General features: G+C 65.7%; 46 protein-coding genes (2 of these 46 cut by a window edge). 7 read left to right on the top strand and 39 right to left on the bottom strand.

Annotation, left to right across the window (positions count from 1 at the left end):
- From VEW47_13185 to VEW47_13155, 7 genes are all read right to left on the bottom strand, one after another.
- Positions 1 to 615: the 5' portion of a flavoprotein gene (locus tag VEW47_13185; protein ID HYS06140.1), read on the bottom strand. 66 nt of this gene lie to the left of the window's left edge; 615 of the gene's 681 nt are visible here — the first part of the coding sequence; the start codon lies at positions 613 to 615; its stop codon lies beyond the left edge, outside the window.
- Positions 599 to 871, bottom strand: coding sequence for a DNA-directed RNA polymerase subunit omega (gene rpoZ, locus VEW47_13180; GenBank protein HYS06139.1), 273 nt, complete (start codon positions 869 to 871; stop codon positions 599 to 601). The genes VEW47_13185 and rpoZ overlap by 17 nt, the downstream gene beginning before the upstream one ends.
- A 181-nt stretch (positions 872 to 1,052) precedes the next feature.
- Positions 1,053 to 2,360 carry a hypothetical protein gene (locus VEW47_13175; GenBank protein HYS06138.1) on the bottom strand — a complete coding sequence of 436 codons (1,308 nt, stop codon included), beginning with the start codon at positions 2,358 to 2,360 and terminating at the stop codon, positions 1,053 to 1,055.
- A 130-nt stretch (positions 2,361 to 2,490) separates the two neighbouring features.
- Entirely contained in the window at positions 2,491 to 3,177 is a 687-nt protein-coding gene (gene gmk / locus VEW47_13170) for a guanylate kinase (protein HYS06137.1), read from the bottom strand.
- A 10-nt stretch (positions 3,178 to 3,187) separates the two neighbouring features.
- Positions 3,188 to 4,099: a YicC/YloC family endoribonuclease gene (locus VEW47_13165; protein HYS06136.1), complete on the bottom strand. Its 912-nt coding sequence runs from the start codon at positions 4,097 to 4,099 to the stop codon at positions 3,188 to 3,190.
- 34 nt (positions 4,100 to 4,133) lie between these two features.
- Positions 4,134 to 5,393: a lipid-A-disaccharide synthase gene (gene lpxB, locus VEW47_13160; GenBank protein ID HYS06135.1), complete on the bottom strand. Its 1,260-nt coding sequence runs from the start codon at positions 5,391 to 5,393 to the stop codon at positions 4,134 to 4,136.
- Between the two features lie 109 nt (positions 5,394 to 5,502).
- Entirely contained in the window at positions 5,503 to 6,036 is a 534-nt protein-coding gene (locus tag VEW47_13155; protein HYS06134.1) for a DUF374 domain-containing protein, read from the bottom strand.
- Between the two features lie 332 nt (positions 6,037 to 6,368).
- Between VEW47_13155 and VEW47_13150 the strand changes: the two genes are divergently transcribed.
- Entirely contained in the window at positions 6,369 to 7,364 is a 996-nt protein-coding gene (locus VEW47_13150; GenBank protein ID HYS06133.1) for a UDP-glucuronic acid decarboxylase family protein, read from the top strand.
- Positions 7,365 to 7,395: 31 nt separating this feature from the next.
- Here VEW47_13150 and VEW47_13145 read toward each other — a convergent pair whose 3' ends face one another.
- From VEW47_13145 to VEW47_13025, 25 genes are all read right to left on the bottom strand, one after another.
- The gene (locus tag VEW47_13145; GenBank protein ID HYS06132.1) at positions 7,396 to 8,124 is read right to left on the bottom strand and encodes a class I SAM-dependent methyltransferase; all 729 of its coding nucleotides are present in this window, start codon (positions 8,122 to 8,124) and stop codon (positions 7,396 to 7,398) included.
- A 19-nt stretch (positions 8,125 to 8,143) separates the two neighbouring features.
- Complete coding sequence (locus VEW47_13140; GenBank protein ID HYS06131.1) at positions 8,144 to 10,297, bottom strand: polysaccharide biosynthesis tyrosine autokinase; 2,154 nt, start codon at positions 10,295 to 10,297, stop codon at positions 8,144 to 8,146.
- A gap of 56 nt (positions 10,298 to 10,353) precedes the next feature.
- Complete coding sequence (locus VEW47_13135; GenBank protein HYS06130.1) at positions 10,354 to 11,532, bottom strand: polysaccharide biosynthesis/export family protein; 1,179 nt, start codon at positions 11,530 to 11,532, stop codon at positions 10,354 to 10,356.
- The gene (locus VEW47_13130) at positions 11,529 to 12,899 is read right to left on the bottom strand and encodes a hypothetical protein (protein HYS06129.1); all 1,371 of its coding nucleotides are present in this window, start codon (positions 12,897 to 12,899) and stop codon (positions 11,529 to 11,531) included. The genes VEW47_13135 and VEW47_13130 overlap by 4 nt, the downstream gene beginning before the upstream one ends.
- Positions 12,900 to 12,934: 35 nt before the next feature.
- On the bottom strand, positions 12,935 to 14,812 hold the full coding sequence (locus VEW47_13125) for a nucleoside-diphosphate sugar epimerase/dehydratase (GenBank protein ID HYS06128.1): 1,878 nt from the start codon (positions 14,810 to 14,812) through the stop codon (positions 12,935 to 12,937).
- A 214-nt stretch (positions 14,813 to 15,026) separates the two neighbouring features.
- Positions 15,027 to 15,662, bottom strand: a complete 636-nt coding sequence (locus tag VEW47_13120) for a sugar transferase (GenBank protein HYS06127.1) — start codon at positions 15,660 to 15,662, stop codon at positions 15,027 to 15,029.
- Positions 15,659 to 16,825, bottom strand: a complete 1,167-nt coding sequence (locus tag VEW47_13115) for a DegT/DnrJ/EryC1/StrS family aminotransferase (protein HYS06126.1) — start codon at positions 16,823 to 16,825, stop codon at positions 15,659 to 15,661. The genes VEW47_13120 and VEW47_13115 overlap by 4 nt, the downstream gene beginning before the upstream one ends.
- Entirely contained in the window at positions 16,822 to 18,273 is a 1,452-nt protein-coding gene (locus tag VEW47_13110) for a hypothetical protein (GenBank protein HYS06125.1), read from the bottom strand. The genes VEW47_13115 and VEW47_13110 overlap by 4 nt, the downstream gene beginning before the upstream one ends.
- Positions 18,270 to 19,325 (bottom strand): glycosyltransferase family 2 protein, encoded by a 1,056-nt coding sequence (locus VEW47_13105; protein HYS06124.1) that lies wholly within the window; start codon positions 19,323 to 19,325, stop codon positions 18,270 to 18,272. Before VEW47_13105 ends, VEW47_13110 begins: the two co-directional genes overlap by 4 nt.
- Positions 19,310 to 20,467, bottom strand: a complete 1,158-nt coding sequence (locus VEW47_13100) for a CapA family protein (protein ID HYS06123.1) — start codon at positions 20,465 to 20,467, stop codon at positions 19,310 to 19,312. The genes VEW47_13105 and VEW47_13100 overlap by 16 nt, the downstream gene beginning before the upstream one ends.
- 6 nt (positions 20,468 to 20,473) lie before the next feature.
- Positions 20,474 to 21,670, bottom strand: a complete 1,197-nt coding sequence (locus VEW47_13095) for a glycosyltransferase (protein HYS06122.1) — start codon at positions 21,668 to 21,670, stop codon at positions 20,474 to 20,476.
- Positions 21,643 to 23,067, bottom strand: a complete 1,425-nt coding sequence (locus tag VEW47_13090) for an O-antigen ligase family protein (GenBank protein HYS06121.1) — start codon at positions 23,065 to 23,067, stop codon at positions 21,643 to 21,645. The genes VEW47_13095 and VEW47_13090 overlap by 28 nt, the downstream gene beginning before the upstream one ends.
- Positions 23,064 to 24,338, bottom strand: coding sequence for a tetratricopeptide repeat protein (locus tag VEW47_13085; GenBank protein ID HYS06120.1), 1,275 nt, complete (start codon positions 24,336 to 24,338; stop codon positions 23,064 to 23,066). The genes VEW47_13090 and VEW47_13085 overlap by 4 nt, the downstream gene beginning before the upstream one ends.
- Before the next feature lie 66 nt (positions 24,339 to 24,404).
- Positions 24,405 to 25,997, bottom strand: coding sequence for an O-antigen ligase family protein (locus tag VEW47_13080; protein ID HYS06119.1), 1,593 nt, complete (start codon positions 25,995 to 25,997; stop codon positions 24,405 to 24,407).
- A gap of 9 nt (positions 25,998 to 26,006) precedes the next feature.
- Positions 26,007 to 27,059: a sugar phosphate nucleotidyltransferase gene (locus tag VEW47_13075; protein HYS06118.1), complete on the bottom strand. Its 1,053-nt coding sequence runs from the start codon at positions 27,057 to 27,059 to the stop codon at positions 26,007 to 26,009.
- Between the two features lie 16 nt (positions 27,060 to 27,075).
- Entirely contained in the window at positions 27,076 to 27,756 is a 681-nt protein-coding gene (locus tag VEW47_13070) for a glycosyltransferase family 2 protein (protein ID HYS06117.1), read from the bottom strand.
- Entirely contained in the window at positions 27,753 to 28,718 is a 966-nt protein-coding gene (locus VEW47_13065) for an SDR family oxidoreductase (GenBank protein ID HYS06116.1), read from the bottom strand. Before VEW47_13065 ends, VEW47_13070 begins: the two co-directional genes overlap by 4 nt.
- Positions 28,715 to 30,013 (bottom strand): UDP-glucose/GDP-mannose dehydrogenase family protein, encoded by a 1,299-nt coding sequence (locus tag VEW47_13060; GenBank protein ID HYS06115.1) that lies wholly within the window; start codon positions 30,011 to 30,013, stop codon positions 28,715 to 28,717. The genes VEW47_13065 and VEW47_13060 overlap by 4 nt, the downstream gene beginning before the upstream one ends.
- Positions 30,010 to 30,969, bottom strand: a complete 960-nt coding sequence (locus VEW47_13055) for a GDP-mannose 4,6-dehydratase (protein HYS06114.1) — start codon at positions 30,967 to 30,969, stop codon at positions 30,010 to 30,012. The genes VEW47_13060 and VEW47_13055 overlap by 4 nt, the downstream gene beginning before the upstream one ends.
- Positions 30,970 to 30,975: 6 nt before the next feature.
- Positions 30,976 to 32,373, bottom strand: a complete 1,398-nt coding sequence (locus VEW47_13050; GenBank protein HYS06113.1) for a nucleotide sugar dehydrogenase — start codon at positions 32,371 to 32,373, stop codon at positions 30,976 to 30,978.
- On the bottom strand, positions 32,339 to 33,553 hold the full coding sequence (locus VEW47_13045; protein HYS06112.1) for an MlaD family protein: 1,215 nt from the start codon (positions 33,551 to 33,553) through the stop codon (positions 32,339 to 32,341). Before VEW47_13045 ends, VEW47_13050 begins: the two co-directional genes overlap by 35 nt.
- Positions 33,540 to 34,298: an ABC transporter ATP-binding protein gene (locus VEW47_13040; GenBank protein HYS06111.1), complete on the bottom strand. Its 759-nt coding sequence runs from the start codon at positions 34,296 to 34,298 to the stop codon at positions 33,540 to 33,542. The genes VEW47_13045 and VEW47_13040 overlap by 14 nt, the downstream gene beginning before the upstream one ends.
- Positions 34,299 to 34,306: 8 nt before the next feature.
- On the bottom strand, positions 34,307 to 35,062 hold the full coding sequence (locus tag VEW47_13035; protein HYS06110.1) for an ABC transporter permease: 756 nt from the start codon (positions 35,060 to 35,062) through the stop codon (positions 34,307 to 34,309).
- 108 nt (positions 35,063 to 35,170) lie between these two features.
- Positions 35,171 to 36,709, bottom strand: a complete 1,539-nt coding sequence (locus tag VEW47_13030; GenBank protein ID HYS06109.1) for a hypothetical protein — start codon at positions 36,707 to 36,709, stop codon at positions 35,171 to 35,173.
- 65 nt (positions 36,710 to 36,774) lie between these two features.
- On the bottom strand, positions 36,775 to 37,740 hold the full coding sequence (locus VEW47_13025) for a glycosyltransferase family 2 protein (protein HYS06108.1): 966 nt from the start codon (positions 37,738 to 37,740) through the stop codon (positions 36,775 to 36,777).
- A gap of 149 nt (positions 37,741 to 37,889) precedes the next feature.
- Between VEW47_13025 and VEW47_13020 the strand changes: the two genes are divergently transcribed.
- The gene (locus tag VEW47_13020; protein HYS06107.1) at positions 37,890 to 38,630 is read left to right on the top strand and encodes a lysophospholipid acyltransferase family protein; all 741 of its coding nucleotides are present in this window, start codon (positions 37,890 to 37,892) and stop codon (positions 38,628 to 38,630) included.
- Positions 38,631 to 38,653: 23 nt separating this feature from the next.
- Here the strand turns inward: VEW47_13020 and VEW47_13015 are convergent, their stop codons facing one another.
- The 3 genes from VEW47_13015 to VEW47_13005 all read right to left on the bottom strand — a co-directional run bounded on the left by VEW47_13015 (position 38,654) and on the right by VEW47_13005 (position 44,377).
- Positions 38,654 to 39,406, bottom strand: coding sequence for a class I SAM-dependent methyltransferase (locus tag VEW47_13015; protein HYS06106.1), 753 nt, complete (start codon positions 39,404 to 39,406; stop codon positions 38,654 to 38,656).
- Positions 39,407 to 39,596: 190 nt separating this feature from the next.
- Positions 39,597 to 42,701: a hypothetical protein gene (locus VEW47_13010; protein ID HYS06105.1), complete on the bottom strand. Its 3,105-nt coding sequence runs from the start codon at positions 42,699 to 42,701 to the stop codon at positions 39,597 to 39,599.
- Positions 42,702 to 42,808: 107 nt separating this feature from the next.
- The gene (locus tag VEW47_13005) at positions 42,809 to 44,377 is read right to left on the bottom strand and encodes a glycosyltransferase (GenBank protein ID HYS06104.1); all 1,569 of its coding nucleotides are present in this window, start codon (positions 44,375 to 44,377) and stop codon (positions 42,809 to 42,811) included.
- 407 nt (positions 44,378 to 44,784) lie between these two features.
- Between VEW47_13005 and VEW47_13000 the strand changes: the two genes are divergently transcribed.
- The 5 genes from VEW47_13000 (at position 44,785) to VEW47_12980 (ending at position 51,744) form a co-directional block, all read left to right on the top strand.
- Positions 44,785 to 45,978 carry an acetyl-CoA C-acetyltransferase gene (locus tag VEW47_13000; protein HYS06103.1) on the top strand — a complete coding sequence of 398 codons (1,194 nt, stop codon included), beginning with the start codon at positions 44,785 to 44,787 and terminating at the stop codon, positions 45,976 to 45,978.
- A 6-nt stretch (positions 45,979 to 45,984) separates the two neighbouring features.
- Positions 45,985 to 47,157 (top strand): acyl-CoA dehydrogenase family protein, encoded by a 1,173-nt coding sequence (locus VEW47_12995; protein HYS06102.1) that lies wholly within the window; start codon positions 45,985 to 45,987, stop codon positions 47,155 to 47,157.
- 132 nt (positions 47,158 to 47,289) lie between these two features.
- Entirely contained in the window at positions 47,290 to 48,402 is a 1,113-nt protein-coding gene (locus tag VEW47_12990) for a glycosyltransferase family 4 protein (protein HYS06101.1), read from the top strand.
- Positions 48,403 to 48,457: 55 nt separating this feature from the next.
- A complete protein-coding gene (gene asnB, locus VEW47_12985; GenBank protein ID HYS06100.1) occupies positions 48,458 to 50,434 on the top strand; it encodes an asparagine synthase (glutamine-hydrolyzing) in 1,977 nt (658 codons plus the stop codon).
- A complete protein-coding gene (locus VEW47_12980; protein ID HYS06099.1) occupies positions 50,431 to 51,744 on the top strand; it encodes a glycosyltransferase family 4 protein in 1,314 nt (437 codons plus the stop codon). The genes asnB and VEW47_12980 overlap by 4 nt, the downstream gene beginning before the upstream one ends.
- A gap of 129 nt (positions 51,745 to 51,873) precedes the next feature.
- Here the strand turns inward: VEW47_12980 and VEW47_12975 are convergent, their stop codons facing one another.
- The 4 genes from VEW47_12975 to VEW47_12960 form a co-directional block, all read right to left on the bottom strand.
- Positions 51,874 to 53,433, bottom strand: coding sequence for an oligosaccharide flippase family protein (locus VEW47_12975; protein ID HYS06098.1), 1,560 nt, complete (start codon positions 53,431 to 53,433; stop codon positions 51,874 to 51,876).
- Positions 53,434 to 53,718: 285 nt separating this feature from the next.
- A complete protein-coding gene (locus tag VEW47_12970) occupies positions 53,719 to 54,882 on the bottom strand; it encodes a hypothetical protein (protein HYS06097.1) in 1,164 nt (387 codons plus the stop codon).
- 38 nt (positions 54,883 to 54,920) lie between these two features.
- A complete protein-coding gene (locus VEW47_12965) occupies positions 54,921 to 55,904 on the bottom strand; it encodes an NAD-dependent epimerase/dehydratase family protein (GenBank protein HYS06096.1) in 984 nt (327 codons plus the stop codon).
- Between the two features lie 100 nt (positions 55,905 to 56,004).
- Positions 56,005 to 57,671 carry the 3' portion of a hypothetical protein gene (locus VEW47_12960; protein HYS06095.1) on the bottom strand. 25 nt of this gene lie beyond the right edge of the window, so the window shows 1,667 of its 1,692 coding nt (coding positions 26-1,692); its start codon lies beyond the right edge, outside the window — the gene reads right to left on this strand; its stop codon occupies positions 56,005 to 56,007.

Raw genomic sequence — 57,671 nt, 5'->3', positions numbered from 1 at the left:
GACGATGACATCGGGCTCCGCCATGCGGCCCACCCCCTCGTCGCCGCACGCCAGGTCCCCGATCCCAGGCTCGATGACGCGCACGCCGCGCGTCTTCAGGAGGGCGAGGTTGGCCTGCGTGGCGGGGTGCTCCCACATCCACACGTTCATGGCGGGCGCCACCGCGACCGGCGCCGTCACCGCCAGATAGAAGGTGCTCAGGAAATCGTCGGCGATGCCGTGCGCCAGCTTGGCCAGAATGTCGGCGGTCGCGGGGGCGACCAGGAACAGGTCGAGTCCGCGCGCCAGGGTGATGTGCTGCACGTCGGCGCCCCGCGACAGGTCCCATTGACCCGTGATCACCGGCTGCCCGCTGAGCGTCTGCAGGGTGAGCGGCGTGATGAACCGCTGCCCCCCCGGGGTCATGATCACGTGCACTTCCGCGCCGGCCTTCACCAGCCCCCGCACCACCTCGGCCGCCTTGTACGCCGCGATTCCTCCGCTCACGCCGAGGGCGATGCGCAGATCGGCGCGCCCCGCCTCCGCACCACGATCCTCGGAGAGGTCCGGGCGCCTGCCGTCCGTCACGACCCCGCCGGCCGACCGTCGCTTCCGACCGTCAGCTTCCCGGCTCACGGTTCTCCAGACCGGCGCCGTCGGCGGGGTACGTCTCCGTCGTCACTTCGGCGACCTCCTCGACCGGGTACTCCTCGGGGAAGGGACCGTAGCTGTAAGGAATCGCGCCGGCGATCACTTCCTGCATCGCGATGGTCACGGGCTTGTGCGCCATCGTCTCCACCCGCGCACGGGCCCCCCGCTGCAGCTGCTTGCAGCGTTCGCCCGCTACGGAGATGAACTCGAACTTGTTGCCGATGTTCTCGGTGGGAATCATCGAACCTCCATGAACCGGAAGTGAAGGGCGTTCCAGGCCTTATTCTAGACGAAAAGGGGCTGCTGGATCGAGAAGAAGGCCGTCCGGGCCCCGGCCGGCGATTCCGCCGGGGGAGACGCTCCAGGAAGAGTCATGAGATGTCATGCTGCCCGCGCGGGGTGAGGTTCTGTCGGGTGGACCATCACCCTCCCGAGGTTGACTCCGTTCCTCGAATAAGGTGCCCCACGCCCGAGCTGAGCAGAAGGGCCAGGAAAGGTATGATGGGGACGCGATAGCGCTCGCCCTGATGACCCACGAACGAAGAGATTGCGCAGTGATACAGGACCGCGATCACGACGAAACACATGACTTTTTGCATATGAGGAGTCCACCGTCCCCAGCGCGCCAGGAGCCAGGGGATGGCTGCCATCCCCCCGAGGGAAATCATCATGCCCAGGGCCACCGGCACAGCCAGCAGCCCCAGCTCGCCGAGCCACCCGATCCGGCCACGCACACTGCCCTCCGGGATTTTCGGCGGGTGCTCCAGAAGGATCGCGGCCAGCATGGAGTCCGGCACACCCATCAGGAAGATGCAGTTGGTCAGCCACTGTCGGGCAGCCACACCTGGATGGGCGGCGAGGGTCGTGCGGAAGTACGCCGTGCGCTGAACGGAGGCTTCCCGCGATGTGAGGCCCTGGTCCGTGCCGAAACCGGGCTCCCATGGTTTGATGTAGCTGTCGGTCGGAGACGGGTCGTTCCGACTGCTGTGGCTCTCCACGTCCTGGGCGAATATGGCCTGGGCCCATGGGCCGGTCGAGTGCAGTTCATAGAATCCCAGTTCAATGTAGTTGCGCAAAGACCAGGCGATGGCCGGCGACAATGCAACCAGCATGAAAATACCGATTCCGCGGACCATCCCCGCCCTGCCCCACCGCGCCCACACGAGAACCGGCAGGACTGCCAGCGGAAAGAACTGACCGATCGGGCGAACCAGAGGCAAGACCCCCAGAACCGCACCCAGCCACAGCAGGGTACCGGTATCCTGAAGTCTCAGATAACGTTCCCAGGCCTGGAGCGCCAGAAGAAGGACCAGGGAGTACAGCATCTCCGACAGAATCACATTCGAGTAGGCCATGGCTGAGGGTTCCATCGCCAGAAGAAGCCCGACAGGAAGAACGCCGAGGTATCCTGGCAGCGCCCGGGACGATCGCGCGGCGAGAACAACGACCCATGCCCCCAGGAGACACTGCACGAGGACCGCACCCGTCACCCGAAGAGGTGAGGCGATGCCTGTCGCAAAAATGAGAGCCAGCACCAGGGGGTAGCCCGGGACGCGCCCCTCGGCCGGCTTCCCCGCATCATCTTGAATGGCACCGTGCTCCAGGAGACTCCTCGCGGTTTCGATGTAACTGTGGGAATCCGGCAGCTGGAAGAAAGGCTCGCCCCTCAAAGAATTGACCGAGAACACCGAAAGACGCGCGAGAAGAGCGACACCGAACACGACCCACAAGACGCTCCTGCGGGCGGTTCCGCGCGGAGGCGAGAGAACACTGTTTCGTCTGGATTCAGGAGTCTCGCTCATCGTCAACCGATCATCCGCACTGGACGATTCTTGCCCGCTCCGTTTTTCGGTCAGGTTTCTAGCAATGATCGGTGAACTCGCGCAGAATTGCTTCCAGGCGCGCCTTCTGCCTATCGGTCCGGCAGCGCGCCGCCTCCACGACTGCTCGCAGCTGACGGTAGGCGACCTCGAAATCGTCGTTGATGATGACGTAGTCGTAGGTCGGACTCCTCTCCACCTCGCCCCGCGCCAGCCGCAGCCGGCGGGCCATCTCCTCGGGCCCGTCTGTGCCGCGCTTGGTGAGCCGCTCCTTGAGCGCCGCCCTGCCGGGGGGAAGAATGAAGATGAGCACCGCCTCGGGGATCAGGCGGCGGATGTTCACGGCCCCCTGCGTATCGATGTCGAGGAGGATGTCGCGGCCGCGCGCCGCCGCCTCCTTCACCCCCTCCACCGACGTGCCGTAGAGATGCCCTCCGACCACGGCCCATTCGACGAACTCCCCCCGATCGCGCCGGCGCTCGAACTCCTCTCGATCCACGAAGAAGTAATCCGCGCCATCCCTCTCCCCGGCGCGTGGCGGGCGTGTGGTGAACGACACGGAGAAATCAACCTTCCGGTCCTCCTCCAGGAGGCGCTTGCAGAGCGTGGTCTTGCCCGCGCCGGAGGGGGCGGAGATTACCAGGACCGATCCTTGCGGATCACGATCCCGGTCGGCGGCCCTTCCGCCGGCGGCCCGGGTCACGCGCCCCTCCTTTCTCCGTCGCACGCGCCCGCGCTCATTCGAGGTTCTGCGCCTGCTCGCGGATCTTCTCTACCTCGGCCTTGATCAAGAGCGCCCCCTGGCAGATTGGCAGCGTCTCTGACTTCGAGGAGATCGTGTTCGCCTCCCGGTTCATTTCCTGCATGATGAAATCGAGTGTCTTGCCGATCGACCCTTGCGGCCGGGACAGCGTCTCCTCCGCCTGGTCCAGGTAACCCTGAAGCCGGACCAGCTCTTCGGTGATGTCCGCTCGGCTCGCCAGAAGGGCCACCTCCTGCGCTAGCCGGGACTCGTCAAGCGCCCGCTCGCCGCTCAGGAGCGTTGCGACGCGCTCCTTGAGCCGGCGCGCGTACGTCTCCGGGAGTCCACGGGCCTCCTCCGCGATGCGGCGCCCCGCGGCGCGGATATCCTGCAGGCGGACCTTGAGATCATCCGCCAGGCGCCTCCCCTCCGAAGCGCGCATCGTGTCGTACACGTCGAGCGCCCGACACAAAGCCTCGGTGAGGAGGGCCGCGGCGACACCATCAGCCTGCGCCGCCTCCGCCTGGAACACAACCACCCCCGGCAGACTCAGGATCGACTCCACACCGACTGCCCCCGTCAGGCTGAACTCCGTCTTGAGGGTGTCGACCGCGCGCAAGTATTCGGACACGAGGCCCCGATTGATCACGACCTGCGAGGACGCGGGGCGCGATGAGACGATCACCACGGCGATGTCGATGCGCGCACGCGACACCCGCTCCTGGATCACGGTGCGCAGCGCGGGCTCCAGCAGACCGACCTCGCCCGGCAGCCTCATCTTGACGTCCAGGAACCGGTGGTTGACCCCCTTCAGCTCAACCTGGACCCGTACGCCGTCGCGCTCGACCACTCCCTGGCCGAACCCGGTCATGCTCATGACCTGCCCGAGATGGCCCTCCCTCCTCATCCCGTCCTCGTTCCTCGTCTGTCCTCGTGACGGCTCAGGCCGCGTGCTTGCGGCCGCGCGCGCCGATCATATCCCAAGCGGCCGCCGCGACCCTCGCGATGGCGCCCGGCCGGCCTAGTCGCGAGCGCACGCCGGACAAGGCCCGGCGCATCGTCTCCGCCGCGGGCGGATCGGTCAGGAGGCGCCGCAGCTCGACGGCGATGCGCTCCGGCGTGCACTCGTTCTGCACCAGCTCGGGGGCGATCCTCTCGCCGGCGATCAGATTCGGCATCCCGACGTGCGGCACGTCGGAGATGAGGCGGGCGAGGGCGAAGGTGAGCGCGTTCATCCTGTAGACGATCACCATCGGGACCCCCAGGAGGGCGGTCTCCACCGTCGCCGTTCCGGAGGCCACTATCGCGGCATCACAAGCCGCCAAGGCATCGTAGCGACCCTCGCGCACGAGGACGCACTCGAAGTCGGCCCCCCCGGCGCCGGCCCCTGGGCCTCGCCTGCGCCCCGCGCGCAGGATCTGCTCCACGTCGCCCGTCGCGAGAGTCGGCGCGACGGGCAGAAGGACCTGCAGGTCGCGGAACTCCTCGCGCAAACGCAGCGCCGCGGCCCGCATGATCCCCAGGTGGGCGCGAAGCTCGTTCCGGCGGCTCCCGGGGAGCAACGCCACGGTCGGCCGCCCCGGATCGAGACCCAGGGGACGTAGCGCCTGATCCCGGGTGAGCACCGGATGGACGAGATCCAGGAGAGGGTGTCCGACGAACTCCACCGGAACACCCGCCTGCCGGTAGATCTCCTCTTCGAACGGCAGGATCACCAGCATCCGATCGACCGTCCTGGCGATCTGCTTCACCCGACCCTTGCGCCAGGCCCAGACTTGCGGGCTGACGAAATAGAGGATCGGCACCCGGGCATTCCTGGCATGCGTCGCCAGGCGCAGGTTGAAGTCGGGATAATCGATCAGCAGCACCAGGTCGGGTCGCTCCGCCGAAGACAGGAGGGCCCGGGCCTCGCGGTAGGCGCGCCAGATGGCGCGCGCGCTCCCGAGGACCTCGAGAAAGCCGGTGACCCCCAACGTCCCGGCGTCGCCCAGAGGCGCGAGACCGGCGGCGCGCATGGCCGGCCCGCCGATGCCGGTGAACCGGACACCAGGACTGGGCGTCTCGGCTCCGGACGACGCGCCGATCCGGCCGCCGGGGGGATGCAAAGGCTCGGCCATCGCGCGCATCACCAGGCTGCCGTAGAGATCGCCCGAAGCTTCCCCCGCGACGATCAGGACGCGCGCGACACCGCCTACGCTCATCGCGTGTCCACGGCACGCGACCCCGAGGCCGATGCTTTGCGATCGCCGCGGGCCAGTGTCTCCGCCTCTTCGGTCAGACGATCGAGTGCTCCCTGGAGGGCGAGTCGCTTCAACTCCATGACGTGGCGGTCTGCTTCGAACGGAACCTCGACTGCGTCACCGTAGACGATGATGGCCCTGGCGAATGGCAGCGGGATCTGGAAGGCGTCCCAGGATCGGAGAGTTTTTTTTTAGATGCGGCGAAGACAACCGGGACCAGCGGGGCGCGTCCCAGTCGGGCGGCCTCGATCGCGCCCATCTGCACCTGGTGGCGCGGGCCGCGCGGGCCGTCGGTCGCGAAGGCGACGTCCCGGCCGTCCCGCAGATGGCGGATCATCTCCTTCAGGCCGGCCACCGCGCCGCGCCCCGTGGACCCGCGCACCATCTGGTGCCCGAACCTCTCCAAGGTGCGCGACACGTACTCTCCATCCCGGTGGCGGCTGCTCAGGACCACAAGCCTCCGCCCGTGCGGCTGCCCCAGGTAGGAGTAGGTCATCATGAGAAGCTGGTCGTGGTAGAAGGCGTGCACGTAGGGACGGCCTGACTGGTGCAGGTCGAGAACCACGTTCTCGCCGACGCGGGTCAAGCGAAGAAGGTGGCGCATCGTTCGTATCAACCCGCTGGCGAGGATCGGGCCCAGCCAGAGTGAGAACCGGTCCCTCAAAGGCGCCCCCTTGCGGTCGTCCGTGAACGCGTCGCCGCTTGGGCGGGCATTATAGCAACCGCCTGGAAAAGGCAGCATGTTTCGGCCGTTGTGGCGCGGCGGACCGGGACCGGACGACAGCCCCCACGACGCCAGGAGCGGAATGACCGTGTCGGCCAGGGCCCTGAGCCGCGCCTCTCATCAGAGCGACGCAGCAGGCGGCGCCGCGAAACGTACGGGCTCGGCCTGGTGATATAGTCTGCGCTTCATGCGTTGAGGGGGCCCTGGGAATCATGAAGAAGTCAGGTTTGCGCCGCTCGCGCCGATCGGGATCCCGCCGTCCTCGCCGTGTCCTGATCACCGGCGGCGCCGGGTTCATCGGCTCCCACCTCTGCGATTCTTTTCTTCGACGCGGCTTCGAGGTCGTCTGCGTCGACAATCTGCTGACAGGCAGCACCGACAACATCGCACACATCCGTAACCCGCGCTTCACGTTCATCAACCTCGACGTCACGAACTACATCTACATCGAGGGGCCGGTGGACTATATCCTGCATTTCGCCAGCCCGGCGAGTCCGAGGGATTACCTTGAGCTTCCGATCCAGACTCTCAAGGTCGGTTCTCTCGGCACGCACAAGGCGCTCGGGCTGGCGAAGGCGAAGGGGGCAACGTTCCTCCTGGCCTCGACATCCGAGGTCTACGGCGATCCGCTCGTGCACCCGCAGAAGGAGTCCTATTGGGGAAATGTCAACCCGGTCGGACCGCGCGGTGTCTACGACGAAGCCAAGCGATTCGGGGAGGCGCTGACCGTGGCCTACCGGGACACGCACGGTGTCGACGCCAAGATCGCGCGGATCTTCAACACCTACGGCCCGCGCATGCGCCTGAACGATGGCCGCGCCATCCCTGCCTTCATGACCCAGAGCCTCACCAGGAGACCCGTGACCGTCTTCGGGGATGGCAGCCAGACTCGCTCCTTCTGTTTCATCGACGACATGGTCGAAGGCCTTTATCGGCTGCTGATGTCCTCCCACCCCGGACCCATGAACCTCGGCAACCCGGACGAGCTGTCCCTGCTGGAGATGGCGCGCCAGGTGATCCGGCAGACCGATTCGAAGAGTCGCATCGTCTTCCATCCGCTGCCCACCGACGATCCTAAAGTCCGCCAGCCCGATATCACGCTCGCTCGAAAGGTTCTCGGCTGGCGGCCGACGGTGTCCCTCGAGCGGGGACTGTCCCGAACGGTCGCGTACTTCAGGAAACGCGTCGGAAAAGACCGCGGCAGGTAGACGGCGCACCGTCCCCTCGACCGATCCCCCTTCACACCTTCCGTACGACAACGAGAAGATGCGAGCGGAGCGGGGGAATCCTCTCGATGGCGCGCCACACCGCGCGGGGAAGGAATCGGACAAGGCGAATGAGCTGGGGGATCGGCGTCGTGCTGTGGACGCGGACCTGGCATCCCGGGAAGGCTGCGCCGATCTCGGCGGACGACACGGGACACGTGTTCCTGTTCCAGGGGTTCGGGTAACGCGTGTCGTAGGATACGAACAACCCGCCGCGCGCGAGAACCCGCCCGACCTCGCGGAGAATCCGAGTCCTCCGGTCCCGGTCAAGGACGCTCGACAGCATGGTCGACTGGTAGACGACGTCGAACGAATCGTCGCGCAACGGGAGGAGCGCACCATCCGCCTGCACTGCAGCCAGCCAGGGGTGGGACCTCCTGGCTATGGGGGGGTATTCCCGAAGGAGGTCGAGGGCGACGATACGCTCGGGACGAAGCCCGAGATGCCTGAATCGGTCGCAATCTCCCCCACTACCGGCACCCAGATCAAGGAGGCGCGTCATGGAAGTGTCCACGCCCTCTGCGCCCAGCACGCGGCCGATCTCTTCCCACTTCCGTTCGAGGATGAAACGGGCGGTATCGTCGCTCCAGATTTTTCCGTAATAGGGATCTGAGGAATAGGCGCTGTAGACGCGCTCTATCCGGCTGCGCTCCGCCCGCTGTTCCTCGACGGGGTGCGGCCGGTGGTCGCGGGCGTGATCCATCGGGTGCCCTGCGGCAGGCTCACCCGACGATACGGGTGACCTTGTCTTCCGAGTCGGGATCCGTCACGGCGGCGATGGGCGGCGACGTCCTGCGCTTCCTGCTCTTTTTGGTGGAGGAGGACTCGCCATAGTAGTAGTAGCCGACGTAGTAGTAATCCTTATAGTGCGAGCGATCGAGATCGATGCTGTTGAGCACCGCGCCGATCACGTTGGGATTGATCTTCCGGACGTTCATCACGCACCGCCGGATCAATTCCTTGTCGTTCTCGTTGTGCCGGATGACAAAGGCCACCATATCGGCCAGCGACGCGAGGATCATGGAGTCGGCGAGAGAGACGACAGGCGGAGAGTCGATGAACACCCAATCGAACTCGGCGCGCAGCTCCTTGAGGAGACTCACGAACCGCTCGTGACCGAAGACGTCGGCAGGGTTCGGCGGAATCGGCCCGCAGGTCAAGGCAAACAGGTTCGACTGGTCCGTGCTCTTGACGTAGGTGCGCCAATCATCCCCCTGCGTCGACAGGATGTAGTTGGTCACGCCGCCGTCCCTGCTGAGATTGAGGCGCGTGTGGATCGCCGGGCGCCGAAGATCGCAGTCCACGATGATCACCTTTTCGCCCGCCGTGGCCAGCGTCCGGGCCACGTTGACGGCCGTGCAGCTCTTGCCCTCCTGTGGGCCGGCGCTGGTGATCAGCACCGTGTTGGCGCCACGGTGCTTCCGCGAGAAGAGAAGGCTCGTCCGCAGGGTCTGGTAGGCCTCCTTGACGGCGGAGTGCGTGCCCTCCGCCTGCTTGGGAACGATCGCAAGAAGGTTCAGCCTCAGATACTGCTCCACGTCCTCGGCCGTCCTCACGGTGTTGTCCATGTAGTCCAGGAAGAAAACCATTCCCACACCCAGAAAAAGCCCGAGAAGCAGACCGACGGTCAGGTTGAGGACGGTGCGTGGCCGGACTGGCACCTTCGGGACGGGCGCCTTGTCCAGGATTCTCAGGTTGTTGCTCATGAGACTCGAGCTCAGGTCGATCTCCTTGACCCGGGTGCTGATCAGGTCATAGATGCGCTTGGTCTCCGTCGCCTCCCCTCGGACCATCTCGTAGCTCGAGGCCTTGCGATTGACCTGGAGACTCTCGGACCGCGTTTCATCAATTGCCCTGACCAGTTTCGTCTCGCGGTCCTTGAGAAGATCGTACTGTGACCTCAGGCCCATGATGATCCGGTCGACCTCCGACGCTATCTTCTGGGTTGTTTCTTCGATCTCCTTCTGTTTCTCCTGGACGCGGATGTGCTTGTCCTTGTAGGTCACCAGGAGGCGCTCATACTCCCTCTCCAGGCCGACCTTCGACGCGTACAGCTCCCGGACGACGGGATCCCCGCTGATCTGAGGAATGCTCTCGTACGCCCCCCCGCTCTGATGGTTCGAGTCGATCTGCTTGAGCAGCCCCTCGATTTCCCCTCGCTTGACCTGGGTCTCCGTGAGCTCACTCTGCAGCGTCGACAGGCGGTCGTTGGTGATCTTCTGCTGATTCTCCGGAACGTACAGATTGGCCTTCTCGGCGAACTCGAAGCTCGTGCGCTGGCTGTCTTCCAGTTTCTCCTTCAGAGGGGCAATCTCGCTCAGGAGCGCCTTCACCGACTTCGAGGTCACCTCCACGGCCTGGTCCAGGTTGCGATCGACATAGGCCTCGGAGATCGTGTTCACCCACGTCGCCACTTCTTCCGGGTTGAGTCCCTCCATGCTGACCTGAACGATGCCCGTGTCCTTCACCGGCGCGACCAGGATCATCTGCGTGAACTCCCCGATCGGGTCGGTGCTCTCCTTGAACAAGGGGTGGTTGTAAAGATCGAGACGATCGAAAACCCGCCGGGCGATGTCGCGGCTCTTGATGATTTCGTACTGAGTGTTGAAGTAACGCTCCTCTGCGAACCAGCCGTATTGCGCCATCCCTGTCTCCGCGGCCTCGGCAACCGGAGAGACCTTGCGCGACTGGGGCGTGATCTCGACCGTAGCCTGGGCCCGGTACGACGGTTTCTGCGTGAAGGTGCCGATGGCCACGAGCGTGAACACCACCACGAAAATGCTCAGGATGGTCCAGCGGCCGCGCCAGATGGTCCGCCAGTAATCGAGGAGATGGACTTCCCGCTTTTCTTCGACGGGGGTGAGGCTGTCAGGCATGACGTAATCCTATCACCAAAGCCGCGGTTTGCAAGGACTTTGTGAGATCTCCCCTGCTAGAAAATGCGGCGAGGTACGATAATGGTATCGTTCGGACGGATCGGCGGGTCTTCCTTCTTCCCGTCTTCGATCGCCTTCACGTTGACCCTGGACTTCGACTGGACCCCGCTGCCGCCCGCCCGCAGAACGTCCACCTGCTTTCGGTTGGCGAACTGCGTGAACCCGCCCGCGAGGCTGATCGCCTTCAGGACCGTCATTCCGCTCTCGAGAAGATAGGCGCCCGGTTTGTTCACTTCACCACGGATGTAGAAGACCTCCTTCTCTCCGACAGCCAGGATGTCCCCATGCTGGAGGAGAATGTTGGAGTCCTGGTTGTTCTGGCTGAGCAGGCGATCGCGGTCCACGACAATCTGTCGAGGTGCGCCGTCTTCGCTCTGGCGTGTGATCAGGATCTGCGACCCGGCCTCCTTCGAGGCCCCGCCGGCCTCCGCCAGGACGTCGATCACTCGCATGTTCCGCCTCAGGACATACTTCCCGGGAGTCCGGACTTCGCCGATGATCGTCACCCACTGGCTCTGGTATTCCCGGACGTCGACGCTCACCTGGGGATCGACGAGGTAGTCCTTCCCCAGGATCCGCGTGACCTCGCCGTCGATCTCCGCCACGGTCTTGCCGGCGACGCGCAGGTCTCCGATCAGGGGGTAGTTGATCGACCCGTCGGCACGTACCTCCACCACCTTGGAGAGATCCTCGTGGCCAAATACGTTGATCTCGAGCTTGTCACCCACCCCGACACGGTACTCAGTCATCTCCAGGGGACTCGAGCGCGCGAATCGAAGGATCAGCCCGTGTTCCGACTGTTCGATGCGCGCCAGGAATCCCCGCTCGATCGCGAGCCTGACCCGCACACCGGACGCGCCGCTCGCTCCTCTCTCGATGACGGCCTCAGGGACGACGGCATTCTTGAGGTCGAGACGATCCGGGAGGCGCGTGCCCGTGCCCGCCAGCTCGATGACGAGGTCCCTCGTCCCGGGAGCCGGAACCGTGCACGAAAACGCCGGGAGCGGACCGGCGATCTGGACCTGGAGAACCCCCCCGTCGTCGGCCTCCTTGAAGCTCACGCCTTCGAGCGTCGTTGCAACCGGCTGGCCCTGCCCAAAAACCGGGCCGGAAGGCCCGGTGGCAAAGTGCACCAGCACCACGAGACCCATGAGGACGAGCTGTCGCAGTCTCACTGCCACCCCGCTTCAAGCCGGAAGAGGACGCGGTTGACGCTGTAATCGAAGGGATCGATGGTCTCTCCGGAAACGACCTGTTCGACGTTCGACCTGCGCCGATCGGAATTATAGCCGATGAAAACCCGCAGGGTCCGGGAGATCTGCCAGCCGGCGCCGATTTCGGCATGGTACACGTGATCGCGTCGTCGCCGGCCCACCGACGGCTGAAGCGACTCATAGACGTCGATCCTCCCGTCGGCATTCAGATCCTGACTGGGCGGCGTCTCCGGGGTGACCGATATGTCCAGCTTGTCCGCATAGTGGTTGTTGGTGTAGGCGATCGAGGAGTCCCAGAAGACGTTATGCCCGATCTGGTGCGTCAGGTGGAGCCTCAGCTCCGTATCGACGTAGTAGTTGTTGTTGACATAAAAGGACTGGTACGCCTGGTGTCCGGCCGTCATTGCGAGCACCGTGGCGTCGCCGAGCTGCCAGGTGGCATTCGCGTCGAAGACAGGCCCCGCGAAATTGCTCCTGGACCCGCCCGTGAAATCGATCACCTTGTATCCCGCGTTGAGAGACGTCACGACTTCCTGGTTGAGGGACCGGCGCAAGCCGACGCCCGCGGTGCGGGCGCCGTAGGAGACTTTTCCGAAAAGCACCTGCTCGCGCTGCTGATGAGTGTCGTCGAAGGAGTAGAAGGCGTAGAGCAGGCTCGGCAGGCTGACGGTGTGCTGAAAACGCAGCTCGACCTGCTTCCTGCTGTAGCCCAGGAACGAAGCCGACTTGCTGTCGTCGAACGTGACCGCCGTGTACACGGGCAGGAACGAGATGCCGTTCCGGGCGCCCATGTTGAGCGTCAATTCCCCCTCCGTCGTAGAGGATCGGAACGGGGTCGTCCCGAAGACTGCCTCACCTCCGCGGTCCACTTCCTGCAACTCCACGGTGCCCAGGACGAGGTGATCCGAGGCACGCATGCTGAACACAGGACCAAGATGCGTCGCCTCGAAATCGAAGAAATGGCTGATGCGCTGCGCCTGATCGAAGCTCTTGCTGGTGTAATCCCGGTAGACCGGTGAGTAGACCCAGCGGACGCGATTCGCCCTGAACGGCAGGTCCATCAGGATGCGGGGGCGGATAATCCTCACGCCCGACTTGATGATTTGATCGCCGGGCAGCTCCCGGCTCTCGTAGAAGATATTGTCGTCGTCCGTGTATTCGAACGCGACCGAAGGATAGAGCACGAAGTGCCCCACGTTCAGCCCCTCGCTCGTGGTGCGGAAGACCTGCGCGCGCGCGATACCGGCGGAGAGCACCCAGACCACCAGCGTGAGGCCGAAAGCGACTCTGGACCCGGAGATTGCACCGGTGCTACGGGCGGTGCGCATGAAGGCCGGACGCGGAGATACGATTTCAGGGACTCCTACGCCTGCGCATCGAGACGCCTCTTCGGAAAGAGATCAACGACCTTCTGGTCGGCCGTCGCCCCGGGGCGCGTGGCTGGCAAATCCGGGACGTAATCGAGCACCAGCCGTCTCAGGGCGGAGATGACCTCCTCCGCCCCGCCCTCCAGGGCGGCCTCCTCCAGGGTCTCGTAATGGCGCCAATCCTCCGCTCCCAGGGGCTCGACTCCGGTCAGCACCATGATCTTGTCGTTGGATGTCGGGAGGGCCTCCTCGGAGTCGTTCTTCAGCTCCTCGTGCAGCTTTTCTCCGGGGCGCAGGCCGGTGAAGACGATCTTGATGTCCTCCTCAGGCCTCAGGCCCGAAAGCTCGATCATGTTCCTCGCCATGTCCACGATTCGCACCGGTTGTCCCATCTGCAGCAGGAAGGTTTCGTTCTCTTCTCCCATCGCCCCGGCCATCAGGACGAGCTGCACCGCCTCGGGGATCGTCATGAAATAGCGCGACGCCTCCGGATGGGTGACCGTGACCGGCCCTCCGGCTGCGATCTGCCTGCGAAACGTCGGGATGACCGATCCGTCGCTGCCCAGGACGTTGCCGAACCGCACCGAGATGAACCGGGTGCGCTCCCCCCCGAGGCTTTTGATCAGCCGCTCGCCCAGGCGTTTTGTCGCTCCCATGACGCTGGTGGGCCGAACCGCCTTGTCTGTCGAGATGTAGACGAATCGTTCCACCCCGTGTTCGAGCGCGGACAGCGCCAGGCCGCGCGTCGCCAGGACATTGTTCTTCACCGCCTCCGCGGCATTGTGCTCCATGAGCGGCACGTGCTTGAAGGCGGCGGCGTGGAAAAGCACGTGGGGAAGAGCGTGTGCGAAGAGCCGGTCGATCTTCTTGCGATCCAGGACATCTCCCACGATCGCCAGGAGGTTGAGCAGAGGGTGCGCCTCGCGCAGCTCCGCTTCGAGATAGAACAGGTTGTTCTCGTTGCGGTCCAGGACGATCAGCTGCTCCGGCTCGTAAGTGGCGATCTGCCGGGCCAGCTCCCGGCCGATCGACCCCGCCGCTCCCGTGACGACCACCCTCTTTCCGCTCAGGCTCCGGCGGAGCGACTGGTTGTCCAGGCTGACCACCTCCCGTCCCAGAAGGTCCTCCATGTCCACCAGGCGGATCTGGCTCACGCGGGCGGCACCGCGCTGCAGCTCGCCCCGTGTCGGGACCGTCCGGAAATGCGCGCCTGTCCGCCGGCAGACCTCGAAGATCTCCCGCATCGCGGTCCCCGTCACCCCAGGGATGGCGATAATCACCTGCCGCGCGCCGAATTCCTCGATGATTTTCTCCAAGGAGCGGGTGTTCCCCAGGACCGGCACGCCGTGAATCTTGATGCCCCTCTTCTCCAGGTCGTCATCGATGAAACCGATGGGGTTGTAGTCCAGATGGGGCGTCTTCTTCAGCTCTCGGAGGAGCGACTCCCCCGTGTCGCCGGCGCCGATGATCAGCGTCCTGCTGCCGGGGCTGCGCCGGCGGGCGGAGAAGAACTCGAAGTGGAAGCGCGGCGCGAGCCGCAGCGTTCCCGTGAACATCAGGAGCAGCACCGTGTTGATGATCACGACCGCCCGCGAGAGTCCGGTGAATCCGAGGGCGTAGAACAGGACGATGAGCCCCACGGTCCTGTAGGTCACGGCGCGCACCAGGCGCAGGAGGTCGTCCAGGCTCGTGTACTTCCAGTAGCTCTGGTACAAACCCACGGTGAAGAACACGACGGGTGTGAGGATGACGTCGATCAGGAGGAGCTCGGTGGCCCGGAAGGCCGGCTCTGTGATGCTGGACCACCTGAAGTCGAAACGGAGGGCAAGAGCAAGGATATTGGCGAGCAGGACGGCAAGAACATCGCCCGCCACGAAGAGGATCCTGGTTCTGTGCCGGTTCAGCTGCATTCGCTTGATGCGCCACGCCGGGAACGGCGTATGCGACGCGGCACGTTTACCCGCCTTCCCTGTTTCTCGGAATGAACCCTATATACCGTCGTATCAACGCATTGTCAACAAGAACCCGCGCGCGGCAGGGGTTATTCGCGGAGCGTCTGCTTCGTACACTTTGGTAAGGGGGGGACGGTCAGGAGGAAGCCGGCCAGAGGACGATGCGGATCGTCTTCAGCACCAAAGCGAGGTCGTAGGCCACGCTCGCCCGGTCGATGTACTCCAGGTTCATCCGCAGTTTTTTCGGGAGAACTGTCTCGAGGTAGAACGTCTCCCGTTGTCTCTCCGGAACGGAGCCGATGAGCGCCTCTTCGTCCCGGAACAGCACGCTGGCCGGGTCGGTGAGACCCGGCCGCACCTCCAGGACCCGTCGCTGCTCGATCGTGTAGAGCGCCACGTAGCGGGGCACCTCGGGGCGGGGCCCGACCAGGGACATCCCTCCCCGGAGGACATTCCACAGCTGAGGCAATTCGTCCAGCTTGGCGGCACGCAGGAAGCGACCCGGCCGCGTGACGCGCGGATCCCCCCTCCCGGTGAGGGGCAGACCGGCTGCCGCGGCGCGGTGCATGGTCCTGAATTTGACCAGCCGGAACGGACGCCCGTCCATCCCGACGCGCTCCTGCGTGAACAGCACGGGCCGCCCGGACGCCAGGAGGACGACGATGGAGACGATCAGGAATACAGGCGCAAGGACGATCAGGGCAGCGACGGAAATCGCGACATCGAAGACCCTCTTGACCGGCCCCCGGCAGTAGGCGCGCCCCAGGGTCATCTACGGTAGCGGCGAGCCAGGTCCAGGAGCGTTCCCGCGACGCGGTCCTGGGCCGCCCGGGTCAGTCCCGGATACAGGGGGAGCGAGAGCGCCCGGGCGGATTCGCGCTCCGTGTGCGGAAAATTCCCCCTGCGGAATCCGAAGGTCGCGCGGTAGAAGGAATGGAGGTGGAGGGGCAGGAAGTGCACGCTCGTCGCGATGCCCCGCTCCTTGAGGAGTTCAATGAGCTGGTCGCGACCGATCCGGAGGACGCCCGGGCGCAGGCGGAGGATGTACAGGTGCCAGGCGTGCACCACGCCACGCGGCTCGGGCGGAGGATCGAACGCATCGACACCTGCGAGCAGGGCGGTGTATCGGCGCGCCAGACGGCGACGCCTCGCCTGCATGGCCGGAAACTTGGCGGCCTGGGCCAGCCCGAGACCGGCCGCAAGGTCGGTCATGTTGTACTTGAACCCCATTTCGACGACGTCATATTTCCAGGATCCGGCGCGCGTGTAGCGCTTCCAGGCATCGTGAGTCAGACCGTGGAGGCTCAGGCGCCGGACGCGTTGCGCCGCCTCGGCGTCGTCCGTCGTGACCATCCCCCCCTCCCCCGTCGTCAGGTTCTTCGTCGCGTAGAAGCTGAAGCAGGTCAGGTCCGAGAGGGACCCGATGGGACGGCCGTCCACCCACGAGCCGAGCGCGTGGGCGGCGTCGTCCACGACCTTCAGTCGCTTCCGTCGCGCGAGACCCAGGAGCGAACGCATGTCGCACGGCAGTCCCGCTATGTGCACGGGGACGAGGGCCCGCGTCCTGCGGGTCACCGCGCGCGCCGCCGCTTCGGGGTCGATGTTCAGCGTACGAGGATCGATGTCGGCAAGAACCGGGCGGGCGCCGAGGTACAGGATGGCCTCCCCCGTGGCGGCGAACGTGTACGGGCTGGTAATCACCTCGTCGCCGCGCCCGACGCCGGCGGCGGCGAGGGAGAGGTGCAGGGCGGCGGTGCACGAGTTGAGGGCGACCGCGTGGCGCGCGCGCACCATCCGGCGGATCCGCTCCTCGAAACGCCCGACCCTGGGCCCGGTCGTGAGCCATCCCGATCGGATCGCACCGCTGGCCTGGGCGATCTCTCGAGCGTCGGTCCAGGGCTTGTAGAACGGTATGTGATTCCTTCTCACCGTCACCTGCTGCTCTCTCCCGTCCCTGCGTCGAACAGATTCCCGGTCCGGCCCCGGCTGAAGTCCAGCGGGATCTTCGAGACGACCCAGCGGTACTTGCCCGATCTCCCGGGAGGGATGTCGTCCACGATCTCGACGCGGATGCGCATGTCCGGCCCCACGCGTCGCTGCATCTCGCGCAGCAGGTGCCGCGTGTCCTCTTCGCCGTACCCCGTCCGCGGGACGATTCGGATCAGCAGCCGGTCGATCGCCTCCTGGACGATCTGGCTCTTCTCGACCCGCGCCAGCGGCTTGAACGGGTGCGTGAGAGTGGACGAGGATATCAGACGGCCGTCAGGGGCGATCACGATGTCCTCGGCCTTGGTGGTCACCGGGTCGAGGAGGGGCAGCCCGCGACCGCAGGGACAACGCTCAGTCCGCAGGGCGGACACGTCCCCGATCTCGTAGCGCAACAGCGGCATCGCACGGTTGACCAGACCGCTTCCCAGCAGACGGCCGTGACACCCCGCCGGCACGGGCTCCCCGCGCTCGTCGACGACCTCCGCGATGCCGATTTCGGCGCTCAGATGGCCGCCGGTGCCCCGGCCGCATTCCCCCGCGAACAGCACCGCCTCGGACATCCCGTAATAATCCAGGACCTTCGTCTGGAACACCCTCTCCATCAGGTCGCGCTGGATCGGCAGAAGCGTCTCCGAGGACGTGACCACGTGCTCGAGCGGGAGGGCCTCTCCCCGGTCCTCGAGGAAGCGGGCCAGGATGTACCCCGTGGATGGGTAGCATTCCAGCGCCCGGATTTTGAACCCCCGCATGGCGTCCACATAGGCGCCGATGTTGTCCGCTTTGAGATGGAAGGAGGAGAACAGGATCTGGTTCCAGGGGCGGTTCCATCTCCAGAACGGCGGCCCCGACTGACGGAGAGGCACCACCACCCGGCCGAGCAGGGTCGCGTACCGAGCCCCGAAGCGGAAGCCCGACCAGGAACGGTGGCGCCAGAGAAGGGCGTTCCATAGAACGTCCGTGTCCCGATCCCAGAGGACGGTGAACGAGGCCCCGGTGGTGCCCGACGTGGGCGATTCCTTCAAGTCTCCGGCCTTCACTCCCCGCGCAAGGAAGGCGGCCGGATCCCGGCGGATGGTGTCCTTGCTGATGATCGGCAGCTTGTGGAGGTCACGCCGCGTCGTCACGTCCGCCGGACGCAGTCCTCGATCCTCCATGACCTTGCGATAGAAGGGGACGGTCTCGTAGCAATGGGCGACCAGCCCGGCCAGCGCTTGATCCTGATGGGCGCCGAGATCCTCCGGGCCCCACCACTGCGAGCGCTCGAAGAGCGCCATCCAGCTGTCGAACGCGCGGTTGAATCGCTGGCGTCGGACGCGGCGCCCGTACAAGGAGACGTACAGGTTCTGAAACGGGATCGGGCTGCGCCCGTAAATCGTCTCCAGCCAGGGGTTCACGCCGAGGCGTCACCGCCCGTCACGGGGCTCGACCGGCGGGCGGCCGGCTCGCGCCACCTCCCGCAAAACCTCGCCACGCCTGCGAGGAAGCCGACCCCATAGGACAGGTGGAGAATGGCATAGATCATCGCGAGATGCGCCAGCAGCGACCCGCCCGCGCGCCTCGCCGAGGCGATCGACGCAAGGAGGTTGGCGGCGGCGTACGACGCGGGTACCGCCGCCCAGAGGAATACGGCGCGCGGCACGAGACAGGCGGCGATGACCGATCCGACCAGCGCGGCCGCGAACGCCGGCGGAACGAGATGCCGCAGGCGGACCTGGCGTGGATGCTTCTGAATGACGCGCACCTTCCAGTATCCGTACTGGAAATACTGGCGCCACAGCGAACGGGAATTCCCCCGCACCGTGTAGGACGACTGGATGCGAGGGCTGAGCAGGATACGACCCCCGCGATCGAGAAGGCGATAATTCAGCTCGTCGTCCTGGTCGCGCACCATCTCTTCGTCGAACAGGCCCGCACGATCGAGCGCCGCACGCCGCCAGGCTCCCATGTAGACCGTGTCGACCCACTCCTCCTTGTCCGAGTAATGGAATCGGGCTCCGCCGACCCCGAACCGCGAGCTCGTCGCCGCGGCCACCGCGCGCCCGAACCGGCCTTCCCCCCCGGCCCGCATCGGACCGCCTACGTTGTCCGCCCCGGTGCGGCGCAGCGCGTCGACGCACTCCGAGACGTAATCGCGGGCGACGAGCGTGTGACCGTCCACGCGGATGATGATAACGCCCTTCGCCTCGCGGATGGCCAGGTTCAACCCCGTGGGGACGATGCGCGAAGGATTGTCGATCAACTTGAGGTTGGCGTGGTGCTTCATCATCTCCCGCACAGCCTCCCGGGTCGCGTCTTCAGATCGACCATCCGCGACGATGACCTCCATGAAATCGGAGGGGTAGTCCTGGTCGAGGACCGCCCCGAGGCTGCGCCCTATGAACGCCGCCTCGTTGCGGACAGGCACGACGACCGTGACGAAGATCGGTTCCTTCAGAGACGCTTCCACAGCGTCTCCAGTCTCCCGACGGCATAGCGGGCCAGCATGGCCAGGTGGTGCGGCCGCGTCTTCGCGAGGTTCGTCCCGAGCTCCCGCCAGTCGCGATTTCTGAGGTGGACCACGAGCCAGTCCAGGGTGTGGCCCGTGTTGAGCTCCGCCCGCTGGCGCCAGAACCCCGAGCGATACGCTCCCGACTCGATCTCCAGCGCGATTCTCTCGTTCCTGTCGATGATGCGCCGCGCGTGCTCGTCCGGGGCGACGACGACCCTCAGGTCGGGTGTCATCACGATCGGCACGGCCGCCACCGCGACGACTCCGCGCCGATCCAGGTCGATCAGGAAGACGGCCGACTCGATCTGCAGCTCCGGGACCGGCTCGACCCTGGTCTCGCCCTCGGTGATGTCCGCGATGAAGTTGCCGAGGTTGAAGATCGCCAGGCGCCCGTCCCGGACCTGATAACCCTGCAGGACATGGGCGTGGTGCATCAGGACGACATGGGCCCCTTCGGCGAGCAGCCTGTCGGCAGCCGCCTTGAACTCCGGGCTGGGATAGTCGAGCCACATGTAGCCGATATGGATGGACACGACGAGGATGTCCACCGAACCCTTGAGATCCCGCACCTCCCGGACCGCGAGATCCTCGTCCCATTCGACAAAGCCCGGCCGGGACGGATCCTTCTGGGTCTGCAGCGTGCGTCCGAACCCGAGAAAACCGACCCGCAGCCCGTGGCGATTCACGATCACCGGACGGCACGCGGCCGCCTGGTTTTCACCCGCGCCGAGCACCGCGATGCCGCACTCGGAAACCACACGGGCACATTGCTGCAGACTGTCCGGACCGTATTCGAGGATGTGGTTGTTCGCGAGCGAAAGCACGTTGAATCCCGCCGTGGCCAGGGTCTGCGCAAACGCCGGGTGCGCCCGGAACATCGTTCTTTTGACCGGAGGATCGCACAACGGAGTCTCGAGGTTTCCGAAGACGATGTCCCCCGAGCGCAGGATCGGCGCGACGTCATCGAACAGATGCACCGGGCCGCGATCCGGAGGGTGACGGCGGCTGACCTCCCCCGAGAGCATCAGATCCCCCACGGCGACCAGCCGGCAGGTGGCGCCCGCGGCTGGATCGGGGCGGCTGTACAGTGTGGCCTGCATGGAGGTCTACCTCGCCTCGGCCAGATCGGTCGGCAGGCGGCGCCCGCGCCGGCGTGTCCGGGCAGACTCGAGGAGTCGCAGAAAGAGATTCTGCACCTGGGACACGAGACGCTCGACAGAGTAGCCGTGCGAGATCCTCAGCACGCCCGCCCGCCCCATCGCTGCGCGTCGTTCCGGATTGCCGGCCAGTTCAAGGACGCGCGCGGCGAGAGCCTGCGCATCATCCCGTGGAACCAGGTATCCCGTCACGCCGTGCTCGACCAGCTCGCGGCAGCCCCCGACGTCGGTGCACACGCACGGCAGTCCGGCCGCCATCGCCTCCATGACCGTGTTGGGCAGCCCTTCGCTCTTCGACGTGAGAACGAACAGATCGAAGCCGGGGAGGAAGGAACGGGCGTCCTTCTTGAGTCCCAGCAATGTGAAGCGATCCGCAACACCGCAGTCACGGATGGCGGTGCGTACCGCCTCCTCGTCAGGGCCCCCTCCCACGATGCAGAAACGCAGCGGCACCGGCCCCTCTGCGCAAAATGACGCGGCCCTCGCCAACATCGCAAGGTTCTTGATTGCCGCCATCCTGGCTATGGTGCCCACGACTATTTCGTCTTCACCCGCTCCGATCATGCGCCGGGCCGCCTGACGCTCCACCGGGCTGGCCAGGGGCGGGATCACGACGGCGCTGCGGATGGTGAACACCTTGTTCCTTGGGAGACCGACGCGATCCACCAGATCCAGTCGAATGGCCTCGGAGTTGCAAATGACGGCTTCGGTGAATCGGATCAGCGTCCGCTCGACGAAAGCCATGAACCACGACATATAGATCCCGCGCTCGCCGGTCACGAGGATCGGCACACCGGCCACGAGACCGGCGAGCCGCGCGTAGGCGTTCCCTTCGTAATTGAACGAGTAGACCAGGTGCGGATGGATCGTCTTGAACGCACGCCGCATCGCCAGGAAACGCCTCCAGTCCAGACGACCGCGGCGTCGCAATTCTACCACCTTCACGTTCGCCTGCCTGAGAGCCGTCGCCCATTCGCCTCCGCTCGCCATCGAAACCACGGTGACGTCGAAGGGACCGCGGACGAGACCCGAGGCGAGCAGGTAGACCTGCCTCTCCAGCCCGCCGATCGCGAGCTGCCCCACCACCAGGCAGACCCTGGGGCGCTCCCCGCGCTCGCCTACTGCCGGGGTCGCGCCAGGGCCCATGGGGCCAAGCCTTCCATCGGCGCGGTGGGTGACACCTCCGCCGCCTTCGCTCGCTTGTCGATGACGGCCCGCTCCGCCATCCGCTCCAGCGCGACCGCCAGTCCGAAGAACATCCACAGGCTTTTGATCCCATAGACGTCACCCGTAAGACCCGCCACGAGGAATGTGAGAAGGCTGACTTCCGCGACGATCGCGTGCATCTCAAGGTCCGATCGCGCCGTCGCCCTTCCGAGCCGCATGCATCGCCGCGCGCTGCGGAGCGCGAAGCCGAAGAGGAGCAAGAACAGCACCCCCCCGGGCAGTCCGTTTTCGGCCGTCACACCGACGAAGGCGTTGTGGCTCGCCAGATTCTGATAGACCCACTCCTTGCCTCTGGCATAGCGCGGAAAGGCCTTCACGAAGTTCCCCGGCCCCACGCCGAACACCGGCCGATCCTCGATCATGCGCAACGCGGCACGCCAGATCTTCACCCGGGCACCGAATGTGCCCCGTTCCCTGCTGATGGCGGGAACAATGCTCTGGGCCCTCTCCCAGAAGGCGTCCGGCAGCAGGTAGGTGAGCAGGCAGATCATTCCCATCGATACCGCGAGCAGGAGGAATCCTCCCTTCCTTGCCAACCTGTACCAGACGACCAGGAGGGTCAGAGCCAGCGAAATAAGACCGCCGCGCGAGAACGTCAATCCGATGCCGAGAAAGAGCACGGGCAGCGCCGTGAGGAGGACCGTGCGGCCCGCGCCTGATCTCGTCCCCTGGTGCAGGAGATAGGCGCAGACAATGGCGACATTGATGTAGGTTGCGAGGAGATTCCTGTTGACGAGCAGTCCGCTGGCGGCGGGGGTCATGCCGAGGTAGTACATCACCAGGGCCACGACCGTGCTGATCGTCGTCGCGATCGCGAAGCTCCAGTACACGCCCCGGATCCGGGCCGGCGTATTCACCACGGAGCTGAACATGAACATCGTGAGGGCATATTGAGCGTACTGGAAGGTGCGGTTCAGCGCCACCCGGGTGTCGATCGCGTAGACCACGGAGACGCTGGACCAGACCAGGAAGAGGAGAAGAATGGCAGCAAATCCGTCGAACACGAGGCCGGTCCTTCTCCGCATGGCGACGTTCACCAGCCAGCTGAGGAGAATGACCAGCCCGACAGTTTTCATCGGCGAGATCGCTTCCGTCGAACCGACAGCGTTCTCCACGAAAAGGGTCAGGATGAGGACGTGCAGGCCGAGGTACGGCCGCAATGACATGATCCCGATGCCGATCCCCGCGAGGGTCAGTCCGAGGACGACTTCCGGCGCGAGGTGCCATTGGATCAGGGCGAGGCCCAGGAAGACGAAATAACCGATCGCCGCCAGGAAAAGGACCGGCCTGCCCGGGGCGGTGCCGACCGGGCTCAACGGGTCTCCAGTCCGAGCGTGACGCACTGCTCCTTGTAGCGGGTCTCTGCGGGGCTCAGCACCCGGAGCCGGCTGCAGGCCTCGGTTGCAGGCCGAAGGTCGCGGTGGCGTGTATAGAAGGTCAGGAGCGCGGCCCATGCCTCGCTGCTGTCCGGATTGACGTTGGCGCCGGCCACGAACTGTCTTTCAGCCTCCCGGATCTGCCCGGATTTCTCCAGAGCGTCACCCAGAAGAAGGAAATACCACAGACCCCGGGCGTCCTTCTCGCGCGCGCTCCGGAACTGATCGATAGCGGCCGGCAGGTCTCCCAGCGCCGTGTACGAGAGCCCCATGTGCACGTTCGGCGTCGGATTGTCCGGCTGGATCCGGCTGGCCTCCTCGAGGTGCCGGAGGGCCTCGTCATAGTCTCCGAGTGTGTAGGCGGCGAGCCCAAGGCCATACTGGGCCTCGAACAGGTCCGGGGCCAGGGACACCGCCCGCTTCAGGAAGTCCAGGGAGCGCTGGGTCTGGCCGTTGCGCCACAGGAAGTCCCCAGCGGCGCTCTCGACCGTAGCGCGTGGGATCATCGAGTCCTGCAGCCGCGAATCCTCGACCCCGCCAATCGCCGCCTCCAGAAGCTCCGGGGCAAGGTCGGGACGGCCCAGGAACGAGTGCTCCGAGAGCACGGGGAGCGAGGCGACGGACCGCCGGCAGTAGACCGCGGCCCGGCTGACGCTCCCCAGCTCCAGGAATTTCTCTGTCAGCAGGTCCTGGTAGATGTAGTTGGTGGGCTCCAGCCGGGCCGCCGTTTCGAGCGCGGCGAGGCCCAGCCTTTCCTCGGGGAGCAGGATGTCCAGCGGGTCTTCCGTGAGCATCGAGAGGTCGAGGGATGTGTTCTGCCGGTGCAGACGGGCCTCGTGGAAGTAGACATCCGAGGCCAGCGACCATTCGTAGGCCTTGTAGGGGGTCTCCCGGATGCGGCGGGCCACGAAGTCGAGCCCGGCGCGGACCGCGTCCTCTGAGGGTAACGCCGTGCGGATGCGTACACCCGCCCAAGTCTGATCCAGGCCGAAGAGGAGCAGCTCGGCCAGGTCATTCTCGAGGGTCTCTCGTTCGCCCCCGAGGGATAGCGCCCTGCGATAAAACGTCCAGGCACCTGTATGGTCGTTCCTGAAGAAGGCGCGCTCCCCGCGCAGGCGCAGGATGCCCGCCGCGCACTGGCGAGCGAAGTACGCGCTCTCCGCCGCGAACACGACGAAAAAACCGAGGAGCAGAAACACTTTGCGGGCCAAGGAGATCACACCCTCGTCACGGGGTCAGGCCCAGGAATATACGACGCCACCGGTGGCCCGGCAATCTCATTCCGACCAGGGCCCTTCGATCGCCCGGACCCTGAGCATGTCCTGTGCTACCGTGGGCGAGGGAACGTGAAGCGCGACGAGAAGCCCCGCCAGAAGCGCGCACAGAAAGCCGTTCGCCCCGATCTGGAGACCGAAATCGACGATGGAATGAAGAGCGATGCTCATGAGAGCCACCGCGATGCCGACGCGGAAAACGTCGATGGGGTGTCTGAAGTCCCGCAACGCCGGCCACCAGAAGCGCAGGACGAATACCGCAACCCCCGCGAGAAAGAGCAGGCCGCCGACAATCCCCGTCTCCCACACGAGCTGCAGGTAGTCGTTGTGCGCCTTGTCCCATCGCTTTCCGGAGCCCGCCGGCGTGAGAGGCGCGAAGCTGTCCTCAAAAGTCCCCAGGCCGGACCCCACCCAGGCATACGCCGGCAACTCTCGAACGACACGTTTCCAGAGGATCGCCCGTAGTTGAAAGGAGGCCTCTCCGGTGAGGTTCCCGTAGGTGCTCAGCTGCTTCTTGACCGTCTCCGCACCAATGAAGGAGATCAGGGACACCACGACAAGTGGCAGCGCCAGGGCCATGGACCACCGCAGGCTCTTCGAGGTCACGCGACGGCACAGCAGGGCCAGGAGCACCGCTCCGCTGATGAAGGCGGCAAGGATTCCACCGCGCGAGAGCGAGAAGAACAGGGACACGATCAGGATCACGCCTGCGAAGAGCGCCAGCGACACCTTGCCGAGGCGTCCACGCTCCTCGCCGAGTGTGTCCAGGAGCGCAGAACCCGAGGTGCTCCCTGTCGACGAAGAGCGCGCGGACACCGATGGGCGGCGTCTTCGGTCGACCAGCCAGAAGACCAGGCTCAGGGCCACGGGGATCGCCATCTCGACATAGCCGGCAAAATGATCGTGGTTCACGAACGGGCCGAAGGTCGAGGGATAGGTCGCGGACACCGCCGGGACCTTGCGAACCCAGTATATCTTGCCGTTCCAGGTCAGCAGCTGTACCAATCCGAACAACGAGACCAGGAACGCGACGATGACCACCCAGCGCAGGATCGAGACGGCCCTCTCTTCGTCGGCCCACGCCGCCACCAGGAAGAACAGCGCCACCAGAGTCACGAGCTGCAGGGTGCGTCGCTCGGTTCGGCCCGGGTTCACGCTGATCGGTCGTTGCTCGCTCGCGCGGGTCTGGAGGAGCGGGTCGCCGGGCCGCTGTCTCACGGTCTCGGTCTTTTCCTCGGTGCGCTCCCACGATCCGAAGTCGATGCTCTCGTACATGCGCGCGGAACCTGGAGAGACGATCCGTAGCCATCGGATCGGGAGGGGCACGGTCTGCAGGATGCACAAGACGACGAACAGCCCGATCGACATCGACACGCCAAGAAGCCGCGGGCGAGCCGCATTCGAAGAGGTCGCCGTGTCATCGCGTCCCGGAAAAACACGCGACAGAAGATAGATGAGAAGCAGCGATACGACACCCCACTCCATGATGGCGATTGACCACGGCTCCACGGTGCCGTAGGCCAGAGGAGTGAAGACGATGAGCCCCATGAGGCCCCCGCGAATGATCCGGTCGCAGGTTCTATGGACGATCGACACGTCCCCTCCTTAGCGGTATGTGGCCAGGGGGCCTCGCAGCCGGCGCACGGCCTCCCGCACCCGCTGTACGGCGGACCTGCGGCAGACCAGCACCACGTCCCCAGAACGGACCGCCACGACGTCCTGAAGCCCGATGAACACTGTCAGCCCTCCCCCGTTGACCCCGAGGCAGCGGCTCGCGTCCAGAGCGACCATGCGGCCGATGGCTGAGTTTCCCCGTGCGTCATTCTGCAGCAGGCCGCCGACCGCGTCCCAGTTGCCGACGTCCGACCAGTCGAACGGCGCTCGGATGACCAGGAGCTCCCGGGAGCGCTCGAGCACGGCGCGATCGATCGGTGCCCGCGGGATCCGACGCAACACCGCCGCCGGCACCCTCCAGACACCTCGGGAAGCCTGACGGGCCCACCTTTCCAGGGGGGTCGCTATGTCCGGTCGGTAGCGCGCGAGCGCCTGGAGAATCGACGAAGCCTTCCAGACGAAGATCCCGCTGTTCCACAGGTAGCGGCCCGAACGGACCATGCGGGCCGCGCGCGCGGCGACCGGCTTCTCCACGAATGATTCGACCCTGCGCACTCCCGGCATCACCTCTCGGCCCGCGGGCCGGATGTAGCCCAGCCCCGTTTCAGGGGCGAGGGGCGGCACGCCGATCGTGACCAGCCCCCCGGTCATCCGCGCGGCCCGGATGGCGGTGCGCATCGCCGAGCGGAACACCGTTGCAGGCCGGATGGAGTGGTCGGCCGGCAGCACCACCATGATCGCATCGCCGTGCCTCGACCGCAGCCAGTGCGCCGCGATTGCCACGGCTGTGGCCGTGTCGCGGCCGGCCTCTTCCGCCAGGATGTGTCGCGGCGGTATCTCCGGCGCCTGCCTGCGCACCCAGGGAACGTCGGACGCGGCCGTCGCGACCAGGACCCGGAAACGACCGACCAGCGGCGCGATCCTCTCATAGGTGCGGCGGAACATGCTCGACCCGCCCTCCAGCGAGAGGAAGGGCTTGGGCAGCCCGTGCCGGGCGAGCGGCCACAACCGCGTGCCCCCGCCACCCGCGAGGATCACGGCCACGACCGCGGGCCGGGAGTTAATCGAAGAACCGGTACCAGATGATGCACCAGATCGCACTGACGCCGTCCTTCCAGGTGATCTTCTTCCCCGATGCATAATTCCGCCCGTGATAGGACACGGCAACTTCATAAATTCGGCAGCCGAGTCGCGCGACCTTGAGGGTGAACTCGGGCTCGAACCCGAAGCGATTCGACCGGAGCCGCAGGCGCTTGAGGAGGTCCGCCCGGAAGACCTTGTAGCACGTCTCCATGTCCGCAAGGTTGAGATTCGTGAACATGTTGGAAAGTGTCGTCAGGAACCGGTTCCCGACATAGTGCCAGAAGAAAAGCACCCGATGCGTCTCTCCCCCGAATCGCGACCCATACACGACGTCCGCTTTGTCCTCGAGGATCGGTTTGAGCAGGCGTGGGTATTCGAACGGGTCGTATTCGAGGTCGGCGTCCTGCACCAGGACGACGTCTCCCGTGACTCTCGCAAATCCGGTTCTCAGAGCCGCCCCCTTGCCGCGGTTCTTATCGTGATACAGGATCACGAGCTCCGGCGAGCTCAGGCTCCGGAGAACATCACCGGTCCCGTCGCTCGATCCGTCGTCGACGATGATGACCTCCTTCGGGATCGGGACGGCGCGGACTCGTTCGAGGATCTCCCGGATGGTGCCGATCTCGTTGTAGACGGGGATGACGACCGAAAGCCTCATGCTCGAAAGGCGTCTACGGTCCGACGCAGGCCCTCTTCGATGCCGATCTTCGGCTCGTAACCCAGACGCAGGCGGGCCTCGTCGATCGCGGCCAGGGAATGCCGGACGTCTCCGGCTCGCGCCTTCTCGTGGATGGGCCGGATGGGCGAGCCGGTCAGACGCTCCAGGATGCGCAGAAGATCCAGGAGCGTCGCGGCGGTCCCGCAGGCGATGTTGTAGGCGCGGCCGAGGGCGCTGGCGGGCGCATCGCACGCCTTCAGGTTTGCGTCGACGGCATTGTCGATGAACGTGAAGTCGCGCGACTGAAGGCCGTCGCCGTAGATGATCGGCGCCCGCCCCGCGAGGACCGCGGTCACGAAATTGGGGACGACGGCGGCGTACTGAGAGGTCGGATCCTGCCGCGGTCCGAACACGTTGAAGTAACGCAGGGCGACCGTCTCCAGGCCGTACAGGCCGTGAAACACCCGGCAGTAATGCTCGCCCGCCAGCTTGCTCACCGCGTAGGGAGACAGGGGGGCCGTCGTCATCGTTTCGACCTTGGGCAGCGCGGGATTGTCGCCGTACGCCGAGGACGAGGAGGCGTAGACGAAGCGCTTCACGCCCGCCTCGCGTGAGGCGACCAGCAGGTGGAGCGTTCCGCTGGCGTTCACTTCATGGCTGGAGGCCGGATCCTCCACCGAACGCTGAACGGAGGGCAGGGCCGCCTGGTGCAGGACGTGCGTGACACCGCGCAGAGCCCGCCGCACGGCGCTCTGATCCCGGATATCCCCGTCGATCACCTCCGGCTCCGGCGCGCCGGACGGCCGGGGCCGCAGGGCGGCCTCCAGGTTCTGCCGTCGTCCGGTGGAGAAGTTGTCCAGGACCACCACCCTCTCGCCGCGTCGCACCAGAGCCTCGACGACGTGGGAGCCGATGAAGCCCGCCCCTCCGGTCACGAGATAGCGCCGCTCCGACGTCGTCATCGCCCCACTCCCGTGTAGGCGATCCCCAGGCGCTTCATCTGGTCGGGCTCATAGACGTTGCGCAGGTCGACGACCGTCGGTGAATTCAGCGTCGTTTTGATGCGCTCCCAATCCAGGCTGCGGAACTGGTTCCACTCGGTCACGATCACCAGCGCATCGCAGCCTCGAGCGGCGTCGTAGGCGTCTTCGGCGAAGGCGACGTCCGGGAGGGCATGGCGCGCCTCCTGCATCGCCGCGGGATCATAGGCCCGGACGCGGGCTCCGCCCTTCAGCAGCTCCTGGATGATGCGGATCGCGGGTGAATCGCGCGTGTCGCTCGTGTTCGGCTTGAACGACAGACCGAGACACGCGATCGTCCTCCCCTTCAATCCACCCACGGCGCGGGTGATCTTCTCGACCATCCATCCGACCTGGTGCCGATTCACCTCGATCGCCGCCTGGACGATGCGCGCGGGGACACCCCGTTCCCCGGCCATCTTCACCACGGCGTGCGTATCCTTGGGAAAGCAGGATCCCCCGAACCCCGGGCCCGGATGGAGGAACTTCCTGCCGATGCGGTTGTCGAGCCCCATCCCCCGCGCCACCTCGTGCACGTCGGCCCCGACCGCCTCGCACAAGCGGGCGATCTCGTTGATGAAGGAGATCTTCGTCGCCAGGAAGGCGTTGCTGGCATACTTGATCATCTCGGCGCTCACCACGTTCGTGATGACGAAAGGCGTCTCGATCAGAAAGAGGGGCTTGTAGAGGTCCTTCATGATCGCGATGGCCTGGGGGTCCTCCGCCCCGATCACGACACGGTTGGGGCGCATGAAGTCCTCGATCGCGGCTCCCTCGCGCAGGAACTCGGGGTTGCTGGCGACGCTGAAGGGAACGTTCTGGGACTGGTTCCCCTCGATCAGGCCCCTGATCATCGCCCCGGTTCCCATCGGCACCGTGCTCTTGGTCACGATCACTTTGTAACCGTTCATGCAGCGGGCGATTCCCAGAACGACCTCCTTCACGGAACCCAGGTCGGCGGCGCCCCCGTCGCCCAGGGGCGTGCCCACGGCGATCAGGATGACGAGCGATTTCTCGACGGCAGCCTTCAGGTCCGTCGAGAAGGCCAGCCGGTCCTCTCGCATGTTGCGCCGCACCATCTCCTCCAGACCCGGCTCGAAGAACGGCACCTGGCCTTTCTGGAGGAGATCGATCTTCGCGTCGTCCTTGTCCACCCCGACCACCTGAAGGCCGAATTCCGCGAAGCAGGCGGCCGTGACCACACCCACGTAACCCGTGCCGACGACCGTGATGTTCATGCGTGCACCTTCAGGCTCCGGTACCATTCCACGAATCGGCCGATCCCCTCGTCGACGCCGACCTTGGGCTCGTATCCCAGGAGACGCTGAGCCTTCTCGACATCCGCGAATGTCGCGACGACGTCTCCAGGCTGGCCCGGCTCCTGCTCGACGATCGCGCGCTGATGAAGGTTCTTTTCGAGGAGGGTGATCAGCTCGGCGAGGCTCGTGGTCCGCGCCCCGCCCAGGTTGATGATCTCGAATCCCTGCACACGCTCCATCGCGCGCTGGATGCCATCGATGATGTCCGTGATGTAGGTGTAGTCGCGGCGGGTCGAGCCGTCTCCGAAGCGCGGCAGCGGAAGACCGCGGTCGATGAGCCGGGTGAATCTATGGATGGCCATCTCCGGCCGCTGTCGGGGGCCGTAGACCGTGAAGAAGCGCAGAGCGAACACGTTCAGCCTGTACAGCTCGTGATAGGTCGCGCACAGGAGCTCTCCGGACCGCTTCGTGGCCGCGTAGGGCGAGATCGGACGATCCACATCGTCCTTTTCGGAGAACGGCAGCTTCGCGTTGTTGCCGTAGACCGACGACGAAGATCCGAAGATGAATTTCGCCACGCCGTGGCTGCGGCACGCCTCGAGAAGCGTGGTGGTCCCGCGCACATTGACGTCGCAGTAGAGCGCCGGCTGACGGATCGACGGCCGCACACCCGCCCTGGCCGCGAGGTGCACCACCACGCTGATCGGATGCGTCGCGAACACCTTCTCGACGAGCGTCTCGTCCCGGATGTCGCCCTCGATCAGAGTGAAGCCGGGGCGCCCCGCGAGGGACTCGAGATTCCTGCGCTTGATCTCCGGGAGGTAGAAATCATCGAAGCTGTCCAGGGCCACGACCTCGCGACCTTCCTTGACCAGCGCGTCGACCAGATGCGAGCCGATGAAGCCCGCCCCGCCGGTGACCAGGATGTGGGACATTCGGTCCTAGAGCCTCCGGATCCGCTCGCGGCCGGAGGTCACGCCGCGGGTGGCGTTGCGCGTGTCGAGCACGCACTGCGAGTGGCGGACGATGAAATCGTAGTCGTAGGTCGAGTGGTTCGTGACGATGACCACGAGATCCGACGCCTCGAGCTCGTCGCGCCCCAGGTCGACCGAGCGATACTTCTGCCCGCCATCGATCGCGATTTCGGGCGCGAACGGATCGTTGTAACGGACCTCGGCCCCCCGGTCGAGCAGCAGCTTGATGACATCGAGCGCCGGCGACTCCCGGACATCCCCGACGTCCCTCTTGTAGGCCACGCCCAGCACGAGGATCCTTGCCCCGCGGACGCTCTTGCGCTGGTCGTTGAGCGCGTCGACCGCCTTGCTGACGACGTACTGCGGCATGTTGCCGTTGATCTCGGAGGCGAGCTCGATGAACCGGGCCGTGTAATTGAGCGTCTTCAGCTTCCAGGAGAGATAATGAGGATCGATCGGGATGCAGTGGCCCCCCAGCCCCGGGCCGGGATAGAACGGCATGAACCCGAACGGTTTTGTGGCGGCCGCGTCGATGACCTCCCAGACGTTGAGCCCCAGACGATCGCACATCAGGGCGACCTCGTTGACCAGTCCTATGTTCACGCTCCGGAAGGTATTTTCCAGCAGCTTCACCATCTCGGCGGCGCGCGTGCCGGACATGGGAATGAGGCGATCGATGGCCTGCTCGTACAGGGCCCGGGCGACGCGGCCGCAGGCCTCGGTCACGCCGCCGATGATCTTGGGCGTATTGCGCGTGTTGTACCGCAGGTTTCCTGGATCGACCCGCTCCGGGGAGAACGCCAGGAAGAAATCCCGTCCCACCTTGAGACCGGTGGACTCGAGTTTCGGGAGGATGATCTCCTCCGTCGTCCCGGGATAGGTGGTGCTCTCCAGGACCGCGAGGAGCCCGGGGTGAAGGTGGCGCACGATCTCATCCACCGCCGCCACGATGTAGGAGATGTCCGGATCGCGGGTCTTGCGCAGGGGCGTCGGGACACAGATGATCGCCGCGTCGCATTCCGACAGCGCCGAGAACTCGCGCGTGGGCCGCAGCGACTGACGCTTGACGAGAGGACGGAGCTGATCCTCGGTGACATCCTGAACGTACGATCGTCCTTCCCGCAGACTCTCGATCTTCGATCCATCGATGTCGATCCCGAGGACCGTGAATCCGCTCCGCGCGAACTCGCACGCAAGCGGCAACCCGACGTATCCCAGCCCGATGACCCCCAGCCTGGCCTGGCGGGTTCGAATCTTTTCGAGCAGCGCCTCCGCGATTCCGGATGAGACGGCCGGCGGCCTGTCGACGATTGCGACCGCCGCCGGTCCGTTATGGCCCTGGCGTGGCTTCCGGCTCCGCGCCATGTTCACCTCCCCGATCGGACGTGCCTTGCTTCTCTCCCTCGCTCTCCTGTCCCGCACCTTCGTCGCCCTCTCTCTCTTTCGCTCCCTTCTTCCCGTAATGACGCACCAGCCCCTTCCCTACACGGCTCTTCTGGATCCCCGCGACCACATCCTTCAGACTCTGATAGACCTGCGGATCGTTGACGAGTCCTCCAATCGTGCCCTTGCCACCGTCCACCTTGCGCAATATGGAGTCGGCGTGACCGGCCGCGCCATCGATCTTCTTGAGCAGACCGTCGGCGTAGCCTTCGTCATGCATGAGCCGGCCGATGAGTCCGCGTCCCTGCTGGATGCCCTCGGCCGTCTTGCGCAGGGAGGCGGCCGTGGTCCTCAGATCGTTCATCGCCTGGGCCCCGGGGCCGTTCGGGTCGCCCAGCTGAGCCACGAGCCCCTGCTCGGAATCGAGCTTCTGCATCACCGAGCGCGCGTGCGTCAGCGCCGTATCGATGTTGTCGACCTGTTTCCGGGCGAAGGCCTCGTCGGTCAGGATCGCTCCCGCCAGCCCCTTCCCCTTCTCCACCCCCTCCAGGGTCCGTCGCAGCGAGGCCAGGCTGCCCTCGAGGTTCGCCACCCCCTGACGGCCGAACTCCGGGTTATGGATCATCTCCTGCATGATCCCGCCGCCGCGGTTGATGGCGATGAGAAGGTCCCGCAGCGAGGCCGTGATCTCCTTCACGTCGTCGGCGATCCCCTGGCTCTGCTGGAGCGTCTCCTCCCACACCGACACGCCCGGTTCGATGTAGCCATTCGGCGGCAGGGTCGGCCGGTCCGGGTCGCCCGGCGTGAGCTCGATGTACTTGTCCTGGGACAGGTAGGTCAGCGATTTCAGCAGGGCCTGGGTCCCCTCACGGATGCGGTTCGCGTAGGCCCGGTCGACCGAGAACGCCACCTTGATCTTCGTTTCGCGGATGTCTTCGGGGAACTCGATCTCCGACACCGTCCCGATCTGCACGCCGACGAGCCGCACCGGGGACCCTTCAGTCAGGCCGCTGGTATTGTCGAAACGTGTCCAGTACTTGCTCTTGCGGGAGAACAGTCGCTGCTCCTTGCTGATCGCCATGACCCCCACGGCGAACAGGATCAGGCCGATCGAGACGAAGGCCCCGACACTGATCTCCTTGGTCGCCCTAGACAGTCGCAACGGACCCTTCCCTGCCGCCGCTCAGGAAATGACGCAGGCGCGGCACTTTCGAGCTCCGGGCCTCCTCGACCGACCCCACGAAGTCCATCCTGCCGTCGAACAGGTAGGCGATGCGATCGCCGACGAAGAAGGCGCTCGCGATGTCGTGGGTCACCACGACCGACGTCACCTGAAGCCGGCGCTGCAGATCCCGGATGAGCTCGTTGATTGTCGTCGCGGTGACCGGATCCAGGCCCGTGGTCGGCTCGTCGTACAGGATACACCGGGGGTCCATGGCAATCGAGCGCGCCAGGGCCACCCGCTTCTTCATCCCTCCGGAGAGCTCGGAGGGCATGAGCTCCTCGACGCCTTCCAGCCCCACCAGGGACAGTTTCCTGCGCACGGCTTCGCGGATCTCCTCTTCGGGCAGGTCCGTGTGCTCCCGGAGTCCATAGGCGACGTTCTCCAGCACGTTCATCGAATCGAACAGGGCGCCGCCCTGGAACAGCATAGCCACCTTCTTGCGGACGGGAATCAGCTCCTCCTCGTCGTAGTCGACGACGTCGTCGCCATCCACGAGGACGTGCCCCCGGTCCGGCCGGTGCAGGCCGATGATGTGCCTGATGAGGACGGACTTGCCGCTGCCGCTGCCCCCCAGAACGACCATGGTCTCTCCCTGACGGATGTCGAAGGTGATCCCGTCCAGGACCTTCTTGTTCCCGAACGCCTTGTGGACGTCCTTGAACACGACGAAGGCGTCCCCCACCGTCACGCTCAGAAGGCCAGGAAAAACTTCGTGAGGAAGAAGTCGGAGACCAGGACGGCCAGCGAGGCCGCCACGACGGTCTCGGTGGTGGCGCGGCCGACGCCGTCCGCCCCGCCCTCGGCGCTCAGGCCGCTGTGACAGGCGATGAGGGAGATGAACAGCGCGAAGAAAATGGACTTGCCGACTCCGCTCAGGACGTCCTGGACGCTCAGCGCCTGCACCACGTGCTGCATGTAGAACGCCGCAGGCTGGTGCAGCGTGAACACCGCCATGATCAGTCCGCCCATGATGCCCACGAAATCTGCGAACACGACCAGAACCGGCAGCATGATCGCAATCGCCAGGACCTTCGGCACGACCAGCTTGCGCACGGGGTTGGCGGCCATGGCGCGAATCGCGTCGATCTGCTCGGTGACCTTCATGCTGCCGATCTCGGCGGTGATTCCGGCCCCGACCCGACCCCCGACCATGAGAGCGGTCAAAACCGGCCCGAGCTCGCGCACGAGCGAGAGCGCCACGATGTCGCCCACGAAGAGCTTCGCGCCATACGCCGCCAGAGAATAGGAGGTCTGCAGGGAGAGGACCATGCCGGTGAACAGCGCCGTGACGGTGGCGATCGCCACCGAGCGCACCCCGAGGTTGTGCATCTGGTCGAGGACGACCGGCCACTCCGGCCGTCTCCGCACCGTCTCCCTCACCGTCTGACCGAACAGGACGGAGATCGACCCGACGTGGCTCAGGGCGAGACCCAGAACTCCGTTCATGCGGCGGCGTCCTTGCCCTCCCGGGGCCGGCTGGTGACACCTTTCGATGGCGCTAAGTCCCTGAAAGTCTAGCGGATGGACGGGCGCGCAGTCAAGAAACCCTCCCGGCTAGAGCCGCCCCTCCGATGGCGACAGCGGCCTGAATTGCCCGGTCGAGGGATTCCAGAGAAGCACCGCATCATAGGACCGGCCATCCACTTCGGAAGGTTCGGTGACGAGGAATTGATCGAGACGGACATCCAGGTCGCGCCGATACCATCGGATCGCGAATGCGCCGGTTCCCGGCAGGATGAGCTGGTCATCCGGTATCGCGAACACGGAATAGCTCCCGCCGGCTGCGCCCGCATCCCGTTTCAGGAACACCATCGCAATTCTCCTGGCGGACCCATCGTCGGGAATCCGCTCCAGGACTCTCTGGATCAAGGCCTCCGCCCGCTCGCCGCCGTCGTTGAGCCCGGCGATCTTGGACTGGATGGCCTGGGCGGCCAGCATCAGCTGAAAGCCGGCGAAGAGCATCAGGACAACTCGGAGCGGTCGGGACGCGGTGGTCCAGCCCCGGGCCGCGAGACCGGCCAGCAGCGCCAGCCCAAGCGTCACCGAGGAGATATAGATTTCGGAGATGTGCCTCATGAGGACCATCGGAAAAAACGACGCGGCCCATGCGGCGCACAGCAATCCCAGAGCGGGGCCCGGGCCGCCATCCGTCCGCGGCGAGCCCGCAGGTGCGCCGCCGGGATCTGGGAGCGCTTCGTGACGAGCGGCCCACAGTCCGTACCCGAGCGCGGCCGCCACGGCCGTCACATTGGAGGCCAGCCAGGCCAGGTTCGCCGGCGAACGGTCGATCATGACGGGCACCGTGTTTCCGAAGAACAATTCCGCGACAAGGATCATGGCTGCGTTCTTGACCCAGAGGAGAGGATCGAGCGACAGGAACCCCGCGCCGGACGTCGTCGCGGCCCTGCCGGACACCCGGATCAGGAAATAGACGATGAAGACGGTCGCCAGAGCGACCAGCATGATCGATCCATTCCGCACCCGATGCTTCGACCGGGGCCAGACGGTGAACAGGGTTGCCAGCGGGATGAGAGCGATGGCGTACTCCATGTAGCCAAGACCGATGGCGAAGCACAGCGCGACGAGGGGCACGGCGAGCAGCGGTCGCCCGGCCCACCTCGAGGCGATCCATGCCCCCAGCCACACCCAGGCGTTGACGACGAATCTGGCGAAGTTGTCCAGACCGGCGAGGGCGCCCGCCTGGGTGGGGTGAAGGAACACGACGCACGCCGACGCGATGGCGGCCACGCGACCGAGCCTCAACGAACGCATCCAAAGGAAGGCGATGGAGGCGTAGAAGACGAAACTCAGGACATGGAGGATGCGCAGCGAGAGCAGGAGATGGCGTCGGGAGATCCTGCCGAAGAGCCACACCGTCGCGTTCATGAGAGGGCGATAGTCGTCGAAGTTGCTGGCGTGGAAGAACGACGAGGGGCCTTCCATGTCTCCTCGGTCGACCTGGTGAAGTGCGACGAAGTCATCGTTCGAGGGCTTCACGCCGAAGGACTGTCGATAGAGAAGCAGCTGGAGACCCAGGACCGCGATGAACAGGGCGGTGAGGAATCGGCCGGTCGAGCGGGGCGATGTCGGCATGGCCCCGGCATCTGGACCGCCCGAGGGAGGCGACCCGCCCGCCCGGCCCGCTGCCGACCGCCGGGTCATCGCAATGCCCTGGACCTGTCCTCTGGAGACACATCGTCACCCAGGAGTTCGCTGACGATGGCGATCGGCCTCGCCTTCACCTCATCGAAGATGCGGCCGATGTACTCGCCCAGGATGCCGAGTGTGAGGAGTTGCACGCCGCCGATGAACAGAACGGAGAGGGCGATCGTCGCCACTCCGGCGCCGCGGGGGAGGATCCCCATCAGCTTCCAGGTCAGGACGACGAGAAACCCGATGAAGGCCAGGCCGGATATCGCGAGACCGAGCATCGACGCGAGACGCAGCGGGACGTAGGAGAATGAAATCATTCCATCGAGGGCGAGGCGACAGAGCTTCGTGAACGTATACTGCGGTCGGCCGCTCCGGCGGGCATCGCGATCGACAGGAACGCCCACCTGACGTCCGCCAACCCAGGCGCGCAGGCCCCGGACGTAGCGCAATCTCTCGGGCAGCCGATTCAATCGCGCCACGAACTCCCCGCCCATGACGCAGAAGTCGCCGGAGTCGACGGGAATCGGGACGCTCGCCAGCCGGGTCAATATCCTATAGAAGACGGTGTAGGCGGCGCGCTTGAACAGGTTCTCCGGTCGCGTGCGGCGGACCGCGTAGACGACCTCGGCCCCCTCCAGATAGCGGCGATGGAGCTGGACCAGATCGCTGGGTCGATCCTGCAGGTCGGCGTCCATGATGGCAATGGCGCGACCGCGCGCGTATTGAAGCCCGATGGAGACGGCCGCCTGATGTCCGAAGTTTCGGCTGAGGATGACGGCCCGGACGTTCGTGTGGCTCGCGACCAGCCCGCGAATGACATCGACGGTGCGGTCGCGGCTCCCATCGTCCACGAACAGGACCTCGAAGGCGATCCCGGTGGGACCGAGCGCGGCCCCGAGCTCTTCGAGCAGAACGGGAAGATTCTTCTCCTCATTGTAGGCCGGCACGACGACGCAGAGATCCGGAGTCACGACCCCCACCCGGTCCCGTGGGTCGCCACGTTGCGCCCTGACGGGCGGCGCCCGACACCGTGAGACCCCTTGTGCCGCATCGCAGCCCTCCTCCGGACGAGACAGGAAGCGGGCCAGACTATACTGCAGGGCCTCATGCGGGAGGCTCGTTGTATCTTCTCAGGCTGATGATTGTGATCATCTCTACGGCTGTCCTCGCGAGCCTGGGGATCGTCCTCTGCCTGCTGGTGCCCGGAGGATCGGCCTTGATTCCCCTGGCCCGCTTTTGGTCCTGGCTGATCCTGAAGACCTATGGAGTTCGCAGCAGGGCGGTGTTTCACTCGGAGTTCTCCCCGGATGTCCCCTGCATTTACGTCGCGAATCACCAGAGCCAGTTCGACATTCCCGCTTTGGTCGTCGCCATGCCGACGGATTTTCGAATCGTGGCCAAGCGCGAGCTTCTCTATATCCCGATATTCGGCTGGGCCCTCTGGCTCGCGGGATTCATCTTCATCGATCGGACCGACCGCGAAAAGGCCATCCGCCGGCTGGGGAGGACGTTGCGCATCATTCGACGGGGCGTCTCGGTCATCGTGTTTGCCGAAGGGACGCGCAGCCCGGATGGTCGCCTGCTTCCCTTCAAGAAGGGTGGCTTCATCCTGGCCCTGCAGGCGGGTGTACCCGTGGTCCCGGTCTCGATTCGGGGCGGGCGCGATGTCCTTCCCAAGGGGAGTCTGCGCGTGAGACCGGGCACGATCGAGGTCGTCTTCGGCGCCCCCGTTCTCACCGCGGACTACACGCTCGACACCAAGGACGCTCTGATCGCCACGGTGCGCGAGCGCATCGGCGAGGGTCTCGCACGTCCGCCGGTCTCCTGTTGCGACAGGCCCCCGACGTCCGCGGCTCGATGACCCGGTCCCTGCACTCGCCTGGGTCAGGACTTCGATCCCACGGCCAGCACGGTCACGCCGAAAGGGAAGCTTAGGAAACGCAGCGGAAAACGCTCGGCCGCCAGCAGGTGGCTGAGCGCCGCGTTGACCGGCCCGGGAAGCTTCACGAAATCGTCGCGCGTCTCGAGGCTCCCCTCCCGGCTTCCGATGAATTTCTTGAGGTTGCGGTAGAGCAGCAGCGGCAGCATGAAGAGCGGCTGGAAATAGCTGAGCTTGCGCACCCTGAGGCCGGCGGCTTCGAGACGCTCGCGGAGCTGTCCGGTCGTGTAGCGGCGATGATGGCCGTACATCGTGTCGTGATCTCCCCACAGGAACATGAAGGCCGGGACGCTCACGACCAGCACCCCGCCGGGCCGCAGGACACGCACCAGCTCGCGGATGGCCCGTCGATCGTCGATGAGATGCTCCAGGACGTCGATGCACGTAATGAGGTCGAAGCTCTCCTCGCGCAAGGGCAGCGATTGGAAGTCCGCGCGGAACATGCGTCTGAAGCCCCGCCCCGCGCAGAATCGCAGGGCGTCCTGCGAGTAGTCGGTGCCGAAGGTATCGCCGTGGGGCGCAAGATAATCGAGCAGGTTCCCAGGCCCGCAGCCCAGGTCGAGAATCCGCGGTGCGCGGCCGGCGACCTTCGGCGGGAAATTGCGCCGGACGACGTCGGTCACGATCCGGTACTTGCCGACCAGCCACCAGTAGGACTGTCCGAGATCGTAGTAGCGCTCCAGATGCTCGTAATCCATGACCCTTTCATGCTCGTGTCCGGCTGGCGCCCGCGCGCCATACGCCGTGTTCCATCGTACACCGCGGGCGGGTCGCCGGTGCCGCCGAACTCCGTGCGTTGTCCAGGCACTCCCCGCCGCCCGTGTTCAACGCATCCCCCGGTCCTCAGGACTCTTCGAGGCGCGACCGCCCGCGCCGGTCGGCGAGCCGTCAAAAATACTTCAACAGGGCGATCTGGAACTCCGTGCCGCCCCGGAGGCGTTCGAAGTCGGACTGCAGGGCCACGCCGATGTCGAACTGCAGGAGGGTCTCCCACGGACCCATGGTGTTCCCCGAGATCCCGAATCCCGTGAACCGGTGGAAGTCCTCCGAGGTGAGGCCGTCGCGGACGTAGGCGTGATCGAGGGAGGCCTCGAAACGAACGACGTTGGCGAGGTTGAAGGCATACTGCGCGCGCCCGATCCCCCCCTGGTCGTAGCGCACGCCCGACCCGGAGAACCCGCGCACGCGATTTCCGAAGAAGGAGAACTGGAACTCGCTGAACCGGTCGAGGCGCGAGCCGTTCTGCCAGATCGCCTCGAAGCGAAGTTTCTGGAACAGCGGCAGGAACACCTGCTTGGCGACGCTGTACTCGTACGTCTCGTAGTTCTTCTGGGAGGGATCGAACTCTCCCAGACAGGACCCGGGCGACGGACAGGGGAGCGTGTCGTCGCCCCACGGCTCCCATGTGCTGCGATAGTTCTTCTGCGCGGCCGCGCTCACCGTCCAGGCGGCCCTGTTGAACTCCCACGCGAGACCCGGTGACTGGATGAAGGTGTCGGAGGGAACCACAAACGTCTTTGTTTTCTTGTCGCGACTGTGGTTGGCGTACTCCAGCTCGTACGTCGCCTTGAGTCTCATGAAGTTCCCGATCGGCGCCCCCAGCGAGCCCGAGACGCTCTGGTCGCGCACGTCCACGTTGCTCTCGGGAAGAGCCTTTCCCTGCACGAAGAGCTGGTCGGTAATGTTCACGGCCAGCGCGACCACCTGCACGGTGGCGTCGATCTTCTTGTCGAACACGTGTGGATCGGTCAGGGAAAACAGGTTGATCACGCCGGCGATGAATGCGGTCAGTTGCGTGTTGTGGCCGCCGACGTCGAAATTGAAGTAGCCGGCCCCGGCGAGCGGCAGGACAGGATAATCGAGCCCCGGCTGACGGTAGAGGCCGGCGAGCCCCAGGAGGGCCGATTTCTGCAAGCCCTCCTTCACCACCCGTCCGCCACCCTCCGTGCGCTCCAGGTAGCGAAGCCCCTTGTCGGTGTCGCGCAGCATCTGACTGTCGGAGCGGTACGCCCCCTCCCTCGCGGCCGCGAATCCCGGATCGTTGATCCGGACATTCTTGAAGCCGATCTCGCGCAAGAGGACCAGATTCTGACCGACGAAGGTCAGAATCTGCTGCCCCTCGACGCGGGTCAGAATCCAATAGGTGGATCCGTCGGGTCCGGCGAGCGGCGAGAACATGTCGTTTTCCTCGTTTGAGACGACGGGCGCCGACAGGTTCGTCTGCACCGTCGACGTCTTCACCGGCGCAAACGTGCGTGTCTCAATCCAGGCGCGACCTTCATAGAGCGTCTTGGTGCGATCGATCGGCTTGAAATCCACGACATAACAGTCGAATTCTCCGACCTTGTCCCGACCGACATACTGATAGGCGTAGTCCTTGTTGAGATTGATGTCCAGAGGAAGCGTGAACACCTTTTCGGGTTGAGGAATGGGGAGTTCCGGCAGCTTCTTGCCCCTCCAGAGCACGCCGTTATAATAGAGGGCACGTTGCTGCCACTCGGCCCCCATCGCAGGGTCCCAGAAAAACGCATTGTCAAAACTCACGTCAATTGTATTGCTGCCCCCGACCTTCCCGTGGTACGTCAGCAGGGCGTCGGCGCGGTAGTTCTGGAGCCGATATCTCTGGTCCACCATGAACGCCTGGTGCGCGGCCATGATCTCTTCGGCCGTGATCAACCCCGTGCCCTTGATCTGCACCTGCTCCTTTTCCGCCTCGAAGCCCTTGATTGGAACCCGCGAATACAGGAGGACCAGCGGCCGCGCGTAAAGGGGCACCGGCACGCGGGTCGTGTTGCTCTTGAAGTCCGGCTCCACCGGTCCGCCCGGCGGACCTGCGGACCCTCCGATGATGTCGTAGATCGCCACACCGCGCACCGCCGCGGTTGGAATGACGAGACGCCCACCACGCTCCTCAACCGGCGGGCGTGCGAAGAATCCGATCAGCCCCTGGAACGAGTCCGCATCGAAGAAGGAGTAGGACGTGACCCCCTGGACGGTACGCGATCCGGCGTCGGCGGACGCCTCGAGCACCGCGCCGGTCCCCGTGACGCGCGTGTACGTCGGCAGGAAAAGCCGGTGGAGGTCGAGGAGGACGCCCGGGAATTCCGGCTGCCCGTTGACGTCGGCCTCGAGGTCGAAGCTCACCACGGCGGCGCCCTCTCCCTGCGTCACGATGAACTTGCCGAGCAGGTCCGCCGCACGCCCCCGGTCGTCCGGTCCCTCCAGCGGCGCGCCGACCACCCAGAGCTGCGCCGAGGGGTCGCTCTCCAGCATGAGATCGTAGGCCCGCGATACGACCCTCTCGACGGGGACGGCCGGCGGCGGACGCACGGGCAGCACGTCGACATAGGTGGCGGTCCCCTGCTCGTACAGGGCCTTCTGCCACGCCAGGTCTTCGTCGAGAGTGTCCGCCCCAAGGGCGAGGGCCCCCTGCACCACCAGGGCCCCGGGGTCGACGGAACGGATCACGACTGAGGTGTTCTTCAGGACGTACGCAAACTCCGCCACCCTGTCGATTGGCCAGCCGGGTGCGCGGTTCGGTCGGTCCCAGATCTCGTAGTACCTCACGCGCCCCTTGAAATGCAGCGCGGCCGCGCGGGTGAAATCGAGCCAGCTCTTGAGGATTGCCGACCGGCCCGGCGATGGGACCGCTGCGGACGAGTCGACGGCCGTATTCGGTCCGTACAAGCAGAGCGTCACGTCGAAGCGCGCCGAGCGATACGGGTCGACGATCCGATCGACTTCGCTCCAGTCGTATTGTCCGGCCCGCGGCTCGAGCAGGCCCCAGGGCGCACGGATGCGCACGTACAAGGGATGGTCCGCCGCGATGGAGGGGTCCTCGATCGGATCGGGCAGGAGAAACTCCTCCCGCTCACCGCTCAGGTCATACTCGTACCCGAGTCCGAGCACCGGGAGACGCGGACCGCCCTCGCCCGCGAACACCGGAAAGGCCAGCACCATCGGGAGAACCACGGCGACGAGCGAGCGGCTCATGGGCAGCGGACGTTAGCAGACGGCGAACGGACAGTCAAACACCGGAGCCGTCGGGCCTCGGGTTCCTTCCGCCGTACAGGCCTGTCGGGCGGCGACCGACCCGCGCCTCAGCGCCGGCCGGCTCCCCGGGCCACGCGTCTTTCGGGAGTCGGGGACGCGGATTGCTCTTCCGTCGTCAGGGCGACGTCCGGTATCGCGCGCCGGGCACGCGCCACGATCACCGTCTGGAACGAGAACGGACCCGGGAAGAGCAGGGCCAGGACCCTCCACAACTGGGTCATCCAGCGGGTCAGACGTCCGTCCCCGAAGACCAACTGCAACGGGACGGGCGTCCCCTGGCTTCTCTCGACGACGAACCCCGTTTCGCGGATGAGCCGCTTGAACGAGCCGCGCGTCATCAGGCGCCTGTGCGTGATATCGAGAATGCCCCGGTCCCCGTACTCGAAGCGTCCGAGCAGCAGTCCGAGGCGGATCGAAAGAAAGGCCACATTGGCCGTCGAAAACACGAAGAGCGTGTCCTTGCCGCCCCTCCTGGACTCGCGCAGGCGCAACAGGAAGGTCTCCGGCTCGCTGAGGTGCTCGAGCACGTCGAGACACAGGACCATGTCGTAGTCGAATGGATTGGTGGGCGGAAGGCCGCGATCGAGGTCGCAGGGCCAGTACCTGTCGCACGCCGTGGGACGAAGCGGCGCCCGATCCGCTCCATCGTACCGGAGATGAGGGAAGGACTCTTTCGCGCGCGCGCCGACGAAGCCCTCACCGCAGCCCAGGTCCAGCACAGCCTGCGGCCGGGACTCCCGGATGCAGTGCAGGGCCGCTTCGTGGGCCGAGCCTTCGAAACGCGTCTTGTCCACGTACAGCGTCCGGCGACCCTGCAGGTCACGGAACCTGAGCGAGCAGCCCATGCCGTGGGTCTGAAGCCAGAAATCGAGGCTGCTCCGCAGGACCCCCCAGGCATACCGCATCCCGGGAACCCGGCAGACCTCTCCGGCATATCGGGTCGGGATCTTGATTTCGCTCGCCCCGGCGTCGAGATAAAAAGCCTGGAGCAGGATCTCCGTGTCGAAATCGAAGCCGTCGGAATTCAACTCGAAAGGGACCCGTGCAAGAAAGTCGGTGGAATACATTCGCATGCCGGTGTGATATTCCTTCAAGCGCCTGCCGGTCAGTCGGTTCTGGATCCACGTCAGCACGCGGTTCCCGACGACCTTGTAGAGCGGCATCCCTCCACGACGGGCGGAGCGGATGCTCCACATGCGGGAGGCCAGCACCACGTCCCCCCCGGTCTTGATCGCCTCGCCCAGCATCACGGGCAAGGCCTCCGGAGGATATTGACAGTCTCCGTGCAGAAGAGCCACATGAGTGAACCCGCCGACCTTCAGGGCGTACCGGTAGCCCACCTTCTGGTTTCCACCGTAGCCCTGATTCTCATCGTTTCGGACGACCCGCCATCCGGAGAACCCATGTTCTGCAAACAGCGCCTTCGCACGATCGCTCGTACGATCGCCGGACGAATCGTCGAGCAAGAGGATGAACCAGCGCTCCTTCATCCCCTCCACCTGCGCCAGGCGCCCGATCAGTTCGGGCAGGTGCGGCTCGGCCTCGTAGGCCACGATGATCAGGAGCGGGCGCACCCGGTCCGGCAAGCCGGGCTCTCCGACTGGCAGGTCGTTCACGACCGCCCCGACGCTGCAGTCCGCGCGGAGCGCTGCTTCAGGGTTTCCGCGCGCGAGGGAATGGACGAACGCGTCCGTGGGTGGGAGAGGGGCGTTGAGCCGGGACGGGCCGCCCGGAACCGGACCATCCTGGCATGACGGTCATCAACACGACACCGCGGCAGCACGTTCGCGGCCTCCCGACCCGAAGCCCGCTCCTGCCGCAGCTCGCCCTTTGCCTGGCCCGATTGTGCGGGTGGAAGGACCATTGCCGATCACCGCGCGGTGTGCGGACTTTTTCGCTTGGAGCGAGAATCGTACCAAAACGCGCGAGGCACCGTCAACCCGCGGGGCGCGGCTTCGAATGAGGTGGACCGTGCTATCGTATGTTCTTCCTGAGCGCTCGGCGGACAAGGGATTCGTTGGAAATGAGCGGCGTAATTGAGATCGTCATCGCGGGCGCCGTCCGGACCCCTCTGGGGAAATTCGGCGGCTCCCTGTCGTCACTCACCGCTCCCGAGCTGGGTGCGGTGGCGGCCCGTGCGGCCATCGACCGTGCCGCCCTGACGCCCTCGGACATCGAGGAGACCATCATGGGGAACGCCCGGCCGGCCGGGGTGGGCCCCAATCCCGCCCGCCAGATTGCGCGCCGTGCGGGTGTCCCCGACACGTCCCCGGCCTACACCGTGAACATGGCCTGCGGGTCCTCGCTGCGTGCCATCGTCAGCGCCTGCCAGTCGATCGCCGCCGGCGATCGCCAGGTGGTGCTGGCGGGCGGGGCCGAATCGATGAGCCGCGTTCCCTACCTGCTGGAGGGCGCGCGCTTCGGCTACAAGATCGGACACCAGCGCGTTACCGACGCGATGTACCGGGATGGTTTCCTGTGCCCGCTCTGCGACCAGATCATGGGCGAGACCGCCGAGACCCTGGCCGAGCACTACCGGATCACGCGCGCCGAGCAGGACGCCTTCGCGGCGGAGTCGCAACAGCGCTGCGAGCGTGCCCGCAAGGAGGGCCGTTTCGCCGACGAGATCGTGCCTGTAGTGATCGCCGGGGCGAAGGGCGAAATCGTGGTCTCGGCGGACGAGCATCCTCGAGACGGAGTGACGGCGGAATCCCTCTCGACCCTGCCGGCCGTGTTCAAGAAGAACGGCACGGTCCATGCCGCATCGTCCTCCGGTCTGGTCGACGGCGCCTCCGCCATGATCGTTCTGTCTGCAGCCGCTGCGACCCGCCTGGGTGTGCACCCCCTGGTCCGCGTCGTGGCTTCCAGCTCGGCGGGGGTCGATCCGGCGATGATGGGGATCGGCCCCGTCCCCGCGGTTCGTGAGCTCTTGAGCCGGACCGGGCTCACGATCAACGATCTGGATCTCATCGAGATCAACGAGGCCTTCGCCTCCCAGGTGCTGGCCTGCCAGCGCGATCTCGGGTTCGATCTGGCGCGCACCAACGTGAACGGCGGTGCCATCGCCCTGGGCCACCCCATCGGCGCGACCGGAGCGCGCATCACCACGAGCCTGATCCACGAGATGCGACGGCGCAAGGCGCGGCGCGGTCTGGCCACGCTCTGCATCAGCGGCGGGCTCGGGATCGCCCTGTTGCTCGAGCCGGTCGAGTCCTGACCTCCCATGAAGCGCCCCTACCAACCGCTCGACTTCCTCGCGCTGGACGACCTGCTCAGCGACGACGAGCGTCTCGTGCGCGACACGGTGCGCGCCTTCGTCGGCGACCGGGTCCTGCCGATCATCGAGTCCCATTTCCGCGCCGGGACGTTCCCGGCCCACCTCGTCCCGGAGATGGCGGCGCTCGGTCTGCTCGGGTCGAATCTGCACGGATTCGGGTGCGCCGGGCTGAACAATGTCGCGTACGGGCTCATCATGCAGGAGCTGGAGCGGGGCGACAGCGGCCTGCGGTCGTTCGTGTCCGTCCAGGGCGCCCTGTGCATGTACCCCATCCTGACGTTCGGCTCCGACGAGCAGAAGGAACGCTGGCTTCCGGCCATGGCCAGGGGTCAGGCCATCGGATGCTTCGGTCTGACCGAGTCGGACGCCGGTAGTGATCCGGCAGGCATGCGGACACGCGCCGCCCGCAAAGGCGATCGCTACGTGCTGAACGGCGCCAAGGCCTGGATCACCAATGGATCGATCGCCGACGTCGCCATCGTGTGGGCGAAGTGCGACGACGGGGCGATCCGCGGTTTCCTCGTGGAGCGAGGGACCTCAGGCTTCTCCACGCGGGACCACGGTGGGAAGTTCTCGCTCCGGGCCTCGGTGACCTCCGAGCTCGTGCTCCAGGATTGCGCCATCCCGGCCGCGTGCCTGCTGCCCGGCACGAACGGCCTCAAGTCCGCGCTGCAGTGCCTCAACCAGGCACGCTACGGCATCGCCTGGGGCGGCATCGGGTCGGCGCAGGCGGTGTTCGAGGAGGCCCTGACACACGCCAAGGAGCGTGTCGTCTTCGGGAAGCCGATCGCCGCCTTTCAGATCCAGCAGGAGAGGCTGGTGTGGATGGCCAGCGAGATCACCAAGGCGCAGCTCCTGGCGCTGCGTCTCGGCCGCCTGAAGGACGAGGCGAAAGTGACGCCCACCCAGATCTCCCTCGGGAAGCGGAACAACATCTGGGTCGCGCGCGAGTGCGCCCGCCTCGCGCGGGAGATCCTCGGCGCCAGCGGCATCACCGATGAGTACCAGGCCGGCCGGCACCTGTGCAACATCGAGTCGGTCTACACCTACGAGGGGACGCACGACATCCACACCCTCATCCTCGGCGAGGCCCTGACCGGGCATTCCGCTTTCACCTGAGAGATCGGTTCTGTCCGAGAGAGACGCGACCCCGGTCCGACGCGTGGCGTTGAGCGGCCGCCACCGGGCGCGGCCACCGCGGACATCAGGCCGGACGCCGGCGCACGCGACGGCCCCTGGAGGAGGATGACCGTGACCTCGAAGGCGGAAGGACGCCCCCGCCTCTGCTTCGTCGGCCCGCTCGCCGGGAGCCGCCACGGATACGTCGTCACCCAGGGTGTGTGGCTGTCACGGCATTTCCGCGACGCCGGCTACGACGTGACCGCCGTGTCCGCCTCCCCCAACCGCTATGCGCGTCTGCTGGACATCACCTGGACGCTTCTCAGGCGGCGTCGACGGATCGACATCCTGTTCCTGCATGTCTACGGGGGGGCCAGTTTTGTCGTCGAGGACGTGGCCAGCCTGATCGCGCTCCGCTCCCGCCACCGGATCGTCATGATGCTGCACGGCGGAGCCATGCCTGAGTTCATGGCGTCCTTCCCGCGCTGGACGCGACGCGTCCTGAGGAGGGCGGATGCAATCGTCGCCCCCTCCCCGTTTCTCGCACGGGCCCTCGAGCCCTACGGCCTTCGTTGCGGAGTCATTCCGAACGTGCTCAACATCAGGCTCTACCCGTTCCGCCTTCGGAGCGTGCTCGGGCCCCGTCTCTTCTGGATGCGCTCGTTTCATCCCGTGTACAACCCGCTCATGGCGGTGGACGTGCTCGAACGTCTTCGAACGACCCATCCCGATGCGACTCTGGTGATGGGGGGCCAGGACAAGGGGATGCAGGCTGACGTGGAACGCCACGCACGGGATCGTGGTCTCGGCGACGCGGTACGTCTCCCCGGCTTCCTCGACATGGAGCGCAAACTGCGCGAGGGATCCGCCTCCGACATCTTCATCAACACGAGCCACGTCGACAACATGCCCGTCGCGGTCCTCGAGGCGGGCGCGCTGGGGCTCCCGGTGGTCAGCACGACCGTCGGAGGTATCGCGGACCTGCTGAAGGATGGGGAGACCGCGCTGCTGACTCCCGACGGCGACGTCGAGGCGATGGTCGAGGCGATTCGACGCCTCCTGCGCGATCCCGATCTGGCCGGTCGCCTGTCCGCAGCGGGCCGGCGCCTCGCCGAGCGCTCCAGCTGGGATCAGGTGCGCTCTCAGTGGGAGTCCCTGTTCGCGTCGCTGCTGATCGACGCGGACGCACGGGGGAGCGGGGGCGGCCACGGGCCGCATGGGACGCCGGGGCCGGCTCCGCGCTGACGGTAGAATAGGCGCAGAACGGATCTTCGGCGCGCCGGGAGAGGGAGAACAGGCGATGTGCGGCATTTTCGGAGTCGTGGGTGAGCCGGTGCCCGCCGCGATCGATCGGGCCTGCGACGCCATGCGCCACCGCGGTCCCGACGATCGGGGCGCTTACCTCGACGAAGGCGCCGGGCTGGGAATGACGCGCCTCGCGATCCTCGACTTGTCCCAAGCCGGCCACCAGCCGATGGGCACCGATGACGGCTCTCTGTGGATCGTCCACAACGGCGAGGTCTACAACTTCGGGGAGGAGCGCCGTCGACTTGAGGCGAAAGGACTTCGTTTCCGATCGCACACGGACACCGAGGTGATCCTGCGCCTGTACGAGGAGTTGGGCCCCGCGTGCGTCGATCGCCTCCGCGGGATGTTCGCGTTCGCCGTCTGGGATGCCCGGGATCGGCGCCTGTTTGCGGCACGGGACCGCCTGGGCATCAAGCCCCTCTACTTCGTGTGGAACGGCCGCAGGCTGGTCTTCGCTTCCGAGTTGAAGGCCCTCCTGGCCAGTGGCCTTGTGGAGAATCGCCTCTCAATGGAGGGGCTGGCGATGTACTTGACCTTCGGCTACATCCCCTCACCCCATACGCTGATCGAAGGCGTGCAGGCGTTGCAGCCCGGGCATCACCTGACCCTGGAGAAGGATCGCCTGACGGTGAGACGCTATTGGGATCTGCCGACGGGCAGCGACCGGCCGGCCTCTCCCCTCGCAGGAGAGCGGGAGGCGGCCGCGCAGCTCCGCGCCCTCCTGACAGAGAGCATCCGCCTGCGGCTGATCAGCGACGTGCCGATCGGTGCCTTCCTGAGCGGCGGGATCGACTCGGGGGCCGTCGTGGCTCTGATGGCCGAGGCCCGCTCAGGGCCGGTCAGGACTTTCTCCGTCGGCTTCGATGAGGCCGGAAAAGACTTGGACGAGACCGACGAAGCGGCCCTTCTGGCCAAGCATCTGGGAACGGACCACACGCGCCGCATCGTGACCGGCCGCGACGCGGCGGCAATCGTCGATCGCCTCGGCCGGGCCCTCGACCAACCCTCTATCGATGGGATCAACAGCTATGTCGTCTCGCAGGTGGCACGCACAAGCGTGACCGTGGCGCTGATGGGAGTCGGTGGGGACGAGCTATTCGCCGGCTACCCACACTTCTGGCGGCTCCACTGGGAGTACCGGAACGGGGGATGGCCCCACAGGGTCCAACGGGAGATCAAGGCGGCTCTTGCGGCGACAGGTAACCTGATCGAGCCCTGGTTCCGGGGAACGACTCTGGATCGGTATGTGGACTGGGCCCGCGTGCAGCACGGTTTCGTCACGCGCTACGGTCTGTCACGCACCCTGTTCCCGCCGGCGCAACAGCGCGCACTCTGCACCCCTGGATTGGCGGCATCGGCCCCGATCGGACGGCTTGCCTCCGACTACCTGGGCTCCCTCGACGACCCATGCGCCCATGACCTGATCGCGCGTGTCAGCCGGCTCGACCTCAGGGGCTACATGGCGCAGTGTCTGCTGAGGGACATGGACGCAATGAGCATGGCACACTCGCTCGAGGTGAGAGTGCCCCTGCTCGACCATCGACTCGTCGAGTTCGCTTACGCCCTGCCGGGCTCCTACAAGTATCAACCCACGGATACCGCCCCACCCGGTGGTGAACGGGAGGCCAGCTATCGCCAGATCGGCGCGAAGCGGATCCTCATAGAATCCGTGCGCGATCTTCTGCCGGCCGGTTACGAAGACCGGCCCAAGAGCGGATTTCACCTGCCCATGGCCTCGTGGATGAAAGGCGCTCTCCGGCCCGCCGTGGAGGACCTGCTCGCCAAGGCGTCGGTGCAGCGGCGGGGGCTGTTCCGACCCGAGGCCGTTGCCGGACTTGTAGAAGGATTCCTTCGCGGTGCCGTTCCCTGGCACCAGGTCTGGGCGCTCGCGGCACTGGAGCTGTGGCAGCGCCAGGTCCTCGACGCGGGCGCCGCCGCCCTGGCAACTGATCAGCGAGTCACCGCGTGAGCGAGGGGGCTCCCCTCAACGTGATCTACGTGCAGAACGGCAGCGGCACGGGAGGGACTGGATTCAGCCTGGACGTCTTGCTCACGCATCTGGACACCGGCCGCTTTCGGTCGCTCGTCTGGACGTGCAACGACGGTCCCATGGTGCGGCGGTGGGAAGAGCGAGGAGCCCGGGTGGTTGTCCACCGGATGCATCTCTTCGAGGGTCTCGACCCCACCTTCGTGCTGGGCGCCATCGAACGCGATCCGGCACGCTGGCGCCGATGGGGCCTCCAGACCCTGAATGCCGCCAGGGCGGTCGCGGCCCTGCCGGGTGAAATCTTGTTCCTGCGTCGCCTCCGGGCCGGGCATGGGGTCATCGTGCATGTGAACTCGATCGTCGCGCTGACCGCCGGCCTTTCGGCGGGACTCCTCGGTCTGCCGGTCGTCTGGCACGTGCGCGAAATCCTCGCTCAGGGCTTCTGGGCGCGCCTGGCGCGCCGGATCATTCTTCACTCGGCCTCCCGCATCGTCGCCGTCTCCGAGGCAGCCGCCGAGCCCTTTCAAGACGCGGACGTTCCGGTGCAGGTCATCCACAACGCGGTCGATTTGAGAGGATTCGATCCGACCATCGACGGCGCCTCCGCCCGCCACAAACTGGGTCTCCCCTTGGATGCGCCCGTCGTCGGCTTCGTCGGAAAGCTGTTCCCGAGCAAGGGAGCCTTCGATCTGCTGCGGGCCATGCCGCTCGTGCTCAGGGAGATTCCCTCCGCGCACTTCCTGATCGTAGGGGGAGACGATCGTCCGCGGACCCTCTCGGCGCAATCAACCTGGAAGAGCAGACTCCGGCGGCTGCTCGGTTTCGGGCAGGCGATCGACCACCTGCGGCTCCTCCGCCTGGAGGCGGACCGTCAGGGTCTCGGCGATCGCATCCGTTTCCTCGGGTCGCGCCACGATGTGCGCTCGCTCCTGTCGGCCATGGACGTCGTCGCGCTGCCTTCGCACACGGAGTCGTTCGGCAGGACGATCATCGAGGCGATGGCCATGGCCAGACCGGTCGTGTCCGTCGCCGTCGAGGGAATCCTCGACCTCATCCGCCACGACGAGAACGGAATCCTGATCCCGCCTCCCCCGCGGGCGGAGGATCTGGCCGTTGCCATCGTTTCTCTCCTCAATGACCGTAGCCGTCGGGGGGCCTTGGGGCGGGCGGCACGTATCTCGGTCGTCGATCGGTTCGCGGCGGAGCGCCATGCGCGAGCAATCATGGCCATCTACGAGGAATTGGCGAGCGGCCACATCGGGCGCCAGGTCCAGATGCCACGGGCGTACTGAGGCCGCACGCCGAGGTCCGACTTGACCAAGCCCATGAGAACCGTGGCCGGGACATCGATTCCCTGGAGCGCGAGGCGGTAGAGGAGCGCGGGCCAGCGGCTTGCATCTACCAAGTCTCCGGACAGCTCCTTACCGCCGGACCAGGAAGGGGATTCTACCGACGGTTCTGATGAGAAGGTCGCGCGCCTCCGCGACATCGGCCAGGAAGAGCAGGACGGCGTAGGCGATGGCTCCCAGGGCCAGGCCGACGCCGACCTCGAGAGCACGCCCCATCTCCCACGTGGGGTCCACCAGATGCTCGAAGACCCAGGCCCAGCCCAGGGTGAGCAGGGCCATGCTCGCCGCGCAGACGAAGATCTTGAGCAGGAATCGCAGGTCGTCCGCACCCAGGAGGCCCGACACTTCCCCGCGAATCAACGGAACGAGGAGCAGCACGTGCAAAAGGCTGGTGCAGGACGTGGCTAGTGCGATGCCCTTGACGCCGAAGAGCCCCATGAGGATGTAATCGAGAAGGGCGTTGGCAAGGATCGCGCCGCCGGATGTCCAGGCCAGCAGAGCGAAGCGCTTGCGGACGAGGAGCACCATCGTCAGGGCCGCGACCATCCCCGTCAGCGTCAGCTCGGGGGCGTAGAAGGCCAGGAGCACCGCGACGCTCACCGTATCCTGCGGAGTGAACTTTCCGCGCTGGAACAGCATGCGCACAATCGGCACGCCGAAGGCCAGAGCACCGGCCGTGAAGGGTGCGGTGATCAGGACCATGTGGCGCATGGTCCAACGGACGGTCTCCCGCAGCTCGGACGGGCTCCGCAGGGTGGCCCCGGCCATCCTCGGAAGCGCGATGAAGTCGATGGAGCCGACCGTCAGGAGCCGCAGGTTCGAGACGAGGACGAACGCGAACCCGAGCGCAGAGATGCTGCCCACCGGCAGGAACGAGGCGAAGGCGTTGTCGACGAGGAGGTTGATCTGCCCGAAGTTTGCCCCGATGCTCAACGGAATGAGGGACATCCAGAACCGGCGTCGCCACTCGCGCCGCTCGGCGGGGCGTTCCGGCGTCGGCACGAATCCGGTCGGGTCCCTCAGGACGCGCCGCGCCAGGACCTGGAGGAGCCCCACCGCCGCTGCTGTCCCCAGCAGCGGCCCCAATGCCAGGACAAAAATGCCCGCCCTTTCCACCAACGTCACCATGACGACGATGGTGCCGAGCGGGACGAGCAAGGTGAGCACGCAGGGGACGAAGAACTGCTGGCGTGTCTCGTACATGCAACGGGTGACGGTGAGGCACGTCGCAAGCACCGCGCCACCGGCCGTGAGCTGCAGGAGCCGACCGCTCAGCTGCAGCCGCTCGCCCCCCAACCCGGGGGCCAGGAGCCCGACGATTGCATCCGGGATGGCGAAGGTCAGGAGCAGGAACGGCAGGAGGACCAGGGTGAGTTGCGCCAGGGTCGTCCTGGTGAACGCTATCTGCCCGTTCGAGCCGCGCCGGGCACCTATCTCGTTCAGCACCACGAGTAGGCTGCCGTAGATTCCTCCGCCCAAGAGCGTCGTGAGCAGTCCCGGGATTGTCTGCGCGATGAGATAGCAGTCCTTCTGCAGGCTCGTGCCGAAGTAGGCCGCCGACATGACGCCCAGCACCAGAAACAACAGCATGTTGAGGACGCGCACCGCCGAAACCGTCAGAGCGGAACGCAAGGCACTCGGAGTCTGGATCATTCTCTACGGGTGGATAGGGTTGGAAGGTATCGCGATCGGAGGCCCTGTCGGGAAAACACCGTGGGGACCCCCATGTCCGGGTCGAGAATCCTCGTGGGCGGTGCGTGAGACTCGCGCGGGTCCCGTCATTCCTATACGCTGTCCCGCCTCAAGCCAGGCGGATTATAGTGCCTGGCGTCCCGCCAAATCCAGATGCTGTCCTAGTTCAGTCCATGTGAAACGCGGGGCCTTTACGGCGATATTGGACCGCGGCCAGAGTGGAATCTACGCGCCCGCCGCCGGCGCCGAGTCGCCGCAAACCACCTGTCGGAAGTGCGCCGCCACGATTGGGGCGGAGAATTGCCTGGCCGCGCGGAGGGCCCGGCGCACCAGCTTCTGTCGCAGGACCACATCGCCGCGCAGGCGCTCGATCGCTGCGGCCACCGCGGAGACATCCGGAGTGTCGACGACCAGAGCGCATTCGTGCTCTTTGAGGAAATGCGTCAGATAAGAATCCGGAGGGCTGTGCGCCAGGATCGGGCGGCCGCTCAAAAGGAATTCGATCGTCTTGGTCGGGAACATCGTCTCGTATTCGGCCGGCGGATAGTTGCCGACGAATCCGTGCGGGAGGATGGCGATGTCCGCCTGACTCATTCTCTGGACGACCTGGTCGCCCGGGACCGTGTCGTAGCCGATCCTGTCGGTCAGCAGACCCATCGACTCGTAATAGGCCCTCGGCCTGGCCGACAGGAACGTATACCGCACGTCCGGCGTCTGGGCGACGGCCTGGCAGATCCGGCGCGTGGCATCCAGGCAGGAATCGTTGATGTTGCCGCAGGTGATCAGCTGTAACGGCCGCTGGGGTGGAGGAGGTGGCGAGTCGGCCGGAAGCGGTCCGTTGAAGGAGTGAACCAGCGCCGAGCATTCCACACCGCCATAGTGCCGGCGGAAGAACCGTGCCATCCCCTCGCTCATGAGAAACACGTGGGTGGACCGCTCAAAAATGCGCGCCTGGAGACAGGCCGTGAATTTTCGCGACGGACCCCGGCAATTCTCCACCCACAAATTGTGATAGTAGGGAAAGAACTTCGCCCCCGTCCACTTCGCCACCAGGTAACCGGCCACCAGATAGTCGCTGTTGGGATAGGTCGCCACGATGGCGCGGCAGTCATGCTTCCGGGCAAGCCGCAGCATCCGCAGACAGATCACGGGCAGCATGAGCCTGCGCCACCAGTTGGAAGCCCGGCAGGACCAGGTAATCGTGGAGGCGACCGTGAAGACCTGCGGCAGCGGGTCCTTCCACTCGATCGGCGTCACTTTGTCCGGCTCCTCGCCGACGATGATCATCTGGTCGGCCGTGAACTGCCGGCCGAGATTGCGGGTGACCACGGACATTCCCATCCATCCCTGCGGAACGCCCCAGGACACGAACATGATCTTCCCGTCCATCCACGCGATTCCTTATGGCCGCCGGACCGCCCCGCGACTCAATGGCCGTACTTCTGGACGTATCGCTCGTCAATCCAGGCGTAGGTCTTCTCCATGCCGTCGCGCAGGGCCGTGCCGGGCGCCCACCCCAGGAGCCGTTGGATCCGCGTGTTGTCGCTGTTGCGACCGTTGACCCCCTTGGGCGCACTGAGGTTGTATTCCCGCCGGAGTCTGGTGCCCGCGATCTCTTCGACAAGGTCGTAAAGGCCGTTGATCGTCACCAGCTCGTCGCTGCCCAGGTTCAGCGGCTCGTGGATGTCGCTGTGCATGATCAGGTCGATACCCTTGATGCAGTCGTCGATCCACATGAAACTCCGGGTCTGGCGGCCGTCCCCCCAGATCTCGATCTCGTGCCGGCCGGACCGCTTCGCCTCGATGACCTTCCGGCAGGCCGCGGCGGGGGCTTTTTCACGCCCGCCCTCCCACGTGCCGAAGGGACCATAGACGTTGTGGAACCGCGCCACGCGTGTCTCCAGGCCGAAATCCTCCCGGAAATGCGAGCACATCCGCTCGGCGAAAAGCTTCTCCCAGCCGTAACCATCCTCGGGCATGGCCGGATAGGCGTCGGCTTCCTTCAGCGGGACGACATCCTCGGATCTCTGCTTGTCGGCGTTGTACACGCAGGCGGACGAGGAGTAGAAATACCGCTTCACGCCACAGTCCTTGGCCGCCAGGAGCATATGCGTGCTGATGAGCACCGAGAGCATGCACAGGGCCTTGTTGTTCTCGATGAAGCCCATGCCGCCCATGTCGGCCGCCAGGCAATAGACCTCGACGGCGTCCTTGCAGGCCGTGTAGCAGTTCTCCTTGTCCTGCAGGTCCAGGCGAAGGTTCTCCACGTCATGGAACACCTGGTACCATTCGTCGAAGGGTTTGATGTCCACGGCTCGGATCCGCGCAAAACCCTGGTTGCGAAGGCTCGCCACCAGATGCCCGCCGATGAACCCGCCCCCGCCCGCAATCACGATGAGTCCGTCTTTCATGAGTGACCCTTCCCTGGTTCTCATTCCGCGCAGTACTGTATCGGCCTTCGGCAGGGGGAGTCCCCGCATGCTCCAGGAAATTGTATCACCTGGGCTGAGCTCATGGCGGGCCCGGCGCCGCTGGGAGCGAGGGAGGCTGTGTCACGGGTGTCGTTTTCGCGAACCGGGCGTAAGGAAGTCGTGTCGCCTGCGACCACTCGACCCAAAGCCGGGGATCACCCAGGAGAAAGCCCGCCGTGCTCCACGTTCTCAGGACGCTGCCGGGAGCGTAGCGCCAGCCCGCGTCGAACGAGTAGGGGATGTAGGGCTGTCGCCAGCAGTTCGCGTCCACCCGCGACAGGACCGCACGCCCTCCACCCGGCCCTCCCGCGGGGAGGCCGAACACGCTCCACTCGTCCCGGCCGGCGTCCGAGGCTGTATCAATCAGTCTGAGACGGTGCCTCGCGATCACGTCCGCGAACTGGTTCTGATCGGATGGTCGGATCACGAGATAGTCGATCCGTCCTGGCCAGGCCTCGAAGAACGGCACCAGATCGGTCGGGAGGGTGTCGTTTCGCGTCAGGATGCGGCGGCCAGTGTAGAGGATGCCGACCTCTTCCTCCGTGGTGGAGGCGATCACCGTGTCGACCGGCAAGGTCGACAGCTCCCGGCCCAAAGTGGCCCAGGTCTCGCCCGCCTCGGAACGGCTCGCCGAACGGGCCGCGCCGCGGGCCGAAAGGAGCATCAGAACGAGACACGCCACGCTTGCGATCCGGCCCGGCAGGATCCATTTCGCATCGCCCCCGGTCGTCGACCACAGATGGGCGGCGATCACGCCGGTCGCCAGAAGGACGAGCTGCAGTCCGGGCTGAAGATACTCGCCGACCAATGTGGCGTGGGGCGGCACGAACAGCAGCGGGACAGTGCAGGCCAGAGCCACCGGCACGAGGCATAGATCACGCCGGCGGCGCACCCGTGCTGCGGCGTAAAGCGCCGCCATCACCACGGCCACGACGCCTCCGGTTCCGAGGAGCGAAGCCGCCGTCCGGAGCGTCACCGCAGCGGTCCCTCCGGCCAGGAGTGCGTGCGTCGGACGCGACACAATCGACGTTGCGCGCCCCAGGAGGTGAATCAACGTACAGTCGTAGACGGTCGCCCTCGTCGCCCATCTCAGGCCGATCAGGCAGGTCATCCCGGCGATCGCCAGGGATGAGCCGATCGCGTATGGCGCGATCGCTCTCACGAAGCCACGCCGGTCGGGATGCGGCAGGACAAGCCAGAGGTACACAGGGAAGGCGAGCCACATCACAAGCGCCATGTTGTCGGCGAACGGATAGAGGAAGCCAATGAGTCCAAGACCGATGGCGCTGCTGGTGCGACCGGGACACGACGCCCGCCAGGCGCCGGCCGTCAACAGCAGCAACGAGAAGAACGCGGTCGTACCAATCTGGTTGAATTGGGTGTACATCCTTACGTGGGGAACACTCGCCGCGACGAACGCGGAGGCCATGACGGCACCCCAGCGACCCGCCAAGAGGCCGCCGAGGACGGCCGCGATAAGTATCGAGGCCACGCCAACCGCGCACCAGAACCCGTACAGAGATCCGGCGCGAAACTCGCACGGATCGGGGGACGGGCCGGAAAGCCACAGGCCGATTTTGAGCAGGACGACATGCAGGCCGCCCCAGGGAAGGACGGCCAGACGCACGAGCGTGTTCCACTCCGGCCGCGCGTCCCAGGGCGAGGTTTGCTCCAGGGAGATCGCCTCGACGATGTAGAGAGCGGAAT

Source organism: Candidatus Dormiibacterota bacterium (assembly GCA_035635555.1).
Taxonomy (GTDB): domain Bacteria; phylum Acidobacteriota; class Polarisedimenticolia; order Gp22-AA2; family Gp22-AA2; genus Gp22-AA3.
This window is presented reverse-complemented; position numbering and strand designations above follow the sequence as displayed.

Coding starts and splice junctions, on each gene's coding strand:
- VEW47_13050 (HYS06113.1), bottom strand. CDS start 32,373: ATGGCGCGGAGCCGGAAGCCACGCCAGGGCCATAACGGACCGGCGGCG.
- VEW47_13015 (HYS06106.1), bottom strand. CDS start 39,406: ATGGATTACGAGCATCTGGAGCGCTACTACGATCTCGGACAGTCCTAC.
- VEW47_12965 (HYS06096.1), bottom strand. CDS start 55,904: ATGAAAGACGGACTCATCGTGATTGCGGGCGGGGGCGGGTTCATCGGC.
- rpoZ (HYS06139.1), bottom strand. CDS start 871: ATGATTCCCACCGAGAACATCGGCAACAAGTTCGAGTTCATCTCCGTA.
- VEW47_13165 (HYS06136.1), bottom strand. CDS start 4,099: ATGAGGAGGGAGGGCCATCTCGGGCAGGTCATGAGCATGACCGGGTTC.
- asnB (HYS06100.1), top strand. CDS start 48,458: ATGTGCGGCATTTTCGGAGTCGTGGGTGAGCCGGTGCCCGCCGCGATC.
- VEW47_13070 (HYS06117.1), bottom strand. CDS start 27,756: ATGAGGCTTTCGGTCGTCATCCCCGTCTACAACGAGATCGGCACCATC.
- VEW47_13145 (HYS06132.1), bottom strand. CDS start 8,124: ATGGATCACGCCCGCGACCACCGGCCGCACCCCGTCGAGGAACAGCGG.
- VEW47_12995 (HYS06102.1), top strand. CDS start 45,985: ATGAAGCGCCCCTACCAACCGCTCGACTTCCTCGCGCTGGACGACCTG.
- VEW47_13095 (HYS06122.1), bottom strand. CDS start 21,670: ATGGGCCCTGGCGCGACCCCGGCAGTAGGCGAGCGCGGGGAGCGCCCC.
- VEW47_13120 (HYS06127.1), bottom strand. CDS start 15,662: ATGACCCTGGGGCGCGCCTACTGCCGGGGGCCGGTCAAGAGGGTCTTC.
- VEW47_13150 (HYS06133.1), top strand. CDS start 6,369: ATGAAGAAGTCAGGTTTGCGCCGCTCGCGCCGATCGGGATCCCGCCGT.
- VEW47_13010 (HYS06105.1), bottom strand. CDS start 42,701: ATGAGCCGCTCGCTCGTCGCCGTGGTTCTCCCGATGGTGCTGGCCTTT.
- VEW47_13000 (HYS06103.1), top strand. CDS start 44,785: ATGAGCGGCGTAATTGAGATCGTCATCGCGGGCGCCGTCCGGACCCCT.
- VEW47_13100 (HYS06123.1), bottom strand. CDS start 20,467: ATGCAGGCCACACTGTACAGCCGCCCCGATCCAGCCGCGGGCGCCACC.
- VEW47_12970 (HYS06097.1), bottom strand. CDS start 54,882: ATGGACGGGAAGATCATGTTCGTGTCCTGGGGCGTTCCGCAGGGATGG.
- VEW47_13035 (HYS06110.1), bottom strand. CDS start 35,062: ATGAACGGAGTTCTGGGTCTCGCCCTGAGCCACGTCGGGTCGATCTCC.
- VEW47_13140 (HYS06131.1), bottom strand. CDS start 10,297: ATGCCTGACAGCCTCACCCCCGTCGAAGAAAAGCGGGAAGTCCATCTC.
- VEW47_13155 (HYS06134.1), bottom strand. CDS start 6,036: ATGCGCCACCTTCTTCGCTTGACCCGCGTCGGCGAGAACGTGGTTCTC.
- VEW47_13060 (HYS06115.1), bottom strand. CDS start 30,013: ATGAACATCACGGTCGTCGGCACGGGTTACGTGGGTGTGGTCACGGCC.
- lpxB (HYS06135.1), bottom strand. CDS start 5,393: ATGAGCGTAGGCGGTGTCGCGCGCGTCCTGATCGTCGCGGGGGAAGCT.
- VEW47_13065 (HYS06116.1), bottom strand. CDS start 28,718: ATGACGACGTCGGAGCGGCGCTATCTCGTGACCGGAGGGGCGGGCTTC.
- VEW47_13055 (HYS06114.1), bottom strand. CDS start 30,969: ATGTCCCACATCCTGGTCACCGGCGGGGCGGGCTTCATCGGCTCGCAT.
- VEW47_13130 (HYS06129.1), bottom strand. CDS start 12,899: ATGCGCACCGCCCGTAGCACCGGTGCAATCTCCGGGTCCAGAGTCGCT.
- VEW47_13030 (HYS06109.1), bottom strand. CDS start 36,709: ATGCCGACATCGCCCCGCTCGACCGGCCGATTCCTCACCGCCCTGTTC.